52 protein-coding genes, 3 tRNA genes and 2 riboswitches (1 of these 57 cut by a window edge) are annotated in these 57373 nt (G+C 65.8%); of the genes, 21 read left to right on the forward strand and 34 right to left on the reverse strand.

From position 1 onward, the window contains the following. The 4 genes from GNZ21_RS08055 to GNZ21_RS08070 all read left to right on the forward strand — a co-directional run. Positions 1-562, forward strand: a 562-nt coding sequence (locus GNZ21_RS08055) for an MFS transporter (protein ID WP_157323129.1), incomplete at its 5' end; no start/stop codon positions are given. An 81-nt stretch (positions 563-643) separates the two neighbouring features. Further along, on the forward strand, positions 644-1063 hold the full coding sequence (gene panD, locus GNZ21_RS08060) for an aspartate 1-decarboxylase (RefSeq protein ID WP_157323131.1): 420 nt from the start codon (positions 644-646) through the stop codon (positions 1061-1063). A gap of 111 nt (positions 1064-1174) precedes the next feature. Further along, positions 1175-1531: a hypothetical protein gene (locus GNZ21_RS08065; protein WP_157323133.1), complete on the forward strand. Its 357-nt coding sequence runs from the start codon at positions 1175-1177 to the stop codon at positions 1529-1531. A 279-nt stretch (positions 1532-1810) separates the two neighbouring features. Then, entirely contained in the window at positions 1811-3505 is a 1695-nt protein-coding gene (locus GNZ21_RS08070; RefSeq protein WP_157323135.1) for an HNH endonuclease signature motif containing protein, read from the forward strand. 16 nt (positions 3506-3521) lie between these two features. On the opposite strand, the gene GNZ21_RS08075 is transcribed toward GNZ21_RS08070, so the two are convergent. The 9 genes from GNZ21_RS08075 to GNZ21_RS08115 are packed head-to-tail and all read right to left on the reverse strand — an operon-like array spanning position 3522 to position 12933. Then, positions 3522-4682 (reverse strand): hypothetical protein, encoded by a 1161-nt coding sequence (locus tag GNZ21_RS08075; RefSeq protein ID WP_157323137.1) that lies wholly within the window; start codon positions 4680-4682, stop codon positions 3522-3524. 17 nt (positions 4683-4699) lie between these two features. After that, the gene (locus tag GNZ21_RS08080) at positions 4700-5425 is read right to left on the reverse strand and encodes a hypothetical protein (protein ID WP_157323139.1); all 726 of its coding nucleotides are present in this window, start codon (positions 5423-5425) and stop codon (positions 4700-4702) included. Positions 5426-5463: 38 nt separating this feature from the next. Further along, positions 5464-6816 (reverse strand): LLM class flavin-dependent oxidoreductase, encoded by a 1353-nt coding sequence (locus GNZ21_RS08085; RefSeq protein ID WP_157323141.1) that lies wholly within the window; start codon positions 6814-6816, stop codon positions 5464-5466. Then, positions 6813-8060 (reverse strand): acyl-CoA dehydrogenase family protein, encoded by a 1248-nt coding sequence (locus GNZ21_RS08090; protein ID WP_157323143.1) that lies wholly within the window; start codon positions 8058-8060, stop codon positions 6813-6815. Before GNZ21_RS08090 ends, GNZ21_RS08085 begins: the two co-directional genes overlap by 4 nt. A gap of 48 nt (positions 8061-8108) precedes the next feature. Then, positions 8109-8936: an NADPH-dependent oxidoreductase gene (locus tag GNZ21_RS08095; RefSeq protein ID WP_157323146.1), complete on the reverse strand. Its 828-nt coding sequence runs from the start codon at positions 8934-8936 to the stop codon at positions 8109-8111. Positions 8937-8959: 23 nt separating this feature from the next. Further along, a complete protein-coding gene (locus GNZ21_RS08100; protein ID WP_157323148.1) occupies positions 8960-10417 on the reverse strand; it encodes a 4-hydroxyphenylacetate 3-hydroxylase family protein in 1458 nt (485 codons plus the stop codon). Continuing rightward, positions 10417-11298: a MetQ/NlpA family ABC transporter substrate-binding protein gene (locus tag GNZ21_RS08105; protein WP_157323151.1), complete on the reverse strand. Its 882-nt coding sequence runs from the start codon at positions 11296-11298 to the stop codon at positions 10417-10419. Before GNZ21_RS08105 ends, GNZ21_RS08100 begins: the two co-directional genes overlap by 1 nt. Positions 11299-11356: 58 nt before the next feature. Next, entirely contained in the window at positions 11357-12025 is a 669-nt protein-coding gene (locus GNZ21_RS08110) for a methionine ABC transporter permease (RefSeq protein WP_157323153.1), read from the reverse strand. Further along, positions 12025-12933, reverse strand: coding sequence for a methionine ABC transporter ATP-binding protein (locus GNZ21_RS08115; protein WP_157323156.1), 909 nt, complete (start codon positions 12931-12933; stop codon positions 12025-12027). Before GNZ21_RS08115 ends, GNZ21_RS08110 begins: the two co-directional genes overlap by 1 nt. Positions 12934-12940: 7 nt before the next feature. After that, a riboswitch (SAM riboswitch) is annotated at positions 12941-13030 on the reverse strand. A 160-nt stretch (positions 13031-13190) separates the two neighbouring features. Then, a riboswitch (SAM riboswitch) is annotated at positions 13191-13294 on the forward strand. A 7-nt stretch (positions 13295-13301) separates the two neighbouring features. Here GNZ21_RS08115 and GNZ21_RS15930 point away from each other — a divergent pair. The 5 genes from GNZ21_RS15930 to GNZ21_RS08135 all read left to right on the forward strand — a co-directional run bounded on the left by GNZ21_RS15930 (position 13302) and on the right by GNZ21_RS08135 (position 18551). Continuing rightward, positions 13302-13817: a flavin reductase family protein gene (locus tag GNZ21_RS15930; protein ID WP_188503627.1), complete on the forward strand. Its 516-nt coding sequence runs from the start codon at positions 13302-13304 to the stop codon at positions 13815-13817. Then, positions 13814-15868 (forward strand): acetate--CoA ligase, encoded by a 2055-nt coding sequence (locus GNZ21_RS08120; protein ID WP_188503628.1) that lies wholly within the window; start codon positions 13814-13816, stop codon positions 15866-15868. The genes GNZ21_RS15930 and GNZ21_RS08120 overlap by 4 nt, the downstream gene beginning before the upstream one ends. Further along, the gene (locus tag GNZ21_RS08125) at positions 15865-17160 is read left to right on the forward strand and encodes an O-acetylhomoserine aminocarboxypropyltransferase/cysteine synthase family protein (RefSeq protein WP_157323158.1); all 1296 of its coding nucleotides are present in this window, start codon (positions 15865-15867) and stop codon (positions 17158-17160) included. The genes GNZ21_RS08120 and GNZ21_RS08125 overlap by 4 nt, the downstream gene beginning before the upstream one ends. A gap of 4 nt (positions 17161-17164) precedes the next feature. Next, positions 17165-17701, forward strand: coding sequence for a CoA-binding protein (locus GNZ21_RS08130; protein WP_157323160.1), 537 nt, complete (start codon positions 17165-17167; stop codon positions 17699-17701). Between the two features lie 106 nt (positions 17702-17807). Next, on the forward strand, positions 17808-18551 hold the full coding sequence (locus GNZ21_RS08135; protein ID WP_157323162.1) for a hypothetical protein: 744 nt from the start codon (positions 17808-17810) through the stop codon (positions 18549-18551). Positions 18552-18585: 34 nt separating this feature from the next. On the opposite strand, the gene GNZ21_RS08140 is transcribed toward GNZ21_RS08135, so the two are convergent. Further along, positions 18586-19872: an adenylosuccinate synthase gene (locus tag GNZ21_RS08140; RefSeq protein WP_157323164.1), complete on the reverse strand. Its 1287-nt coding sequence runs from the start codon at positions 19870-19872 to the stop codon at positions 18586-18588. A 128-nt stretch (positions 19873-20000) separates the two neighbouring features. Between GNZ21_RS08140 and GNZ21_RS08145 the strand changes: the two genes are divergently transcribed. Then, the gene (locus GNZ21_RS08145) at positions 20001-20141 is read left to right on the forward strand and encodes a hypothetical protein (protein WP_157323166.1); all 141 of its coding nucleotides are present in this window, start codon (positions 20001-20003) and stop codon (positions 20139-20141) included. Positions 20142-20439: 298 nt separating this feature from the next. Further along, complete coding sequence (locus GNZ21_RS08150; RefSeq protein WP_157323168.1) at positions 20440-21600, forward strand: hypothetical protein; 1161 nt, start codon at positions 20440-20442, stop codon at positions 21598-21600. Here GNZ21_RS08150 and GNZ21_RS08155 read toward each other — a convergent pair. The 11 genes from GNZ21_RS08155 to GNZ21_RS08205 form a co-directional block, all read right to left on the reverse strand. Beyond that, positions 21597-22241, reverse strand: coding sequence for a thymidine kinase (locus tag GNZ21_RS08155; RefSeq protein ID WP_188503629.1), 645 nt, complete (start codon positions 22239-22241; stop codon positions 21597-21599). The two genes, GNZ21_RS08150 and GNZ21_RS08155, sit on opposite strands and share 4 nt — an antisense overlap. Positions 22242-22253: 12 nt before the next feature. Then, positions 22254-22679: a DUF3151 domain-containing protein gene (locus GNZ21_RS08160; protein ID WP_157323170.1), complete on the reverse strand. Its 426-nt coding sequence runs from the start codon at positions 22677-22679 to the stop codon at positions 22254-22256. A gap of 77 nt (positions 22680-22756) precedes the next feature. After that, positions 22757-23926: a phosphonate ABC transporter, permease protein PhnE gene (gene phnE / locus GNZ21_RS08165; RefSeq protein WP_229659486.1), complete on the reverse strand. Its 1170-nt coding sequence runs from the start codon at positions 23924-23926 to the stop codon at positions 22757-22759. Next, positions 23923-24996, reverse strand: coding sequence for a PhnE/PtxC family ABC transporter permease (locus GNZ21_RS16180; RefSeq protein ID WP_157323172.1), 1074 nt, complete (start codon positions 24994-24996; stop codon positions 23923-23925). The genes phnE and GNZ21_RS16180 overlap by 4 nt, the downstream gene beginning before the upstream one ends. A gap of 1 nt (position 24997) precedes the next feature. Next, a complete protein-coding gene (gene phnC, locus GNZ21_RS08175) occupies positions 24998-25855 on the reverse strand; it encodes a phosphonate ABC transporter ATP-binding protein (protein ID WP_157323174.1) in 858 nt (285 codons plus the stop codon). 113 nt (positions 25856-25968) lie between these two features. Continuing rightward, the gene (locus GNZ21_RS08180) at positions 25969-27078 is read right to left on the reverse strand and encodes a PhnD/SsuA/transferrin family substrate-binding protein (protein ID WP_157323176.1); all 1110 of its coding nucleotides are present in this window, start codon (positions 27076-27078) and stop codon (positions 25969-25971) included. A 202-nt stretch (positions 27079-27280) separates the two neighbouring features. Next, the gene (locus GNZ21_RS08185) at positions 27281-28105 is read right to left on the reverse strand and encodes an HAD family hydrolase (RefSeq protein ID WP_157323178.1); all 825 of its coding nucleotides are present in this window, start codon (positions 28103-28105) and stop codon (positions 27281-27283) included. Positions 28106-28137: 32 nt separating this feature from the next. Beyond that, complete coding sequence (fbaA, locus tag GNZ21_RS08190) at positions 28138-29160, reverse strand: class II fructose-bisphosphate aldolase (protein ID WP_188503630.1); 1023 nt, start codon at positions 29158-29160, stop codon at positions 28138-28140. Positions 29161-29274: 114 nt separating this feature from the next. Beyond that, complete coding sequence (locus tag GNZ21_RS08195) at positions 29275-30291, reverse strand: universal stress protein (RefSeq protein ID WP_157323180.1); 1017 nt, start codon at positions 30289-30291, stop codon at positions 29275-29277. 222 nt (positions 30292-30513) lie between these two features. Further along, positions 30514-30825 (reverse strand): AzlD domain-containing protein, encoded by a 312-nt coding sequence (locus GNZ21_RS08200; protein ID WP_157323182.1) that lies wholly within the window; start codon positions 30823-30825, stop codon positions 30514-30516. Further along, positions 30822-31553, reverse strand: coding sequence for an AzlC family ABC transporter permease (locus GNZ21_RS08205; RefSeq protein WP_308805459.1), 732 nt, complete (start codon positions 31551-31553; stop codon positions 30822-30824). The genes GNZ21_RS08200 and GNZ21_RS08205 overlap by 4 nt, the downstream gene beginning before the upstream one ends. A 63-nt stretch (positions 31554-31616) precedes the next feature. Between GNZ21_RS08205 and GNZ21_RS08210 the strand changes: the two genes are divergently transcribed. Then, positions 31617-32069 carry an Lrp/AsnC family transcriptional regulator gene (locus GNZ21_RS08210; protein ID WP_157323184.1) on the forward strand — a complete coding sequence of 151 codons (453 nt, stop codon included), beginning with the start codon at positions 31617-31619 and terminating at the stop codon, positions 32067-32069. Between the two features lie 35 nt (positions 32070-32104). Here GNZ21_RS08210 and GNZ21_RS08215 read toward each other — a convergent pair whose 3' ends face one another. Both GNZ21_RS08215 and GNZ21_RS08220 read right to left on the reverse strand, forming a co-directional pair. Then, the gene (locus GNZ21_RS08215) at positions 32105-32740 is read right to left on the reverse strand and encodes a TrmH family RNA methyltransferase (protein WP_229659487.1); all 636 of its coding nucleotides are present in this window, start codon (positions 32738-32740) and stop codon (positions 32105-32107) included. A 28-nt stretch (positions 32741-32768) separates the two neighbouring features. Then, on the reverse strand, positions 32769-33470 hold the full coding sequence (locus GNZ21_RS08220) for a hypothetical protein (protein WP_157323186.1): 702 nt from the start codon (positions 33468-33470) through the stop codon (positions 32769-32771). A 324-nt stretch (positions 33471-33794) separates the two neighbouring features. Between GNZ21_RS08220 and GNZ21_RS08225 the strand changes: the two genes are divergently transcribed. From GNZ21_RS08225 to GNZ21_RS08250, 6 genes are all read left to right on the forward strand, one after another. Then, positions 33795-37238, forward strand: a complete 3444-nt coding sequence (locus GNZ21_RS08225) for a pyruvate carboxylase (protein ID WP_157323246.1) — start codon at positions 33795-33797, stop codon at positions 37236-37238. Between the two features lie 129 nt (positions 37239-37367). Continuing rightward, on the forward strand, positions 37368-39308 hold the full coding sequence (gene dnaG / locus GNZ21_RS08230; protein ID WP_157323188.1) for a DNA primase: 1941 nt from the start codon (positions 37368-37370) through the stop codon (positions 39306-39308). A 92-nt stretch (positions 39309-39400) separates the two neighbouring features. Next, positions 39401-39473, forward strand: a tRNA-Glu gene (locus tag GNZ21_RS08235). Positions 39474-39561: 88 nt separating this feature from the next. After that, positions 39562-39635, forward strand: a tRNA-Asp gene (locus tag GNZ21_RS08240). Between the two features lie 22 nt (positions 39636-39657). After that, a tRNA-Phe gene (locus GNZ21_RS08245) sits at positions 39658-39730 on the forward strand. A 227-nt stretch (positions 39731-39957) separates the two neighbouring features. Next, positions 39958-40407: a DUF4282 domain-containing protein gene (locus GNZ21_RS08250; protein WP_157323190.1), complete on the forward strand. Its 450-nt coding sequence runs from the start codon at positions 39958-39960 to the stop codon at positions 40405-40407. Between the two features lie 74 nt (positions 40408-40481). Here GNZ21_RS08250 and GNZ21_RS08255 read toward each other — a convergent pair whose 3' ends face one another. Continuing rightward, positions 40482-41288: an exodeoxyribonuclease III gene (locus GNZ21_RS08255; protein WP_188503631.1), complete on the reverse strand. Its 807-nt coding sequence runs from the start codon at positions 41286-41288 to the stop codon at positions 40482-40484. Between the two features lie 106 nt (positions 41289-41394). Then, positions 41395-42222, reverse strand: a complete 828-nt coding sequence (gene nadE / locus GNZ21_RS08260; RefSeq protein ID WP_157323194.1) for an ammonia-dependent NAD(+) synthetase — start codon at positions 42220-42222, stop codon at positions 41395-41397. A gap of 140 nt (positions 42223-42362) precedes the next feature. Here nadE and pyrE point away from each other — a divergent pair, with 140 nt between their 5' ends. After that, entirely contained in the window at positions 42363-42950 is a 588-nt protein-coding gene (gene pyrE, locus GNZ21_RS08265; RefSeq protein WP_157323248.1) for an orotate phosphoribosyltransferase, read from the forward strand. 63 nt (positions 42951-43013) lie between these two features. Here pyrE and GNZ21_RS08270 read toward each other — a convergent pair whose 3' ends face one another. Continuing rightward, entirely contained in the window at positions 43014-44231 is a 1218-nt protein-coding gene (locus tag GNZ21_RS08270; RefSeq protein ID WP_157323196.1) for a MalY/PatB family protein, read from the reverse strand. Between the two features lie 96 nt (positions 44232-44327). On the opposite strand from GNZ21_RS08270, the gene GNZ21_RS08275 reads away from it, so the two are divergent. Further along, the gene (locus tag GNZ21_RS08275) at positions 44328-44693 is read left to right on the forward strand and encodes a metallopeptidase family protein (RefSeq protein ID WP_157323198.1); all 366 of its coding nucleotides are present in this window, start codon (positions 44328-44330) and stop codon (positions 44691-44693) included. A gap of 70 nt (positions 44694-44763) precedes the next feature. On the opposite strand, the gene GNZ21_RS08280 is transcribed toward GNZ21_RS08275, so the two are convergent. The 5 genes from GNZ21_RS08280 to GNZ21_RS08300 all read right to left on the reverse strand — a co-directional run bounded on the left by GNZ21_RS08280 (position 44764) and on the right by GNZ21_RS08300 (position 52229). Next, positions 44764-47112: a C40 family peptidase gene (locus GNZ21_RS08280; protein WP_157323200.1), complete on the reverse strand. Its 2349-nt coding sequence runs from the start codon at positions 47110-47112 to the stop codon at positions 44764-44766. Positions 47113-47691: 579 nt separating this feature from the next. Further along, entirely contained in the window at positions 47692-48729 is a 1038-nt protein-coding gene (locus GNZ21_RS08285) for a universal stress protein (protein WP_157323202.1), read from the reverse strand. A gap of 63 nt (positions 48730-48792) precedes the next feature. After that, positions 48793-49734 carry a glycerophosphodiester phosphodiesterase gene (locus GNZ21_RS08290; RefSeq protein WP_308805460.1) on the reverse strand — a complete coding sequence of 314 codons (942 nt, stop codon included), beginning with the start codon at positions 49732-49734 and terminating at the stop codon, positions 48793-48795. 99 nt (positions 49735-49833) lie between these two features. Next, complete coding sequence (locus tag GNZ21_RS08295; RefSeq protein ID WP_157323204.1) at positions 49834-50907, reverse strand: hypothetical protein; 1074 nt, start codon at positions 50905-50907, stop codon at positions 49834-49836. Positions 50908-50924: 17 nt separating this feature from the next. Further along, on the reverse strand, positions 50925-52229 hold the full coding sequence (locus GNZ21_RS08300) for an endonuclease/exonuclease/phosphatase family protein (protein ID WP_157323206.1): 1305 nt from the start codon (positions 52227-52229) through the stop codon (positions 50925-50927). Positions 52230-52372: 143 nt separating this feature from the next. Here GNZ21_RS08300 and GNZ21_RS08305 point away from each other — a divergent pair, with 143 nt between their 5' ends. Next, entirely contained in the window at positions 52373-54499 is a 2127-nt protein-coding gene (locus tag GNZ21_RS08305; protein WP_157323208.1) for a BCCT family transporter, read from the forward strand. A gap of 99 nt (positions 54500-54598) precedes the next feature. On the opposite strand, the gene GNZ21_RS08310 is transcribed toward GNZ21_RS08305, so the two are convergent. The 3 genes from GNZ21_RS08310 to GNZ21_RS08320 all read right to left on the reverse strand — a co-directional run. Next, positions 54599-55429 carry an aldo/keto reductase gene (locus GNZ21_RS08310; protein WP_157323210.1) on the reverse strand — a complete coding sequence of 277 codons (831 nt, stop codon included), beginning with the start codon at positions 55427-55429 and terminating at the stop codon, positions 54599-54601. A 183-nt stretch (positions 55430-55612) separates the two neighbouring features. Beyond that, positions 55613-56395 (reverse strand): LytR/AlgR family response regulator transcription factor, encoded by a 783-nt coding sequence (locus GNZ21_RS08315; protein ID WP_188503632.1) that lies wholly within the window; start codon positions 56393-56395, stop codon positions 55613-55615. A gap of 63 nt (positions 56396-56458) precedes the next feature. Next, positions 56459-57373 carry the 3' portion of a histidine kinase gene (locus GNZ21_RS08320; RefSeq protein ID WP_188503633.1) on the reverse strand. Its footprint extends 447 nt past the window's final position, so the window shows 915 of its 1362 coding nt (coding positions 448-1362); the start codon falls outside the window, past its right edge; it ends in the stop codon at positions 56459-56461.

Here is a 57373-nt window from a genome sequence, read left to right on the forward strand (position 1 = left end):
GTGGCGCCACCCCCTGGCCTGGCAGGTGACCCTCTACTTCGGCCTGCAATCCACGCTGTTCTACACCTTGCTGACCTGGCTACCCGCCATCCAGACCTCCCACGGGATCGACGAGGCCTCCGCCGGGATGTGGCTGGGGCTGTTCCAGGCGGTCGGCGTGGTCGCCAGCCTCATCGTGGGTCAGGTGATGCAGCGCACCAGAGACCAGCGCGGAGTCTCTGCGGTGGTGGTGGGGTTCATGCTCGTGGCAGTCTCCGGCATGATGTTGCTGCCCGGCCTGATGCCGGTATGGGCCCTGTGCGCGGGGATCTCCACCGGTTGCTCGCTGCTGCTGGGGCTGACCTTCATTTCGCTGCGCGCCGGCAGCAGCCAGCAGGTGGGCAGGCTCTCCGGGATGGTGCAGAGCATCGGATACCTGTTGGCGGCCGTCGGGCCGGTGCTGGCCGGCGGGCTCTACCAGGCTGTCGGGTCCTGGACCCCGGTGCTGTGGTGCATGATCGCCGTCGCCGCCCTCCAAGGGATCTTCGGGCACTTCGCCGGTCGCTCTGTGCAGCTTCCGTGACCCCAGTCAGGAATAGGCGCAGCGCCGCCGACGCTGAATAATGGGAGCGAATCACCCCACCTTTCACGAAAGTGAGCAGCTATGCTGAGGACGATGCTGGGCGGCAAGATACACCGCGCCACCGTCACCCACGCCGACCTGCATTACGTCGGCTCGATCACCGTGGACGCCGACTTGCTGCACGCCGCCGGTATCCTCGAGGGCGAGCGGGTCGACGTCGTGGACATCACCAACGGTGCCCGGCTGACCACATATGCCATCGCCGGTGAGCCGGGGTCCGGGGTCATCGGGATCAACGGCGCCGCAGCGCATCTGGTGCATCCCGGCGACCTGGTGATCATCATCTCCTACCTACAGCTCGACGCGGCCGAGCTGGCCCTCTACGAGCCCAAGATCGTTCATGTGGACACCGAGAACCGGCTGGTGCAGTTGGGTGCCGACCCAGCTCAGCCGGTGCCCGGGGCGCTGGATCAGTGGGACCCGCGATTGGCTGCTCCCTGACCACGGGTCAGGGCTGGTTCAGGGGAAAATAGGGGCCTCACCCCAGTGACAGCGGCCCTGGACCCCGCTAGGTTGGGACTGTTCAGCAAATCTAAGGGACAGGAGCACATCATGGGACTGCTTTCACTGGGCGCAGGCGTGGCCATCGGTTACGTGATCGGCACTAAGACCGGCCGCGAGAAGGCTGAGGCCGGCTTGGAGAACATGAAGAAGACCGCCCAGCAGACCTGGGATCGCGAAGACGTGCAGGAGTTCGTCTCTAAAGCCTCCGACACTGCCACCAAGGTCAGCCACGACGTTGCAGAGGGCGCCAAGCGGGCCGCAGCGGTCGCCTCCGATGCCCTGAAGAAGGCCGCCGAGAAGGCCGATGAGGCTGAGGAGAAGGTGGCCGACGTAGTGGACGAGGCTGAGGACATCGTGGAGGAGAAGGCCGAGGAGTCCGAGGGCTCGGAGACCAAGACCACCTAGAACGGCGATGTGGTGTCCGAGCAGGGCCAATCCACTGAGCGCTAGGGGCACATCCCTGGAACTACGGCGAGGGCACCGACTAGCCCGATGAGGTCGGCGCCCTCGCCGTAGCCGAACCGGCCAGCAGCACCCGACACCCGCCAGCAGGTGCCCGCGGGATGAGTCCGGTCTGCTCGCCGACCGTTCGACGAGGGTCCCAAGTGCAGGACCCGTTGCTATTTCTCCTTGGTTCTCGATGTGAGCCTTGACACTTTTGTATATCGAAGATATATTCGATACATGGGTAAGGAGGAGCGTCGTCAGAACCCCGGGCACAGTGCAGAGCTCCGAAGTGCTCGCACTGATGCCGACGAGCGCGCGCGACCCGCTCCTCCGGTAAGGCTTCGTGACCCCGAGACTCTGCTGCTTTTCGAATCAGAGGTGGAGCGCCGGCGTCGGGAAGCTGCCCACCTGGTCCGCATCACTGACTACGTGCAGGCGAAGGTCACAGCTGCCGAGGATGAGCACTACGGATGGGAGCCGGCGCAGCCCCTCTCCGCCGGAGAGCGCATCGACCGGGCTGCCACTGTGCGACGGGCCTGGCAGGCTGCCCTGATGTATGCCGCCCAGGCGCTGAACACCTCTGAGCACTACGTAGCCACAGTCTGCAGCACAGTCGAGTACGTCCGGGAGCACCTTCCGCGGACCTGGGATGCCTTCTGCACCGGCCATTTCACCTGGGCTCACCTGACCAAGACCTGCGCCGCCGCCCGGCAGTCAGACTGTCCAGAGACCCTGGCAGAGATCGACCGCGCACTGCCCGGCGTCGCTGAAACTTACCGGCCCCGCGCCGCTGCTCGGTGGGTAGCTGAACAGATCGCGACCCAGGAGCCGGCATCCTCCGCTGAGCGGTTCGCCGAACAGGCCAAAGATCGGTACACCCAAGTCTTCGACGAGGGCAACGGCATGAGCACGCTCTTCGCCCGGTTGGACACTGTCACCGCGCACAGCATCAGAAACCGTCTGAATGCCGCAGCCCGTTCCCCCAGACAGCCGATTCCGCACAACCCGATGATTGCCGATGGTGTGGAGCTGCGGCGTCGGCAGGATGAGCTGCGCGCTCTGCGCGCCCGCCGGAAGTCCGAGAACGCGGAGAACGGCACGTCTGCCATTGCCGCGGTCCAGAGCTGCGATCCGGCGACAATCTCCACACCAGAGCAGACCTACGGCATGGGACCCGTAGCCCGGGAGGACCGGCCCAACGGCATCGACACCTCCCATGCCCTTCCGACCACACGAGAGTCCGGCGACCCGCGCACTATTGGACAGCGCGCCGCTGATCTGCTCAGCGCCTGGGTCCTCAACGGACGCACAGAGGGTGGAATCCCGGTTCAGGCTGAGATCGGACTGCTGGTCCCCGAGTCCACCATCACCGGAGAATCTGACCTTCCCGCCATGCTGCGGGATCGCAGCGGATTCGTCCCCGCCGAGTTCATCCGGAACTTTCTGCGACGGCAGAGCGACAACCTCACCTGGTACGAGCTGACACACCGGGAGAGCACCCCCGAAAGGAATTCGGCAGACCCGCCGCATCCCGGACAAGAGACCGAACCCGATGATGAGACAGATATCTCTCGCGTCCCGAGCAGCTCCGAAACGACGGAAGCGGCGGGCCCGCCCGGTGATTCAGCCTCATCCGACGTCCCGGCCGAAGGCTCTCCTCCCATGGTGGAACTGACCGGGCTGCGATCCTCTGGACGGTTCCCACCGCCCCGGCTGCGCAAGTTTGTTCTCTTTCGCGACGGCACCTGCTCCGTGGAGGGCTGCAACGTGCCTGCCGAGTCCTGCGATGTCGACCACATCCTGCCCTGGCCAGAAGGTCCCACTGAGCCGGAAAACCTCCAGTTGCTCTGCCGGAAGCACCACGGACTCAAGACCGCCGGGTTCGACCTAGTCTATTCTCCCAACCCCTTGGAACTGGCCTGGGCCGCCTAAGCTCAGCTGATGAAAGCTAGCGCGAGGCGCGCTCGAGGATCTCCTCCATGATGGCGTCATTGACCTTACGCGGCTCCCCGTAGCTGGGATAGTGGAACTGCATGATATTGGCATAGGGGTTGACCTCCAGCACCACAGCTCCCTCGGCCGTACCCAAGTCTGGTACCAGCAGATCCACTGCGGCGGCGCCCAGGCCGGGGATGGCCCAGAGCCCGTCCACGGCCAGCTCTTTGAGTTCATCACTGAGCAGGTCCAGCACGTCCACGGCGATGCCCCCGCCGCGGGCGGTGTCTGCGATGGGAGTCAGGAACTGCAGCCGCCCTGCGGGGAGCACCGAATCACGGGTGAGGTCCATCCGTGCCAGGAACGAATCGGTGATCTCAGGCTGCCGCGGTTTGAGGTATTCATTGGGCTTCCGCCGGGCGATCTCGTCATCGGCGAGCTTGCCCACTGTGGAAATGCCGTCACCCACCACGTAGAGCGGCAGCCTGGCCACCGCCCCCACCACCTGGCCACCCACCACATAGCAGCGCACGTCCAGGCCCGGAGTGTACTCCTCGATGACAATCAGGTACCGGGACTCCGAGGTGGCCGAGCGCGCGGCCATCGCCGACTGCCACGCGGTACGCAGCTGGTGCTCACGGGTGACGTTCACAGTGATGCCTTTGGAGGCCCTGCCGGAGGAGGGTTTGACCGCCACCTGCTTGCCCTGGGCCTTCATATACTTCACCGCTCGGGAGAAGTCGGTGGGATTGATCGCCTTACCCTTGGGGGTGGGAACCTCGGCCGAGCTCAGGTACCGCTTGGTCATCGCCTTGGAGCGGGAGACCCGGCGGGCCTGGTGGCTGACCAGTGAGGTGATCACCCCGTCGGTGCCGCCCACCAGCACCCCGGAGAGGAAGAACAGCTGATTGGACTCAGTGATCTTCTTGATGGTCATCCGTTTGCGCCGGGCTGCCCGCTGCAGCAGCTCGTGATGGGGCAGTGTCGAACTCCACCGGCGCAGCTGGCCATACTGGGGCTCCACATGCTCGGCGATGAACCGCACCGTAGCCGAGGGGCTCTCCCCCAGCTCTATTGCCGGCCGGCCTCCAGGCACACCGGGGGGAGGCGGAGGCGGGGGGACCGCCGCGCCGCGCCGGGCCCCTCCGGGGATTGGGAAGTAAGTCTCAGGCATTGCTACTCACAATAGCCCTAGAGCGCCGCGGTGAAGAGGATATGCTCGGCCAGGGCATCGGCCACAGGCTGCCCCTGACCGCGGTCCGGGTAGTGATGCGGCACAATACTGGCCGTCTCATCAATACCGAGTACGACGCCGCCCTCAACACTGTCCAGGGAACTCACCCGCAGTGTGACCGCCCCTGCCAGCAGACCCGGCACTGCCCGCAGCCCGTCCACCGCAAGCTGGAATATCTCTTCCGCCACCCGGCCGGTGAGGTCCACAGTGAGGCTCTTGCCGCCCTCCGGGTTCGGCACGGCGGTGATCACGCTGACCGCTCTCTTGCCCACGCAATATGCCTGCACCAGCACGGCCTCCTTGTCTCTGTCCTGGGTGAGGTCGATCTCAATGGGCAGCGGGGGCTGGAACTGGTCCTCGGCGTCGTCGTACTCGAGCGCATGTGGCACTTCCATCAGATCCAGGTGAGCGATCAACTGGGCGGGGTCGCGCAGCACCCGTCGGGAGTGGGCGCTGACCAGGGTGGTGACCCGGTTGGCGAAGCCTCCGATGACATTGCCCCGGAACTCGAATACCCAGCGCCCCTCGGTGATCCGTTTGGCCCTGATGCCGCGGGCGGCCAGGGCACGGGCCAGCAGCTGTGAGTCGCTCAGCGGCGCCTGGCTGCGCTCTGGCTGCGCCAGGGCGTCCAGATGCACAGCGAGCGCCTGGGCGGCAGAGCGAGCGGTGGCTTCAGCAGTCATAGCCTCTCAAGGATAGCCGCCGCCTGCCGGCCCCGGCGTCAGTCCAGACGGCGGGCCGGATGGTCCTCAGCCAGGTGGGGGCCGGCACCCAGCAGGGCCTCACGCAGAGTCACCGGGGTCTGGGGCCGCTCGGGCAGCAGACCGCGGCGGCGCAGCTCGGGCGTCACGTAGTGCTCGAAACGCTCGAAATCCGCCGGGCGCACAGCTGCTGAGACGTTGAAGCCGTCGACTCCTGAGATCTGCTGGTACTCCACCAGCTGGTCCACCACCTGCGCCGGGTCGCCGACGATGGTGGGACCCCGCCCACCAATGGAGACGAACTCGGCGACTTCACGGACCGTCCATTTCTTCTTCGGGTCCTTGGTGAAGAAGCCCAGGGCGGACTGGTTGGCTTCGGTGGCGACGTCGGCGACGTAGTCCTCCTCGTTCAGCCCGGAGAGGTCAACCCCGGTCCACCCGCCGAAGAGCGCCAGTGCTGCCTCGGTGTCCACGTACTTTTTGTACTCCTGGAACCGCGCCCGGGCCTCCGCCTCCGTCTCGCCCACCACGATGGTGGCCATAGCGGAGAACTTCACCGACTGCGGGTCGCGGGCGGCCTGCAGCAGTGCCGCCCGGGTCCCCTCCACCTGCTTGGCCAGCTTCTTGGGATCGGCATTGATCACGAATATCGCTTCCCCGTGGTCCACCGCGAACTTCTGGCCGCGGGCGGAAGAGCCGGCCTGGAACAGCAGCGGGGTCCGCTGCGGGCCGGGGTGGGTGAGCATCTCACCGGGCACGGTGAACCACCTGCCGCGGTGCCCGATGCCCCGGACCTTCTCCGGGTCCACAAAGACTCCGGCCTGCCGGTCGGCGACCACTGCCCCCTCGGCGATGGAGCGCTCGAAGAGCTTGTACATCACCTCCATGAACTCATCGGCCCGGTCGTAGCGCTCGTCATGCGGTATCTGACCTTCCAGGCCGAGGTTCCGGGCCGCGGAGTCCTGGTAGCTGGTCACGATGTTCCAGGCGATCCGGCCGCCGGTGAGGTGATCCAGGGTGGCGAAGCGCCGGGCCAGCAGGTAGGGCTGCTCATAGGTGACCGAGGCGGTGATGCCGAAGCCCAGGTGGGTCGTGGCTGCCGCCAGCGCAGGAACCATCACCTGCAGGTCCAGCAGCGGGTACTGCACTCCCCCGCGCGCCGCCGCATGGTGGCTGCCCCCGTAGACGTCGTAGATGCCAGGGACATCGGCCAGGAACAGGCTGGTGAAGCCGGCCCGTTCCAGGGTCTGGGACAGTCCTGTCCAGTAGCTGAGCTGGTCGAACCGGTCGATCTGCGATTCCGGATGGCGCCACAGCCCGGGGCTCTGATGGACCGGAACCACCATGTCAAAGGCGTTGAAGTGCATCGTCATTTCTTGGCATCTCCAATGGCGCTGAGGCCCTCGGGCAGTGCGCCGTTGATCTCGTAGTCCCCGATCGCCCGGGCGCGGAAGACGATGGGATTGTGGGTGGCCACTGTCCGGGCGTTGCGCCAGTGCCGGTCCAGGGCTTTGCTGCGCAGCACCGCAGAGGCGCCGGCGGTGTCGAAGAGGTCCTGGGTGACCTGCTGAACCAATTCAGGAACGGTGATCTGTGCCTTCTCCACCGCAATCTCGGACTCGAAGACCCCGGGGGGCAGCGTGCCGGAGAAGTCCGGAGCCCCGGTCCCCCGGTCCAGGCCCGCGTCCAGAGCCCGGTCGTGGATCCGTGCTGTCTGCAGCACCGTTGCCTCAGCAGCGTAGGCCTTGGCCGACATCCGGCCCAGGATCTGCTGGATGAGCGGGTCCTGCTTGAACTGGGCGCCGCTGGCCGAGGTGTTGAAGGTGCGGGTGCGTTTTGCCAGTGTGGCCGCAGCGTCCCGTACTGCGGCCTTGGCGATGCCGGCCATCACCGCCAGCAGGTAGAGCTGGTAGAAGGCGGCCTCATGGATGGCCTCGTGGGTGCCCTGGCGGCGGTCCAGGACAGCGATCTGCTCCACGGGCACCGAGGAGAACTCCGTGGTGCCGGTGCCGGTGAGCTTCTGCCCGAACCCGTCCCAGTCATCGTGCACGGTGACCCCCGGGTGGTCCGTGCGCACGACGGCGAACCGCCGGCCCTGCTCACCCTCCACGGCGGCCGATACCCGGGTGTAGTCGGAGAAGATCGTTCCGGTGGAGTAGAACTTCTCCCCGTTGAGCAGCCATCCTTCCTCGCTGCGGGTCAGCACCGTATTGAGGGTCCCCAGCGCGTTGCCGCCCTTCTCGGTGGAGGCGTTGCCGACCGTCCTGCCCCGGAGCACCTCGGCGTACCAGTGCTGCTTCTGCTCCTCGGGCTTGAAGAGGAGGGAGTCGACGAACCCGAAGTGGCCCCGGTAGAGATGGGCGACATTGGAGTCGGCCTCAGCCAGTCGGATCACTTCGATGATCAGGTCCTCCACCGTGCCGCCGGGACCGCCGTACTGGCGGGGCACGCGCAGGGCTCCGAATCCGGCCTCATTCAGCCAGGCGACCTGCTCGAAGGGAAGAACCCGGTTCAGCTCTCGGTCCACAGCTCCTGCGGCGATGCGGTCCAGGACCTCCTGGGGGATCTGGACCGCGCTGGCCGGGGCGTCAAGGGTGGGGTCGGCGGTGGTGCTCATGGGGTCGTCCTTTGTGTCTCTGGGCAGGTGGTGGCGGGGGCAGTGCTCTCAGGCCAGGCCGAGTCCGGCACTGCGGTAGTAGCTGCTCTGCAGGTGGCGCCTGGTGGCAGTTGCGGTCTGGCTGCTCAGGCGGTCGATGGTCCGGGCTGCCCACTGGGGGTCGAGTCCGTACTGGCGGTAGTACTCCGCGATGGTCTCCTCGTAGTCCTGCAGACCCCCGGCGGCCTGAGCGGCGTCGTAGGTCTCGTGGTGGAGGACCATCTGCTGGGGCAGGCGCGGCTTGATGCCGGCAGCCTCCTCGGGGTCCGGGTGCCCCAGGGCCATCCCCAGGAAGGGGATGACGTCGCCGGGCAGCTCCAGCAGTTCGGCCACCCGGTGGACGTCATTGCGCAGGGACCCCAGCAGCACAGTGCCCAGTCCCAGGGACTCCGCGGCGGTGGCTGCGTTCTGGGCTGCGATCCCCACATCGGTGGCCCCGATCAGCAGTGCGTCGAGGTAGTCCAGACCTCCCAGTGCGGCACCGGCCTGCTCCGCGATGGTGTTGACCCGGCGGAAGTCGATCAGCCATACCAGGATCACCGGGGCCTGCAGGATGTGCTTCTGCTTGGGGCCGCCGATGTCGAAGAGTGCAGCCTTGGTCTCGGGGCTGCGCACAGCAACGGCGCTGACGATCTGGTGGTTCGACGAGGTGGGACCGGACTGAGCCGCTGCCATCAGCGTATGCAGCGTCTCGTCGGGGACCTCCTGGTCCAGGTACCTGCGCACTGAGCGGTGCGTGGTCAGCACCTCGAGGGTGGGGTTCCACTCGGGCGGGGCCCAGGAGACTGGCCTTCCGTAGCGGGATGCCAGGTGGGCTTCGGCGGAGTGCAAGTCCATAGAGCGGGAGGGGTCCTTCCGGGTCAGAGGGTCTCAGGCAGGTCGTATCCGCTGAGGAATGAGTCCAGTTCCTCGCCCAGTGCCTCGTAGCCGAAGTCCCTATAGGTGTAGGCGCTCTTCACCAGAGCTGATGATCCCGCGTAGAAGATCTCGTACTGCTGGTGCCGGCCGCCGAACTCGGAGCCGATGATGTCCCAGGCGAGCCGGAAGAGTTTGATCCTATCCAGGCTCCCGGTGTTCCTGGAGCGGATGTACCGGTCGATGTCCCCGCTGGTGGTGGGGCTGATCATGTCGGCGGCACTGGAGGGCAGCTGCATCACACCGCCGCTGGCGATCTCCCGGAGGATCTGGATGATCCGCGGGTAGGTCTCCCCCTGCAGCCCCATGGCCCCGTAGATGTACCGGCGCGCGGGCACGTAGGTGCCCTGCTCGTCCGGTGCTGCGGCGTACTCGGCGGCGCACAGTGCGGACTCCACCGAGAGCACCAGCGCTGCCAGTTCGCCGAGCTTCTCCACCGTGCCCGGGGACTGGTCCGTCTCGTTGACCTCGGCGATCCGGTGGGCTACGGAGGCGATGAATCTCAGCTTCTCGGCGAAGCGGATCTGGGCCTGCCAGTTCATCAGCGGGTGCGCGGGGGTGCGGAAGAACGGCTCCCTGACCCGCTGGACGTCCCGGTCGACGAACACCCGTTCCCAGGGCACCAGCACGTCGTCGAAGACCACGAAGGCATCCGGTTCGTCATACCTGGAGGTCAGCGGGTAGTCGAATTCGCTGGTGGCAGCCGGGGCGTAGGGCCGCCGCGCAATGAGCTTCAGGCCCTCGGTGGCGATGGGCACCGCGAAGCTGATCGCGAAGGCGGAGTCCTCGGGCTTCAGCGGCTTGATGCAGGTCACGAAGAGCTCATCGGCCAATGGTCCGCCGGTGGCGAGCATCTGGGAGCCGCGGACGATCAGTCCCTCTTCGGTCTCGCGCACCACGCCGACCTGGATGAAGTCCTCGCCCCAGGAGGAGGCGGTGGAGGCTCGGGAGTACTGCGGGGGGATCACCGCGTAGCTGACATAGGAGCTGTTCTTCAGGATGTGGCGGTAGAAGCTGCGGACGTTCTCGTCGAAGCCCCTGCCCGGCACCTCGAAGACCCCGGCGTTGGAGGCGAAGCCGGCGAAGGTGGCTCCCAGGTGGTCCGGGCTGCGCCCCAGCCAGCCCTTGGTCTGCTGGGCCCAGCGGGCGATCGCCTGCCCCCGGGCGGCCAGCTGCTCCGGACTGCGCGGGATGCTGTAGACCAGGTTGGCCGGACCGCCGATCTCCTCGGCGTGGTACTGCATCTGGTTCGAGGGGTCGGCGGCGTAGTCGTAGAGGCCCGCCACGGTCCGGGCGACCGGGGCGAATGCGGGGTGCTCCGCCACGTTCTCCACCACAGCCCCGTCGAGGTAGACGGTGCGGCCGTCGTTGAGACTGGCCAGGTATTCGGCTCCGGTGCGCATCAGTCGGTGGCGAACCCTTCTGAGGTGACGTTCTCCCATGCTTCGTCGATGTCCACGTCGAAGGCGGTGCTGATGGCTCCGTCGAGGTACTCGTCGAACCAGGCCTGGACCTCCGGGGACTGGTAGGCCCGCTGCAGCGCCTCGGCCTTCTCCGTGCCCCGGAACTCTTCGGGGGCGGCGACGACGATGGTGATCGGCAGGGTCAGCAGGTCCTCTTCGAAGGTCAGTGCGGAGTCCGGGGCGATGTCGTTCTCGGCGGCCATGCGCTGCACCAGCCACCCGGCGTCGACGCTGTCGAGGCTCTGCGGGATCTGCTGGGCCTCCATCTCGATGAAGTTGAAGTTCTGCGGGTTGGAGGTGACGTGGTCCTGGGTCAGCTGGGTGTAGGGCACCTCCTCATCGATCTCGATGAGGCCTTCTTCGGCCAGCATCCGGAAGGTGCGCCAGTTGTTGCCGGGGTCGACCGAGATGGCGATATCGGCACCTTCGGGCAGGTCCTCCAGCGAGTCGTGCTGGGTGCTGTAGATGCCTGCCGGAGCCTCGTAGACGGCGAAGATCGGGACCAGGTCCAGGTCATGGTCCTGGTTGAACTGGTGCAGATAGACCAGGTGCTGGAAGTAGTTGGCGTCGAACTCACCGTCGGAGACGGCATGGTTGGGGCGCACCCAGTCGTTGACATAGGTGGCCTCGACGTTCCAGCCCTCCTCCTCGAGCAGATCCTGCACGATCTCGGTGGGGTCCTGGAAGGGAGCCGATTCGGTGACGATCAGCGTGATGGTCTCCTCGTCGCCGGCTCCGCCGAAGAGCCCGCAGCTGGTCAGTGCCAGGGCGGAGGCGGAGATCACGGCAGCGGTGCCGGCATGGCGGCGTGATGCATTCATAGGGGTCTCGTTCTTTCTTGTTGTAGCGAGTGTGAAGCTGCGGCCCGGGCGCGGCGGCTCAGGCGGCGATGCGTTTATCGGTCATGCGGGAGATCCGGGTCCCGCCCCACTGCACCGCGGTGACCAGCACGATCATCACCACGATGGCGGCGAGCATGACCGAGGTCTCGTACCGGTAGTAGCCGTAGCGGATGGCGAACTCCCCGATGCCTCCGCCGCCGACGATGCCCACCATCGCCGAGTAGCTGATGAAGCTGACGGTGGTGATGGTGATCGAGCCGATGATCGCCGGTTTGGCGTCCACCAGCAGCACATTGCGGATGATCTGGCCGCGGGTGGCGCCCATAGCCCGGGAGGCCTCCACCGCCCCGGAGCCGAGCTGGGTGATGTTCTGCTCCACCAGCCGGGCGAAGTAGGGGATGGCGTTGATGGTCAGCGGCACGATGGCGGCTGCGGTGCCGACCGTGGTGCCCACCACGAACTGGGTGAACGGCAGGATCGCGATCAGCAGGATGAGGAAGGGGAAGGACCTGATGGTGTTCACGATGCCGGAGACCACTGCGTGGGTCTTCGGGGTCGGCTTGATGCCGCTGGGGGCGTGCAGGAACAGCCAGATGCCGATCGGGGTGCCGATCAGCACGGCTAGCGGGATGGCCACTCCGATCATGGCCAGTGTTTCGGCCAGGGCCTGCGCCATATCGGGGAGGCGGTAGATCACCAGGTCCATCAGCGCACCCCGCCTTCCACGGCGGCGAAGATGCTGCGCTCCCGCTGGGCCCCCGGCTCCTGCTGCTCCGGCCCGGCCTCCCCTTCGTAGTCCTCCACTCCCTCAGCAACAACATCAAAGGCGTCCTCTGAGACCGCGGCCCCCGCCTTGTTGACGCTGATCCCGTCGGAGACCAGATAGCGGCCGATGGAGGTGGTGGGGGTGAAGCCCTCCCGGTGCAGGTCGCCGGCGGGGAACTGCTCGACCACCCGGCCGTTCTCCATTACGGCCACATTGTCGGCCAGTGCCTTGATGACCTCCATCTCGTGGGTGACGATCACCACGGTGATGCCGAACTCCCGGTTGATGTCCGCCAGGTACTGCAGCACGGTGGCGGTGGTGAACGGGTCCAGGGCGGAGGTGGGCTCGTCGCAGAGCAGCACCTGGGGCTTGGTGGCCAGGGCGCGGGCGATCGCCACCCGCTGCTTCTGGCCCCCGGAGAGCTGGGCGGGATAGTTCTTGGCCTTCTCCGAGATGTCCACCGTCTCCAGCGCCTCGGCGGCCCGGCGGCGTCGTTCTGCTTTGTCCCGGACCCCGGAGAACTTCAGGGACAGCTCCACATTCTGCGCCACGGTGAGGTTGTTGACCAGGTTGAACCCCTGGAAGATCATGCCGATCTGGTGCCGGGCCCGGCGCAGGGCCTCGTCCTTGAGCGCGGTGATCTCGGTGTCGCCGATCCACACCTCGCCGGAGGTGGGGCGCTCCAGGAGGTTGATGTTGCGCAGCAGAGTGGACTTGCCCGCCCCGGAGAACCCGATGATGCCCTGGATGGAGCCGGCAGGGATCTCCAGGGAGACGTCGTCGACCGCAGTGATCGGCTCCTTGCCGCGGGCGGCAAAAGTCGTGGACACATGGCGGAGTGAAATCATGGGACATTCTCCATCGGTTCTGGCGTTAGCACCTTGCTCACAGAGCCGGTTGCTGCGACGTCATCGGGCCAGATCCCTCAGTCGCTCTTGATGGGTAGTGTTGCGGGAGCCACTGTACGCCCTGCACATACTTCTGAGTCAAACCGAATGTTCATAAAACGTCATGCAGCAGGCTGCGGGACCCGGAGCGGCACGCAAATGTCTCGTAATGTGACACGGCTTTTGCCCGACCCCGGCGCAGACCCGTACGGTGAAGAGGTCCATCCCGAGCGGCGGAGAGATCTGGCTCTTTGATGCCGCAGCAACCCGGGCGGCGCCGCTGTGCGCCCAGGCCGGGTGCTACTGCCAGGAACGATGGGAGTGTCACCATGAGCCTGTCCGCCGCCACCCTGGCCCAGCCGCAGACCCCGGCCGACCCGCTGGCCCTGCGCGCCGCCTTCGCCCAGTTCCCGCAGGGCGTGGTGGTCCTCGGCGCTGAGATCGACGGTGCCCCGGAGGGCCTGGTGGCCTCCACCTTCACCGTGGGGGTCTCCCTGGACCCGCCGCTGGTCAGCTTCGCGGTCCAGCACACCTCCAGCACCTGGCCGCGGCTGCGCCGGGCGCCCCAGCTGGGCGTCTCAGTGCTCGGCGAGGAGCAGCAGGGTCTGTGCCGCCAGATCGCCGCCAAGGACCGTTCGCAGCGGTTCGCCGGAGTGGAGTACAGCACCGACGACGCCGGGGCGCTGGCCATTGCCCACAGCCCGCTTCACCTGCGCACCCGCCTCTACAACCAGTTCCCCGCCGGCGACCACGATGTGGTGCTGCTGGAGGTCCTGGACCTGACCGTGGACGAGGCCCGCCCCGGCCTGGTCTTCCACCAGAGCACCTTCAAGCCGCTGCCGTGACCGCCGATGTGCACCGCTGGGCCGAGCCCAGCATCGAGGAGGAGCGGCTGCGCTTCTGGGAGCGCGCCGCCGGGCTGCTGAGCTGGCAGACCCGGTGGCACACCGCCCACAGCTGGACCCCGCCGGACCCGGAGCGTCGGCGCGGCCCGGAGATCCGCTGGTTCGAGGGCGGGCGGCTCAACGCCGCGGTCAACTGTGCCGACCGGCATGTGGCCGCCGGACACGGGGAGAAGGCCGCACTGCACTTCGAGGGCGAGCCCGGGGACCGGGAGACGGTCAGCTATGCCGAACTGGCCCGCCGGGTGGCCCAGGCCGCCAATGCGCTGGACTCGTTGGGGATCACCGCCGGCGACCGGGTGGTGATCTACCTTCCGGTGCTGGTGGAGACCATTGTGATCACCCTGGCCTGCGCCCGGATCGGCGCGGTGCACCAGCTGGTCTTCGGCGGGTTCTCCGCCGAGGCGCTGCGCTTCCGGGTGGCGGACACCGGAGCGAAGCTGCTGGTCACCACCGACGGTCAGTACCGCCGGGGCACGGCGGTTCCGGTGAAGGAGAATGCTGACGCAGCCGTGCAGGGCCTGACCCCTGCTGAGGGCGGCAACCTCGAGCATGTGCTGGTGATCCGGCGCACCGGCTCCCAGATCCCCTGGAACAGCGAGGATCTCAACGGTGACGGTCGGGGCCGCGACCTGTGGTGGCACGAGCTGGTGGAGACCGCTTCTGCTGAGCATGAGCCGAAGTTCTTCGACGCCGAATCCCCCCTGTTCATTATGTACACCTCCGGCACCACGGGTAAGCCCAAAGGGCTGGTGCACACCACCGGGGGCTACCTCACCGCCGGACTGTACAGCTACCTGCGGCTCTTCGCCCACCCGGACCCGGACAGGCGCGAGCACGATGTGCACTGGTGCACCGCGGACCTGGCCTGGGTGACCGCGCACACCTACGAGATCTACGGCCCCCTGGCGGCCGGGGCCACCCAGGTAATTTACGAAGGGGTACCGAAAGTGCCGCACCCGGGGCGGCATTTTGAGATCATCGCCCGCCACCGGGTCACCAGCTACTACACCGCCCCCACCCTAGTGCGCTCACTGATGGGCTGGTTCCCCGGCGGGGTGCCGACCGAGTACGACCTCAGCTCGGTGCGGATCGCCGGGACCGTGGGCGAGGCGGTCAACCCGGAGGCCGCCAGCTGGCTGCGCAGCCAGATCGGCCGCGATACCCGGGACGCGCAGAACCGCCCCGTGCTGCCGCTGGTGGACACCTGGTGGCAGTCCGAGTCGGGCTCCGCCGTGCTCTCCCCCAGGCCCGAGCGTGACCCGGCACGGTTCAAGCCGGGCTCAGTGGCCTCTCCGCTGCCCGGCTGGGATGCCGGCGTCGTCGACGATTCCGGGCGCCCCACGGACCCGGGGGTGCAGGGCAATGTGGTGATCACCCGGCCGGGGCCCTCCATGGCGCGCACCGTCTGGGGGAACCCGGAGCGGTTCTACACCAGCTACTGGGAGAAGTACGCCCACGCCGAGGGCGGCCGCGGCTGGTTCCTGGCCGGGGACGCTGGGCAGTGCGACGCCGAGGGGGACATCTGGATCCTGGGCCGGATCGATGACGCGATCAACGTCTCCGGGCATCTGCTCTCCACCATTGAGATTGAATCTGCCCTAGTCAGCCACCCGGATGTGGTCGAGGCCGGGGTCGCCCCGGTCCATAACGCCACCACCGGGCATGCGGTCGCCGCCTTCGTGGTGCTCAGCACCTCCGCCTGGCAGCGGCTGGAGGAAGACCCCGCGGCCGGGCCGGAGCTGCTCAGCCGGCTGCGCTCCCATGTGGCGGAGGTGATCGGCCCGGTGGCAAAGCCGCGCACCGTGATCCCGGTGCCTGAGGTGCCCAAGACCCGCTCGGGCAAGATCATGCGCCGGCTGCTCACCCAGCTGCACGACGGCCATCCCCTGGGCGACACCACCAGCCTGCAGAACGAACCCTGTGTGCCGAGGATCCAGCAGATCTGCCAGACTCTGGGCACAGCACCCGTGAAGGAGAACGCACCGCAATGACCACTGACCGGATATTCGGATTCCGCACCCGGGCCCTGCACGCCGGGGCTGTCCCCGATGCCACCTACGGCACCCGGGCGGTGCCGATCCACCAGTCCACCTCCTTCGTGTTCAAGGACACCGAGGACGCCGCCAATCTCTTCGCGCTGCAGAAGTTCGGCAATATCTACTCCCGGATCGGCAACCCCACAGTGGCGGCCCTGGAGGAGCGGATCGCCTCCTTGGAGGGCGGCATCGGGGCAGTGGCCACCGCCTCCGGGATGAGCGCGGAGTTCCTGGTCTTCGCCGCGTTGTGCCAGCAGGGCGATCATATTGTGGCCAGCTCCAAGCTCTACGGCGGCACCGTGACCCAGCTGGACGTCTCGCTGCGCCGCTTCGGGATCGAGACCACGTTCGTGAACTCCGACGAGGCCGCGGACTTCAAGGAGGCGCTGCAGGAGAACACCAAGCTGATCTTCACCGAGGTGGTCTCCAATCCGGCCAGTGACATTGTGGACCTGCCCGGGCTGGCTGAGGTCGCCCATGCCCACGGCATACCGCTGGTGGTCGACTCCACGCTGACCACTCCGTTCCTCTTCCGCCCGCTGGAGCATGGGGCGGATATCGTGACTCATTCGGTGACCAAGTTCCTGGGCGGGCACGGCACCACCCTGGGCGGCGTCGTCGTCGAGTCCGGGAAGTTCCCCTGGGACAACGGCAAGTTCCCGCAGATGACAGAGCATGTGGCCTCCTATGGTGGCCTGAGCTGGTGGGGCAATTTCGGAGAGTACGGGTTCCTCACCAAACTGCGCGCCGAACAGCTGCGCGACTTCGGCCCCTCGCTGACCCCGCAGGCGGCCTTCCAGCTGATCCAGGGCATCGAGACCCTGCCGCAGCGGATGACCGAGCATGTGGCCAATGCGCAGAAGGTGGCCGAATGGTTGGAGGCCGATCCCCGGGTGGACTATGTCAACTTCTCCGGCCTGCCCAGCCACCGGCACTACGCCCGGGCGCAGCAGCTGCTGCGGGCCGGAGTCAGCCCCGTGTTCAGCTTCGGGATCGCCGGCGGGAGGGCCAACGGTGTGAAGTTCATCGAGTCCCTGCAGCTGGCCAGCCACCTGGCCAATGTGGGCGATGCCCGGACTCTGATCCTGCACCCGGCCTCCACCACTCATCAGCAGCTGAATGCTGAGCAGCTGCTGGCTGCCGGAGTGCCTGATGATCTGATCAGGATTTCGGTGGGCTTGGAAGATGTTGAAGACATTATCTGGGACCTGGACCAGGCCCTGGAGACTGCCACCGAGGGAGAGTGAAACGATGACGACGACGCCCGCACCCGCTTCTGAGACCACTGGGACCACAACAGCCTGGCAGGAGCCCGGCCCGGCCCGGCGGCTGCAGCTGCTGCGCAGCGCAGAATCTGTGGCCATCATCGGGATGAGTGATAAACCCTCCCGTGCCAGCTACTTCGTGGCCACCTATCTGAAGTCCGACTCCAGCTACCGGCAGTACTTCGTCAACCCCCGACTGGTGGGCAGGACGGTGCTGGGCGAGCCGGGTTACGCCTCCTTGGCCGATCTGCCGGAGGCCCCGGATATCGTGGTGGCTTTCCGCAAGCCGGCTGACCTGCCGGATCTGGCCCGGGAGGCGGCCGAGGTGGGCGCCAAGACCCTGTGGGTGCAGCTGGGCATCCACTCGGAGGAGGCCATGGAGGTGGCTACCGAGCTGGGACTCAATGCGGTGCAGAACCGGTGCATCAAGATTGAGCACGGCCGGTTCCATGGCAACCTGCACCTGGGCGGTTTCGACACCGGGGTGATCTCCGCCAAACGTCAGCTGCGAGACTCTGTCTAGGGGCCTGCTCCCAGCCGACACCACCGCCGAGGTCATATTCAGGTCTTCTCCAGGTTCTCGGGAATGATAGGAGGGGAACGGAAACGACACTTCAGAAGGCGGACTCATGACAACCTCCCACAGCACACGCGGCCTTGCAGCGCTGCTGAGCGTCGGCGCACTCACCCTTACCCTGGCCGCCTGCGGCGATGACGATGACCGCACCCCCGGCCAGCTCGGCCAGGAGCCCGCCGCGGAGAATGAGCCGGCCGAAGAGCCTGAGACTGAACAGGAGGATGACGCCGAGGAGCCGGAAGAGCCCGAAGCGGACACTGAGCCCGAGGAGCCGGCGCAGGAGGATCCGCTTGACGACGAGGAGGATGTCGAGGACGAGGACGATGATCCTCTTCCGGGTGCCGACTCAGATTTGGAGTTGGACCAGGAGATCGTCTGCGACATGCTCGATACCAGCCACCTCGATGACCTCGCCGGAGGAGACCATTCCTTCACAACTGACCCGGAGACCGCCTTCTCCGGCACCTATTACTGCCGCTGGGAGTCCGAGGACTACAGCGGGGACATGCAGGAGGCTGACTACTACGGGGGCCTCCTGCTCGATGCCTCAGTGACCCCCGGTGATGATTTGGTCAGCGCCGAGGAGTACTTCGAGATGCACCGCGACTCGACTACCTTCTCCGTCACTGAGCTGGACGGCATCGGCGTGGAGGCCTACATGGTGGAGGATCTTGGCTCCATCTATGTGCTGTTCGAGGACGACCACTACCTGTACTTCCAGGGCGTAGGCGACTTCTGGGATGACCACGCCCTGGACCTGGCGGAGGAGTTCGCCGAGAACTGGGAGAACAAGTGACTTTGTCACCGCCCAGCGCCGGGGTGGGGGCGGCTCAGGAAATCAGGTCGCGAACCTGGATCACCTGGTCGCGGCCCGGCCCCACCCCGATCGCGGAGAAGGGGGCACCGGAGAGCTCCTCCAGGGCAAGCACATAGGCGCGGGCGTTCTCCGGAAGGTCCTCAAGACTGCGGCAGCCGGTGATGTCCTCCTCCCAGCCGGGGAAGGTCTCATAGACTGGCACGGCGTGGTGGAACTCGGTCTGGGTCACCGGCATCTGGTGATGCAGGGTGCCGTCCACGTCGTATCCCACGCAGACGGGGATCTCCTCGATTCCGGTGAGCACATCCAGCTTGGTGAGGAAGTAGTCGGTGAAGCCGTTGATCCTGGCGGCATAGCGGGCCATCACTGCGTCGTACCAGCCGCAGCGCCGGGGCCGGCCGGTGTTCACGCCGAACTCTCCGCCGGTCTTCTGCAGGTACTCGCCCCATTTGTCCTCAAGCTCGGTGGGGAAGGGCCCGGCACCCACACGGGTGGTGTAGGCCTTGACGATCCCGATAGAGCGGGTGATCCGGGTGGGCCCTATCCCTGATCCCACTGAGGCCCCGCCGGCGGTGGGGTTGGAGGAGGTGACAAAGGGGTAGGTGCCGTGGTCCACGTCCAGGTAGGTGGCCTGGCCGCCCTCCATAAGCACGACCTTGCCCTCATCCAGGGCCTCGTTGAGCAGAAGGGTGGAGTCCACCACCATAGGCCGCAGCCGCTCACAGAAGCTCAGGAAGTACTCGGCGATCTCCTCCACGGTGATCGCCCGCCGGTTGTAGAGCTTGACCAGCAGCTCGTTCTTCTGCCGCAGTGCGCCCTCGATCTTCTGCCGCAGGATGGACTCGTCGAAGATGTCCTGGACCCGAATGCCCAGGCGCCCCACCTTGTCCATATATGTGGGGCCGATCCCGCGCCCGGTGGTGCCGATGGCACGCTTGCCCAGGAAACGCTCGGTGACCTTGTCCATGGTCTGGTGGTAGGGAGCCACCAGATGCGCATTCGCACTGACCCGCAGCCTGGAGGTATCCGCACCGCGGGCCTCGAGCCCGTCGATCTCCTCGAAAAGGGCCTCAAGGTTCACCACCACGCCGTTGCCAATCACCGGAGTGGCATTGGGTGAGAGGATTCCCGCCGGCAGCAGCTTCAGCTCAAACTTCTCACCGCCCACCACCACGGTATGACCGGCGTTATTGCCGCCATTGGGCTTGACCACATAGTCGACTCGGGAGCCGAGCAGGTCTGTGGCTTTGCCTTTGCCCTCGTCGCCCCATTGGGCGCCGACAATCACAATGGCTGGCATATGGTGTCCTCTCATGCGGTCAAAGGCCGGCTCTGAGTCTATCAACGCAGCAGTCCAGCTAGCGTTGAGGCACTCTGACTAGGGTGAACAGCGAATGTGGATACGCAGCACAGCAGAAGGAGTACATGATGGCACAGCGCATCCCCGGCGCGGCACTGCGCCACGCCCCCAAAATTCTCGCCCCCAAGGCGTACGCCGGCTACTATGCGCTCACCCGCGGCACTCGTCTCGCCCGCCGTGTGCTGGGCCGGAAGCGGGGCCCTAAATGAGTCTCAGCGGAGCACGCACGGTCACCGACTTTGAGTCCTCCGTCAACGCCGTCCGGGCGGTTTCAGCCTTCCTGAAAGGCTCCGGGCACCCGGCCATGGGCACCGGTCCCAGCTCCACCCTGCTGGCCAAGATCGCAGCCCTACCTCCACGCTCAGTGCGGGAGAAGCTCTACGAGATCGCCGGCGGCACCGATGCGCTCCCAGAGAAGAAACTGCCCGCCATCGACGTGGATGCCATCGACCGCTGGGTGGTCAAAGAGTACGACGACGCCGCCTCACCCGTCAGACCTACCCGGCAGTGCTCACCGGCGCAGTCTCCGGGGCTGCCTTCTTCCTGGCCGCCGCACTGGGCGTGCCATTCCTGCCGCAGACCACCCTGGTCTCGGTGCGCGACGGTGAGACCCGCCCTGACGACATCACCGGGGCGATGCGCCGCTGGGCGCCCGCCGCCCGGCAGATCGCAGCCAATAACCCGCGGGTGGGCGTCTATCACATGCACGACCCGGCCCAGGATCGGCCGATGATGGCCCAGTCCGCCTTCTTCCGGCTCAAGCGCAAGGCGTTGGGGCCGGTCTACGAGCAGTTCCTCCGAGATCGGTTGGACCCGGGCGGGGTGATCATCACCCTGGACTCCACCCGAACCTGGCGCTCCACCCAGACCCGGGAGCGCAGCCTATTCCAGTTCGGCTGCCTGGGCGGCATTCCGGAGGAGGAGTACAACTCCGGCAGCCCGCGAATCTCGGCCTTCCTCAAAGCTCAGGGCTCGGAGCACACCACATGGCAGGCACCTGACCCAACTGACCGCACACCGGACGGGGAATGGGGGTTCGACCCTGGATTCGGCCAGGATGTGGACCGTCTGGCAGATGAGGCGGGGTGGCGTCGTCGTACCCTGTACCAGAATGAACCCCAGGACTCCTCTGCATTCATCGCCGAGCTCTACCGCCACTGGTACCGCCAGCTCGGCTGGCCGGACACCCGCCTGTTGGTGCAGACCTATTACCACTTGGATCCCTGGTACACCTTAGCTACCGGCTCAGTGCCGTTCTGGAACCGGTTTCATATGCAGCCCAGCTTCGAACAGCTCGCCGAGTACCTGACCGTCGCGGACCCCTACGATGAGGTGCTGATCAGCCTGTTCTCCCACGGGCTTGACTCCCCTGGGCTGGTGGAGGTGCCCGAGTGGGAACAGCTGGCGCGCTCCTCGGCCCGCCGCCGGGGTGAGGTGATCGGCGTGGATAAGCAGGCCTATCCTGCTGACACCGGGGCGGCCTTCCGGTACCAGGAGGCCTTCAAGGAACTGGGTCCGCACCGTGAGCTGCCGAATCCGCTCACTGTGGAGGATGTGGACGCTTTCGCCCGCCAGTACGGGATAGCGCAGAAACCAGCTGAACTGCCCGAGCACACCGACGACGTCACTGGTGAGGGCATCAGAAACCCGGTCGCCTGGGTGGGTTAGCCGAGCCTGCCTCCACTGGCTTCGAGGTAGCAGGCGGCGCACAGCGACTGGTACCAGACATCGGCACCGTCGATGGCTACCTGGTCGCCGTCGAAAAGGATGGACTCACCTTGCCGCCGGGTGTTGAACACTGCTTTGCGGCCGCAGTGGCAGATGGTCTTCAGCTCCTCCAAGGAGTGGGCGAGATCCATCAGCCTGGCTGAGCCGGGAAAGGCCCTGGTGCGGAAGTCGGTACGGATGCCATAGGCCAGCACCGGAACATCGTCCAGGACTGCGATGCGCAGCAGGTCATCCACCTGCTGCGGGGTGAGGAACTGGGCCTCGTCGATGAGTAGGCAGGAGACCGGCTTGACCTCGGTGGATCCGGTGGTGTTCTCCAGATTCTCCAGCAGGGTTCCGGCGGGATCGGCCGTGGCCTGTCTGCGGAAGAGCTCACGCAGGGAGGAGCCGGGCGGAATGAGGAAATCCACGCTGCGGGTGACACCGAGCCGGGAGATGATCTGGTCATCGCCTTTGGTATCCACTGCAGGTTTGGCCAGCAGCACACGCTGGCTGCGCTCCTCATAGTTGAACGCGGCCTGCAGCAATCCGGTGGACTTGCCGGAGTTCATGGCTCCGTAGCGGAAGTAGAGCTTTGCCACGGTGGGATACGGTCAGCCCCTCAGGCTGCGGATCTGTTCGGCGGCGGTGGGGTCCGAGTCGTTGAGCAGTTTGCCGATGCGGTCCACCTCGTTGATCTCACCGATGGCTGCAGCAGCCTGGCCCAGGGCGGCCAGGGCCCGCAGGAATCCCCGGTTGGGCTCGTGGCTCCACGGAACCGGCCCCTGTCCGCGCCAGCCGTTGGCGCGCAGGGCGTCCAGGCCCCGGTGATAGCCCACCCGGGCGTAGGCATAACCCTCCACGGTGTAGCCGGCGTCCAGGGCCTCCTCCGCCAACAGGGCCCAAACCAGGGAGCAGGTGGGGTGCTTGGCGGCCAGGTCCACCGGCTCCTCGCCGGCGGCCAGGGACTCGACGACCTCCGGCTCAGCAGGCAGCAGCGTCGGTTCAGGCTCCATCAGGTTCTTGCCGATCACACTCATGGCACCAAGCTTATCCCGGTGAGGCCCCGAGCCAAGCCCGCAACCGGCCAACTCACGGTGTATCCCGCCGCCGGCACCTACACCGGAACGGCCGCGGCCTTGGGATCCGCGCCGTTGTTCTTCCTGCGCTTCTTCTGCCGGACAGTCTTGCCATGAATCACCCGGTGGCGGACGAATCCGGAGATCTGGTCGACCACGATGGTGATGGCAATGATCACGAACAGGGTGATGCCGATCTCATCCCAGGGGTAGGGGCTGCGCCCGAACAGTCCGTTGGGCGGGCTGATCAGACGGCCGATACCGCCGGCACCGAGAGCACCGAGGATGGCTGAGGCGCGGATGTTGACTTCGAACCGGTAGAGCCAGATGGCCAGCACCTCGGGCAGCACCTGAGGCAGCACAGCCCAGCGGATGAGCTGCAGGTGGCTGGCCCCTGAGGCGCGGGAGGCTTCCAGCGGGCCGGCGTCGACCCCTTCGATGGCCTCGGAGATCAGTTTTGACAGCGTGCCGATGGAGCTGATGCCCAGGGCGAAGGCACCGGCCATCGCACCGCCCATATGTGCCGGGCCCACACCCATCAGAGGGATGAAGATCGCCACCGCGAACACAATCTCGGGCACCGCGCGGATGACTGAGAGGATGAAGCGCATCGGGATGTAGATGGCCAGCGGAGTCATATTCCGCGCTGCCAGAATGCCGCAGGGAAGGGAGAAGAGTGCGCCCACGATGGTGCCGACCCAGGCGATCGCCACCGATTCCAGCATGGCTTCGAAGGCACTGTCCCAGACTCCGCGGACTTCCTCGTCGGCTGGGTTCTGGAAGACACCTGCCGCCATCTGGGTGCTGAAATCCCAGATCCGGGCCGGCATCTCCAGGAAGGCACTCAGGGTCATCCCGGTACCCGCTGCGGAGGCGAAGAACAGGACAGCCACGCTGATCAGCGCCATGTTGTACCAGAACTTGGCGGGCTTGACCGGGCGCATGTCCAGGCGGTCCGGGCTGTAACCGTCCTTACCGTCATCGATGCGTTCCTGGGCCTCAGCACGCTGCTTTCCGGTTGCCATATAGGCCAGGCCGTAGACGGCCAGTGCTGCGGCCACCACGGCGGCGCTGATCGAGGCACCGAGCATCATGCGGCTGAAGACATCTGAGGACTCTGCCGCCGGGGAGTAGGTCAGCAGGAAGCACAGCGCTGCGACCAGCACTGCCCCGACGAGGGCGGCAGAGATTTTATAGCCGTGAGTCACAGCAGTTTCCTCCGGATCCACATGGAGAGCAGGTCGACCAGGAGCACCACGAGCACCAGGGCCCACAGGATCGCTCCGACATTGTCGTAGCCCTGGGACATGCGCCCGATCTGGCGGGAGAGCTCCCCGCCGATACCGGCTACCCCGACCACACCGAGGGCGGCGGAGGCCCGGATGTTCAGCTCAAAGACATAGAGGGAGTAGGAGACGAAGCTCGGCATCACGGCCGGCAGCACTGCCACCCGGTCTCGCTGGATGAGGTTGGCACCTGCGGCGTCGGCGGCCTCCAGCGGACCCAGGTTCACCGCGTCAATGGATTCACCCAGTAGTTTGGCCACAATTCCGATATTGAACATGATCAGGGCCAGCACCGCCGCCAAGGCTCCGAACCCGTAGGCCGTGCTGCCGATGAAGGCGGCGAAGAGCAGGGCCCAGGCCACATCCGGAATGGAGCGGACCACCGAGTTGATGGCCTTCATGGTCTGGCTGGTGCCCTTGTTGAAGCTGGAGACCGGTGAGGCGAGCATGGCCAGCAGCAGGCCGATGAAGCAGCCCACGATCGTTGCCACCACGGCCATGCACAGGGTGATCAGCCATTCCCCCCAGATGGGCCGGGAGGTGCCTGCCACATTGCTGAACAGCAGGTATCCCCAGTCCGGGCTGAAGTAGCCGGCCAGCTGGTCACGGGTGTTTCCGGTGGTCAGCCTGGAGGGCACCTCTGTGACCCGGTCCAGGAAGTAGATGTTGGAGCCTGCCCAGTAGCTGAGGACCACCACGCTCAGACCGCCGAAGGCAGCCATCGGACCAGTGCGGGTGAACCAGCAGAAGGCCACCACGGCCAGCATCACCAGGAAGCCGATCAGCGGCCACTGCGGCGCCCAGAGGGTGGTGAAGCCCAGCGGCAAAAAGAGCACTGAGGTGTCCTCACGGGTCCACCAGAAGAAGGCGAAGGCCGCGGCGGCCACGCCCACCAGAAGCAGGTAGTTCTGCAGCGGGGGCTTGGGCGGCTCCGGGCGCTTCACCGGCGCCGGGGCGGCAGTAGAGGAGGAACGTTCAGCCACTGCTGTCACGTCAGGGCTTCCTGTCCGGCTCAGCGGATGCAGCAGCTCCCTCGAGGGTCCCCTCGTCGGAGTCCTCCGACAAGTCCTCCAGGCTGACCGGGACGTTGACGGTGGCGATATCCTCAGCGGTCAGGGAACGCTGGTAGACCTCCTCGATCACCGCGTCAGTAGCCTCCTCCGTAGGACCGTCGAAGACCACTTTTCCGGCGCGCATGCCGATGATCCGGTCAGCGTAGTCCCGCGCAAGGTCCAGGTGGTGCATATTGACGATGCAGGTGATGCCGAGATCCTGCTGGATGCGGCGCAGATCGCCGAGCACCTTGCGCGCAGTGGGAGGGTCCAAGGAGGCCACCGGCTCATCGGCCAGGATCACCTCCGGGTCCTGGGCCAGGACCCGGGCAATGGCCACCCGCTGCTGCTGGCCGCCGGAGAGGGCCGAGGCTCGGTTGTAGGCTTTGTCCACGATACCTACCCGCTCCAGGGACTGGAAGGCCACTTCCTTGTCCTCTGCGCCGTACCAGCCGATCAGGGAGCGCCAGGTGGGGGTGACCGCAGAGCGGCCGATCAGCACATTGTTGAGAACGCTGATGCGCCCGACATTGTTGAACTGCTGGAAAATCATGCCCACCTTGGAACGCAGCTTCCGCAGTTTGGACTTATTCCTGGGGTCCACCAGAGTCTCACCGACCGTGAGCGCTCCGTCGGTGTAGGGGACCAGACCATTGACGGCCCGGATGAGGGTGGACTTACCAGCCCCGGAGAGTCCGATAATGGCCACGAACTCGCCCTTGCTGATATTCAGGTTGATATTGTCCAGGCCTTTGAACCCGTTGGGGTAGACCACATCGACGTTCTCAAACGTAATCAATTAATTGTCACTTTCAGCAGGCCGGGGTGCAGGCTCAGCACCGTTCAGGTGGCTGTGCCTGCACCCCGGATAGCGCATCTGGAATGGCTCAAGCTGACTTCGGAGTCAGTCGATCACTCGTCGCCGAAGTTGTGGTACACGGAGCGGGCCAGATCGAGTGCCCCGAGGTCAGCGGGGACCAGACCCTCGATTTCGTAGACGACGTAGAGCGGGTCACCCTCGGTGCCCTCGTCCTCGTCAGCAACCTCAACCTCGCTGCCGAAGCTCAGCCACGCATCGGTCAGGGTCTGCAGTTCCTCGTCGGTGAACTCGGAGGAGGCTACGATGCCGTCGTTCGGGATCGGGCCGGCCCAGGCGAAGACCACCAGCTCCTCCTCAGCACCCTCCACATCGCTGCGGGCGTCGGCGAAGGAGGTGCCGATGCTGAAGTCACCGTTGTAGACAGCCTGCACGGCAGCATCGTGACCGCCGGCGAACTGCTGATCCACCTCGATGCCGAGCTCGCCAAGCTGGGTCTGCGGGAAGTAGAAGCCGGAGGCGGAGCCCTCCTCGACGTAGGCCACTGCGGTGCCGTCCTCGATCAGCTCCAGTGCGGACTCGCCCAGCGGGCCGGGCTCGGAGTCGGGAGTGATGCCGTTGCAGAACAGGGCACCATCGATCTCCTCGACGTCACCCTCGATGCAGTAGGTGTCAGGGTCATTGGTGAACCACTGGGTCACGTAGAACTCGGAGCCTCGGCGCACAGCCTGCAGGATCGGAGTAGCGTCAGCCTCCTCCTCAGCCTGGATCAGGCCGATCGGGCCGGACATCACCAACTGCACGTCACCGGACTGCATACCCTGGATCACGGCCAGGTAGCTGTCAGCAACGAAGATCTCGACCGGGAACCCGCCCAGCGCATCGGAGAGCTGACCTGCCAGCTCGTCGGCTGCCTCTTCCTCAGTCTCCGGGGCGTCGCTGGAGGGGACCAGTCCGATGGTGATGGAGTCGACAGAGGTGATCTCACCGTCTGCCTCACCGGCCTCGGCGTCGTCCTCCCCGCCCTCTTCGACCTCGTCCTCATCGGCGTCGTCTTCGCCGCCGTTGTCAGTCTCCTCGACCTCGGAGGTATCGTCGTCGTCCTCCTCATCGCCGGTGACGTCCTCCTCGTCGCCGGCACAGGCGGCCAGAGTCAGGGTCAGAACAGATGCCAGCGCGAAGGCCGACTTGGTGTTCATACGCATATTGGGAACTTCCTTAAGTCCAATCAAAGTGCAGGTGCGGTTGCTGATCGGAGACTGGTTGGCCCCCGCCCAACTTCTCCCGCAGGCCAGAAACCCGCGAGTCTGGCATTTACTCTAAGCGGGCCGCGAACCTGGCCACAACCTGAGAGCACCCAGTTCGCCAAGCTGTCACCTATTGTTAACGTTTCACCCCTGGCCGGGGTTAACTAAACTGCGTCCAGCCTGACCAGCGCCGGATGAGGGGGGTCGCTTCGGCAAAGCTGCGCACCCGGTGGGCAGGCTCTCCCAATCCGGTGCCGAATCGATCGATGAGGATGGTCTCGCCGCCGAGCTCATCGACATGAGCGAGGTCATTGGCCCAGATATCGCCCACCGAGAGAATGCTCTGCTCCGGCGCCGAGGCTGAGACAGCCTGCCGCGCCCGCTGCACCGCTGCCGGCATTCCGAAGGGTTTCTGCGCGGAGTTGATCACTTCGTCGAAGCTGCCCTGTAGGCCCAACGCCTGCAGCCACACCCCGAACCCCTCCTCCGGGGAGTTCGTCACCAGCACGATGGCGCACCGGCACCCTCGCAGCTCCTCCAGCAGCTCGACCGCGCCCTCGGGTGCGTGCAGGTCGGTGTGCTGCAGACCGCGGCCCACCAGCTCGCGGCGGGCAGCGCGGAAGGCATGGCCGGCGTCCTCGTTGCTGAGTCCTGCTTGGACGGCCAGCAGCTGGACCAGCTGGTAGCCGTCCTGCAGCGGCCAGGATGTGGGATGCGCCTTAGCGGCGCTGGTCCCTGAAGGGGTCACCCCATCACGCTCGTAACTTGCCGCGAGAGGCACCCCGGCGTCGTCGTACTCTATTTCCTCCACCAGGAGTGTGTCCTGCGCGAATGCTTCAGTGACGATCGCGGTTACCGGGTGCGGCAGCGCATCATGCAGTCCCTTCAGCTGCAGCGCGGAGTCCACAGTGCGGGCATAGGCGAGCACGGGGTCATCACCCAGGCACAGGGTGCCGTCGAAGTCCAACAGGAGGAGCTTGTTCAAGCTGTTCCTCTGGTGAGGCTGCCGGCCCGGCTTCAGCCGATGCTCTTCCCGGCACTGCCCAGCTGCTGGGCGGCCTCAACAACACGGGCGGCCATGTTCTCCTCGGCGGCCTTGCCCCAGACGCGGGGGTCATAGGTCTTCTTATTGCCGACCTCGCCGTCCACTTTGAGCACGCCGTTGTAGTTGGTGAACATGTGCCCGGCCACCGGACGGGTGAAGGCGTACTGGGTGTCGGTGTCGATGTTCATCTTGATCACCCCGTAGCTGACGGCATCGGCGATCTCCTGCTCCGTGGAGCCGGACCCGCCGTGGAACACCAGGTCGAAAGGGTTGTCCTTGCCGTATTTTGCGGAGGTCTGTTCCTGAATGTCCTTGAGTATCTCCGGGCGCAGCTTGACGTTGCCGGGCTTGTAGACCCCGTGCACATTGCCGAAGGTCAGCGCGGTGATGTACCGGCCCTTCTCCCCCAGTCCCAGGGCCTCCAGGGTGGCCACGGCGTCCTCGACGGTGGTGTAGAGCTTCTCGTTGATCTCGTTCTCCACGCCGTCCTCCTCACCGCCCACAGTGCCGATCTCCACCTCGAGGATCTGCTTGGCGGCGGCGGTGCGGGGCAGCAGCTCCGCGGCGATGCGCAGGTTCTCCTCCAGTGTCTCGGCCGAGCCGTCCCACATATGGGAGTTGAAGATGGGGTCGCGGCCGGCCTTGACCTCTGCCTCGGAGACCTCCAGCAGCGGCAGCACGAACCCGTCCAGCTTGTCCTTGGGGCAGTGGTCGGTATGCAGGGCGATGTTGACCCCGTAGTTCTTGGCGACCTCCTTGGCGAAGATGGCAAAGCCCTTGGCGCCGGCCACCATATCCTTCACAGATGAGCCGGACCAGTAGGCGGCACCGCCGGTGGAGACCTGGATGATGCCGTCGGACTCGGCGTCGGCGAAGCCCCTGATGGCGGCGTTGAGCGTCTGAGAGCTGGTGACGTTCACAGCGGGGAATGCGTAGCCGCCAGACTTGGCGGCGTCGATCATCTGGTTGTACTTCTCCGGTGTTGCAATGGCCACGGAAGTGCTCCTTTTGCGGTGTGGGAATGTCGGGGCGGCGTCGTGTGACCATCCTAACGACGACGCCGCCTCCTCACTACATGCGGGATTCTTCCCTGGGCTGCCGGGAAGGGCTCACCAGCCGACCGGCTGGTCCTCCAGGCGGGGGTCCTCCAGCTTGGGCACCACCATCACCGGGCCCTCTGCGTTGTAGAGGACGTTGCGGGAGACCGAGCCGAGCAGGGCGGAGGCCACTCCGCCGCGGCCGCGGGTTCCGACTACGGTCAGCTGAGAGGTACGGCTGGCGGCAGTCAGCAGCCCGGTGGGCTCACCGACCTCCACCGTCTCCTCGATGGTCAGCTCCGGGAAGTGCCGGCTGATCCACTCGGCCTCAGCGCTGAGCGTCCTGCTCAGCTCCCGCTTGCGGATCTCGCCGACCTCGGCTCCGCGCGGGGCCAGCTCCGGGTACCAGAGCAGCGCGCCGTCGATGGGCGGCAGGGCCACGATCAGCCGCAGCGCCACCCCGCGGTCGGTAGCTGCTTGGGCAGCCTGCAGTGCGGCGATGCGTGACTCCTCCGAGCCGTCGATGCCCACCGCCACCGGCTGTTCGGAGACGGTGGGGGCAAAACGCTCAGGACCCTCAGCCTCAGGCAGCCGATAGTGCCGGGGCACCACCACAGTGGGAGCTTTGGCATGGGCGGGAAGAGCGCTGGCCACGGAGCCGAGCAGGCGACCGAGGAAACCGCCGCGGCCACGAGCTCCGACCACTACCAGTCTCGCCTGTTCAGAAAGCTCAACCAGCACACCTGCGGCATCGCCCCCTTCGGCACGGTAGCTGACCTGCCCGGGGTAGTCCTTGAGGTATTCACGGGCCCCATCCAGGGTGCCTTCGGTCATCTGCTTCTTGATCCGAGCCTCGTCCATATCCGGCAGCGACGCCAGAGTGCTGTAGACCCCGACCGGCACGGTGTAGGCGCTGACCACCGTCAGCGGCGCGTCCAGCCGTTGCGCCGCGCGGGCCGCATAGTGCAGGGCAAGCGTGGCGTGCTGAGAACCGTCAAAGCCAACTAGCACACCCAGTGCGCGGTTCTCACTGGAATAGGGGATGGAGCCCTGAGGGGCAGGAACCTGAGTACGAACGTCCTTGGTCATAGCTTCCCAATCCGGGGGTCCCAACACCATTGGATGACGACGACTCTGACCCCCTATATCAATGGAACCGTCCTCGTCAGTTCTCAGTTTACCCCCTTTTTCTACAAGATGTAGAAATCGCCAGAAGTTTTTTCGAAAATCGTAGGGCTGTTCCCGGAACCGTAGGCGGATAACCCTACGGAAAGGGAACAGCCCTACGATTAATGGGCTACGGGTGCTTGGCTATGGCAGACCCAGCAGCCGGAGTCCGGCGGCTGCGGCCGCCCCAGCGATGACCACCACAATGAACGGCGCGCGCAGCATCAGGGCGATAGCGGCGGCAGCCAGTGCCCCGAGCCGGGCATCAAAGCTGATACCCCCGTCCCCTGAGAAGGTGTTCATGGCCACCAGCGCGGCCAGCAGCGCCACGGTCACAGTCCCGGAAATGCGGGTGACCAGCGGATGGTCCAACCAACGTCCAGGCACCAGGTACCCGATGAGCTTGGTGGCATAGGCTGCCGCACAGGCCAGCAGCACCCAGGTCCAGAGGCTCATACTGCACCTCCTTCCGGGCTGCGGCTGCGTTCCCGGCCCTGCGAGATCACGCCCCAGCCCACGGCCACGGCGGCGGCCAGCACTATCGGGATTCCCGGTGGGACCGCCGGCACCGCCAGCACGGTGACCAGGGCCACCAGCACCGCCAGGGCCCATGGTTCCCTGGAGCGCAGCCTGGGCCAGAGCAGAGCGAGGAAGACAGCAACCACCGCGCCGTCCAGGCCCAAGGCCTCAGGCTCCGTGATGTAGTCACCCAGCAGCGCACCGAAGATGGTGGCCAGGTTCCAGCCGATATAGACTCCGATCCCGGTGACCCAGAACCCCCGGTGCTGCTCGGCCGGGGCCTCCTGGGCGGTGGCCACCGCCATGGACTCATCAATGGTGACCTGCGCGGCAGTGTACTTCTTCCAACCCCGGGGGTTGAGCAGGGCCTTGAGTTGGACGGCATAGACGCTGTTGCGCACGCCTACCAACGTGGCACCGGCCACTGCAGCAGCCGGCGCTCCTCCTGAGGCCAGCACTCCGATGAAGGCGAACTGGGAACCGCCGGTGAACATCAGGGCGCTCAGCGCCACGGTCTGCCAGAAGCTCAGCCCCGAGGCAACAGCGAGGGCCCCGAAAGAGATTCCGAACAGGGACACTGCCAGGGTGATGGACAACCCCATTTTGGTGGCTGGGGTGAACTTCGGTGATCTCCGGGAGCCGGCGTCGTCGTAGGTCTTGCTCACAGCGCAATATTAGTGAAATATTGGGCGAAGTGTATTGCCAGATCACCCCATGAAAGGCCCCACATGCGCAATGATTATGTGATTGATGACCTTGATCGAGCGATCATTGCTGAACTGTCCGAAGATGCTCGGCTGAGCAACACTGAGCTGGCCAGGCGGGTGGGGCTCACCCCGGCTCCCTGCCTGCGCCGGGTGCAGCGACTGGAACGCACAGGGGTGATCGAGGGCTATCACGCCGCGCTGAACCCCAAGGCCGCCGGGCGCGGCTTCGAGGTGATTGTGGCCATCGATATTGCGGTGAACAACAGCGTGACCATTGAGGATTTCGAATCCGCGGTGGTGCAGGTGCCTGAGGTGACCGAAGTGCGGCGCATGTTCGGGCAGCCCGACTACTTCCTCCGGGTGCAGGTGGCTGACGGTGAGGCCTATGAGGCCCTGGCCATCGGCACCATCTCGCAGCTGCCGGCCGTCAACCGCCTACTCTCCCACCAGACGATGCGCCGGCTTAAGGGGTAGGGGACCCTCGGCCCCTGCTGCGGTGGTGCTAGCTTTCAGACCTGGGTGTGCTGGCGGATCCAGGCATGCATCGCGATCCCTGCGGCAACACCGGCATTGATGCTGCGGGTGGAGCCGAACTGGGCGATCGACAGGGTAGCCTCAGCCGCCTGCCGCACCTGCTCACTCAGCCCGGGGCCCTCCTGGCCGAACACCAGGACACAGTTCCGCGGCAGGTCATAGGTCTCCAGTGGCACTGAGTCTGGGAACAGATCAACACCCAGGACGACGACGCCCGCCGTGCCTGCCCAGCCCAGGAACTCCTCGACTGAGGCGTGGTGGCGGATGTGCTGGTACTTATCGGTCACCATCGCCCCGCGACGGTTCCACCGCTTCTTACCGATGATGTGCACCTCTTTGGCCAGGAATGCATTGGCGGTGCGCACCACAGTTCCGATGTTGAAGTCGTGCTGCCAGTTCTCGATCGCCACGTGGAAACCGTGCCGCCGCGTGTCCAGATCCGCCACAATCGCAGCGTGGCTCCAGTATCGGTACTTATCCACCACATTGCGCCGGTCCCCCTGGGCCAGCAGCTCAGGGTCGTAGTGGTCACCCTCGGGCCACGGCCCTTCCCACGGGCCTACCCCCACCTCTCGTTCAGCGCCCCAGGGGGCAGTCGCCTCAGACTCCACCCGGCAAGCCTACGCCGCAGCGCCAGGTTCACGCTCCGAAACCGGCACCGACCATCTCGCGGAGAATGCCGTAGAACATCCACACCAGCAGCTGCAGCACGGCTCCGGCACGCAGAAAGGACATCACCAGACTGGCCAGGCAGACCCACAGAGCTGCTGTGGCGAGCTTCCTGAGCCGATGATTCGTGGCCCGCCCGGCGATTCCAAGCACTATGCCCGGGACAGTCCACGCCACCATCAGCAGGTCAATGGGTACGGCTGCAGCCAGCCCCCACTGCTCCATCCAGGCTTCCTCCTGAAGGTGGAGGTCTCCGATCCCCAGCAAAAGGTAGAGGGCGGCCGCAGCGCAGACCGCCGCACCTACTGTCAGGGCCGTTGCCAGTCCGCCGGTGACTAGGGCTCCAACGCGGCTGGAGATGTTCAAGAAACGCAGCCCCCTCGAACTGAGGCGGCCCTTCCGGCTCTTGCGAATCAGCACCAATGCCAAGGTCACGCTCGCCAAGAACGGAACCGTATGGAGCACCAGGCGGATCAGCAGTCCCAGGACATCCACCCAGACCGGATTTACTGAATAGCCGCCCTCTGCGATGTGCCTCAGGTCAATGGCCACCGCCTCAGTGACGGCAGCTGCTCTGGGTGCCGTCAGCAGGGCAACCACAATGGCAGCGATGATCCAGAACCGCAGACTGCGCCGCTGCGACTCTCCGGCCTCGATGGTATCTACGGACATGGCCGGACCTATCGCTGGATCCTGCTGCCGTTCTGAGCTGACCGAGCAGCAGGCGGCAGCGTGAATGCGCGTGGAATCAAGGCCGGAGTTCCCCCTCAGGTATCTGATGTCGAGACACAGGTGACCGCTGCTGAATCAGGGCACCAGTGTCACCTTATCGCGGCCTTTGCTCAGCACCGCCGCGGGCAGCCGAGCAGCACCCAATGGGGAGATTACGGAGATGACAGCAGTTGCACGGAGGAAATCCTGGGGCAGGTAATGTTGTCCCCGGTCACCACAATGGGGTGGTGGCTCTTTAGGCGAGCCTCAGGAAGGCAATGAATGATGTTTGCAAAGATTCTGGTGGCCAATCGCGGCGAGATCGCGATCCGGGCCCTGCGCGCCGGTGTGGAGCTGGGCGCGCGCACCGTGGCCGTGTATCCCCATGAGGACCGGAACTCCCTGCACCGGCAGAAGGCGGATGAGTCCTACCGGATCGGCCAGGAGGGGCACCCGGTCCGCGCCTACCTGGATGTGGAGGAGATCATCCGGGTGGCCCAGCATGCTGGAACCGAGGCGATCTACCCCGGCTACGGCTTCCTCTCCGAGAACCCTGACCTGGCTCGGGCAGCCGAGCAGGCCGGTATCGCTTTTGTGGGCCCGCCGGCCGATGTATTGGAGTCCACCGGGGACAAGGTCAAGGCTCTTCGGGCCGCCAAGGCGGCCGGCATCCCGGTGCTGGAGAGCTCCGAACCCTCCCAGGATGTGGCGGAGCTGACAGCAGAGGCTGAGCGGATCGGATTCCCGGTCTTTGTCAAAGCTGTGGCCGGCGGCGGCGGACGCGGTATGCGCCGGGTGGAGCGCCGCGAGGACCTGGCCGAGGCCTTGAAGGCTGCGATGAATGAGGCCGATACCGCCTTCGGCAATGCCACAGTGTTCATTGAGCAGGCGGTGATCCGGCCCCGGCACATCGAGGTGCAGATTCTGGCCGATGCCCAGGGCAATGTGGTGCACCTGTTTGAACGCGACTGTTCGCTGCAGCGCCGCCACCAGAAGGTGGTGGAGATTGCCCCGGCTCCCAATCTGGATGAGGAAGTTCGCCAGGCCCTGCACCGTGACGCGGTGGCCTTCGCCCAAGCGATGCAGTACCGCAATGCCGGCACCGTGGAGTTCCTGCTGGAGACTGCCGGCGAGCGCGCCGGCCAGCACGTATTCATCGAGATGAACCCGCGCATCCAGGTGGAGCACACGGTGACGGAGGAGATCACCGATGTGGACCTGGTGGCCTCCCAGATGCGGATCGCCGCCGGGGCCACCCTGGAGGATCTGGGCATCGCCCAGGACCAGCTGAGGGTGCGCGGCTCGGCTATGCAGTGCCGGATCACCACTGAGGACCCCAGCAACGGATTCCGCCCTGATGTAGGTACCATCACCGCCTACCGCTCCGCCGGTGGGTCCGGCATCCGGCTTGACGGCGGCACGGCATACACCGGGGCTGAGATCAGCCCGCATTTCGACTCCATGCTGGTCAAACTCACCTGCCGCGGCCGTGACTACCTCACCGCGGTCTCCCGGGCCCGGCGCGCCCTGGCCGAGTTCCGCATCCGCGGGGTGGCCACCAATATTCCGTTCCTGCTCAATGTGCTCAGCTCCGAGGAGTTCCTTGAGGGTGACGTCGCCACTGACTTCATCGATAAGCACCCCGAGCTGGCCCGGGCCAATAAGTCCCAGGACCGCGGCTCAAAAGCCCTGCAGTACCTGGCCGATATCACCGTCAACCAGCCGCATGGGCCCCGGGTGGAGGGAATCGATCCGCGGGATAAGCTGCCCAGATTCCCCGGGGATAAGCGCGATGAGCCGGACCGCTCCCCCTTCGATGGCCCCTCCGAGCAGCCCAAACCGCCGGGCTGGCGGGATCTGCTGCTGGCGCAGGGTCCCGAAGCCTTCGCCAAGCGGCTGCGGCAGAGCACAGCCCTGGCGGTCACCGACACCACCTTCCGCGACGCCCACCAATCGCTGCTGGCCACCCGGGTGCGCACCCGGGACCTGCTGGCCGCAGCCCCGGCGGTGGCCCATGTGACCCCGGGGCTGTTCTCCGCCGAGGTCTGGGGCGGGGCCACCTACGATGTGGCCCTGCGGTTCCTCTCCGAGGACCCCTGGGAACGGTTGGCCGCCCTGCGCGCCGAGATGCCCAACATTCCACTGCAGATGCTGCTGCGCGGGCGCAACACCGTGGGCTACACCCCCTATCCGCTGCAGGTCACCCAGGCTTTCGTGGAAGAGGCCGCGGCCACCGGGGTGGATATCTTCCGCATCTTCGATGCACTCAACGATGCGGACCAGGTCATCCCCGCCATCGAGGCAGTCCGGGCCACCGGCACCGCGGTGGCTGAGGCCGCCCTGTGCTACACCGGCAACCTGACCGATCCGGCTGAGGACCTCTACACCCTGGAGTACTACCTGAAGCTGGCCCAACGGTTCGTGGACGCCGGGGCGCATGTTCTGGCGATCAAAGACATGGCCGGGCTGCTGCGCCCGCCCGCCGCCAAGATCCTGGTCACCGCGCTGCGTGAGCGTTTCGAACTTCCGGTGCATCTGCACACCCATGACACAGCTGGCGGGCAGCTGGCCACCCTGCTGGCTGCCTCCGAGGCGGGGGTGGACGCCGTGGACGTGGCCACAGCCTCAATGGCCTCCACCACCTCTCAACCGCCGGCCTCCGCCCTGGTGGCCGCTCTGGAGAACACTGAGCGGGACACCGGACTGGGCCTGGACGCGGTGGCCTCCCTGGAGCCGTACTGGGAGATTGTGCGCGGCATCTACTCCCCATTCGAGTCCGGGCTTCCCGGGCCCACTGGCCGGGTCTACCGGCACGAGATCCCGGGCGGCCAGCTCTCCAACCTTCGCCAGCAGGCCATTGCCCTGGGGCTCGGCGAGCGTTTCGAGCAGATCGAGGACATGTACTACGCCGCCGATAAAATGCTGGGCCGGCTGGTCAAAGTCACCCCCAGCTCCAAGGTGGTGGGTGACCTGGCCCTGCAGCTGGTGGGCGCCGGCGCGGATCCATCAGAGTTCGAGGCCAATCCGCAGAGGTTCGACCTGCCCGACTCGGTGATCCAGTTCCTGGCCGGTCAGCTGGGCGACCCGCCCGGAGGCTGGCCCGAGCCCTTCCGGACCAAAGCGCTGGAGGGCCGCACCGTAAAACCGGTGGTCGAGGAACTGTCAGAGGACGACGCCGCGGCACTGTCGGCTGACTCCGCCACCCGGCGAGCCGCCCTGAACCGGCTGCTCTTCCCCGGCCCCACCAAGGACTTCGAGGCTGCCCGGGAGAACTACGGCGATATTCATGTGCTGCACACCCGCGACTACCTCTACGGACTGACCCCCGGTCATGAGCATGTGATCTCCCTCGGGAAGGGCGTGCGGCTGCTGGTGACCCTGCAGACCATCTCCGATCCTGATGAGAAGGGCATGCGCACCGTGATGTGCACGCTCAACGGTCAGGCCCGCCAGGTGCTGGTCCGGGACGAGTCCGTAGAGTCCACTGTGGCCGCCGCAGAGAAGGCGGACCCAGCTGATCCCCGCCATGTGGCCGCACCGTTCGCCGGTGCGGTCTCAGTGCAGGTGGCCCAGGGGGAGACTGTTCAGGCGGGGCAGACCGTGGCCAGTATCGAGGCGATGAAGATGGAGTCCGGGATCACTGCCCCCACCGCGGGCACCGTGGCCCGGCTGGCCGTGGAGGGCGTCCAACAGGTCGAGGGCGGGGATCTCATCCTCATCCTGGAATGAGCACCTGAGGGGGTTTTCCACAGGGGTGAGCCCATCTCCTCGTGCTGGCGGTAGCCTGTAGGAGAGCGAGCTGGCCCAATCAGGGCCCGGCTCAGCGCGAAGCGGTGAGGTGGGAAGCGAGCACAGGTTATGGCAGGTCTGATCCGGCGCGAGGACATCGACGCAGTGCGCGAACGTGCCGATCTGCGTGAGGTGGTGGAGCAGTACGTCACTCTGAAGACGGCCGGGATCGGCAGCTTCAAAGGACTCTGCCCCTTCCACGAGGAACGCTCCCCCAGCTTCAACGTACGCCCCCGGGTGGGCACCTACCACTGCTTCGGCTGCGGTGAGTCCGGGGATGTGATCGCCTTCCTGATGGCCATGGAGCACACCAGCTTCGCCGAGACCGTGGAGAAGCTGGCCGCCCGCTACAGCATCGAGCTGCGCTATGAGGAGGGATCCGGGCCGGACAAGGCCGAGACCGGCCGGCGGCAGCGGCTGCTGGATGCTCATAAGATCGCCGATGAGTTCTTCCAGCGCTGCCTGAGCATCCCCGAGGCGCAGATCGCCCGGGACTTCCTCACCGGCCGCGGCTTCACCCGGGAGCATGCTGAGAGCTACGGGGTGGGCTACGCGCCCCAGGGCTGGGACCACCTGCTGGGCCATCTGCGCAATAAGGGGTTCCGGGAGGATGAGCTCAAACTCACCGGCCTGTTCTCTGAGGGCCGGCGCGGGATCTATGACAGGTTCCGCGGCCGGCTGCTCTGGCCGATCCGGGATATGACCGGCAATACGGTGGGTTTCGGCGGCCGGCGCCTCTATGAGGATGACCAGGGGCCCAAGTACTTGAACTCTCCGGAGACACCGATCTACAAGAAATCCCAGGTGCTCTACGGGATCGAGCACGCCAAGCGGAACATCGCCAAGAAGCGCCAGCTGGTGGTGGTGGAGGGTTATACCGATGTGATGGCCTGCCACCTGGCCGGGGTGGACACTGCGGTGGCCACCTGCGGCACAGCCTTCGGCGAGGGGCATATCAAGATTGCCCGTCGGCTGCTCTCCGATGACGGCAGCCCGGCCGAGGTGGTCTTCACCTTTGATGGCGATGAGGCGGGCCAGCAGGCCGCGGTCAAGGCGTTCAACGAGGCCCACCAGTTCAACGCCCAGACCTTCATCGCCGTGGGGCCTGAGGGGATGGATCCCTGCGATGTGCGCCAGCATCGCGGCGATGAGGCGGTGCGCGGGATCGTAGAGGCCAGGACCCCGCTGGTGGAGTTTGTGATCCGCCGGCGGCTGCGCGAATGGGACCTCGGCTCCATCGAGGGCCGGCTGGGTGCGCTGCGCGCCGCAGCGCCGGTGGTGGCCGAGATCCGCGACTCTTCGCTGCGCGAGGCCTATACCCGGGAGCTGGCCGGCTGGCTCGGCTCAGACATCCCGGAGGTCAGCGCTGCAGTGGCCGCGGCTGGCAAATCTGGCAGCAGCCGCAGCAGGCAGCAGAGTACGACGACGCCCCGGGCCGGCGCCCCTGCCCAGGCTCCCCCCGGTGCCGGCCCGGCAGACCAGAGCCGGGCGGGGCATGCCGGCGAGGCAGGCGGCGTCGTTCCTTCTGTGCAGTATCAGCGGCCGGACACCCGGGATCCGGCGGTGATGATGGAGCGGCAGGCGCTGGAGGTGGTGCTGCAGCATCCCACGCGGCTCAGTGCTGAGCAGTGGGAGGAGATCTTTGCGGTGCGGTTCACCGCCCCGGCGCATCAGGCAGTGCATGACGGGATCCGCATTGCCGCCGCCGAAGCCTCGGACCCGAAGCTGTGGGTGGAGTCAGTGCGGCAGGAGGTGCCAGAACCGCTGCGGGGCTTCGTCTCGGAGCTGGCGGTGACTGCGCTGCCGGCACGGACGGAGGAGCATCTGGACAGGTACTGCCAGGAGATCCTCAACCGGTTGGTGGAGCTGAAGATCCAGCACGAGAAAGCCAATCTGCTGGGGCAGCTTCAGCGGATGGAGCCGGCTGAGTCCCCGGAGGAGTTCCGCAGGCTGCAGTCTGAGCTGAAGGATCTGGAGCGCCGCCGCCGCGCCCTGCGCTCGGCGGACTGAACTGGCTAAGCAGAATTTGCCGCGGCCGCGGGGCAGCAACTACACTCTTACAGGTTCCCTAGCGGAATCTGTCTTCCCAGAACTGGGATCTGGCCCCCATCGTCTAGCGGCCTAGGACACCGCCCTTTCACGGCGGCGGCACGGGTTCGAATCCCGTTGGGGGTACAACTGGTCAGTCACTTGCGATTGGCTAGGAGAGGAAACCTCTGGTAAGGTTTCACATCGTGCCAAATGGCACGGACAACTTCATCAAGGCCCTGTGGCGCAGTTGGTTAGCGCGCCGCCCTGTCACGGCGGAGGTCGCGGGTTCAAGTCCCGTCAGGGTCGCAAACTCCGGTTTTGCTGTCCGGGCTCTGTAGCTCAGTTGGTAGAGCGTTCGACTGAAAATCGAAAGGTCACCGGATCGACGCCGGTCGGAGCCACGAAGCCGGAGTCACTGCTGAAGACCCCCGAAGAGATTCGGGGGTTTTCGCGTATCCGGCATCGATCCCATGGTCCACCGAGTCCTCATCGTCTACCGGCAGGTCTCTGGTCCTCCCACGTGTGTCTTCCCAAGCGGGCAGCAGCGAACCTTCGGTGTTCTTTCAGGAATCCTGAGGTAGGTTATGGAGGAAGAGTGAAAGGATCATTCCTACAGCAGGAGGAGAGCATGGCACAGCCGCCAAACGGAGACCCGAATCCTCAGTACGGGCAGCCGCCCCAGGACCCGTCCCAGCAGTACCAGCAGCCGCCCCAGGGCTACCCCCAGCCGGGCTACGGGGATCAGGGCCAGCACGGCTACCAGCAGCCGCCCCAGGGGCAGCCGCAGGCTCCCTCTGAGCCCAATGTGTTCAGTGCGCTCTTCAGCCCGGACTTCTCCGCACTGCAGGTGCACAAGTTCGCCAAAGCGTTCTTCTACCTCATTCTGGCTGTGGCGGCCATCTGGTGGCTGAGCAGCATCATCAGCGGCATCGTACTGGCCTCCAGCTACGGCAGCTTCGATGTGTGGAGTCTGCTCCGCCCGCTGCTCTTCGGCTGGGTGGTTCCGGCACTCACGGTGATCTTCGCCCGCTTGGGCCTGGAAGTGATCGTGCTGCTGTCCAAGAACGCAAAGGTCTGAGGCCTAACGGCACAGCATGGCCAAGGGGGTCTGACCAGCTGGTCAGGCCCCCTAGGTGTGTCCGCAGGTGGGTATCAGTCCGCCAGTTCTGCTACTACTGGAGCATGGTCTGAGGCGCCTTTGCCGCGGCGCTCGTCCTTATCCACATAGGCGGTCTGCACCCGCTGCGCCAGCGCAGCTGAGCCGAGCATGAAGTCAATACGCATGCCCTGCCGCTTTTGGAAGCGCAGGCTGGTGTAGTCCCAGTAGGTATAGATCCCGGGGTCCGGAGCATGCGGCCGAACGATGTCAGCGAAGCCTGCCTCGAGGAACTCGCCGAAGGCATCACGTTCAGGCTGGGTCACATGGGTCATCTGGTTCTTCTCAAAGAACTCGATGTCCCACACATCGGTGTCCAGCGGAGCAATGTTCCAGTCCCCGGCCAGCACAATCTGGGCTTCAGGGTCCTCCGCCAGCCAGTCTGCTGCCTGCTCCCGCAGCTGGCGCAGCCAGGCCAACTTATAGACCATATGTTCGTCCTCACGCGCCCGGCCGTTGGGCACATAGAGGCTCCAGATCCGCACTCCCGAGCAGGTGGCGCCGATGGCCCGCGCCTCCTGGACGGGGTCCTTGCCGTTCTTGCCGAAGGGCGGCTGGTTGGGGAAGGTGCGCTCCACATCCTTGAGCCCCACCCGGGAGACGATCGCAACCCCGTTCCACTGGTTGAACCCGAAGTGGGCGACGTCGTACCCGTTGTGCTCAAAAACCTCCCAGGGGAAGTTCTCGTCCTTGCACTTGGTCTCCTGAATAGCCAGAACGTCCACGTCCGACTTCTCCAGCCAGGCCTCAACCCGGTCAGCCCGGGCACGCAACGAGTTCACATTCCAGGTAGCGATCTTCACGCAAACAACGCTATCAGGCTCCCCACACCCAGTTGATCCGCCAAATCTCGCCGTCACGACGCCGTGAGGGCCGCCCAAAGCGCCATAATCCGGCGCAGCAGCGGCTCTAGCTGCTCTGCCACCAGTCATCGAGCAGGGTCACCGGCACAGTGCGCTTGTGCCGGGTGCGGAGGTAGTGCTGCTCCAGGCGTTCGGCGGCGTCGTCGTCGATGTCCCGGCCCTCCAGGTAGTCGTCGATCTGATCGTAGGTGATGCCCAACTCAGCCTCATCGAGCTGGCCCGGATTGTCATCCAGCAGATCCGCGGTGGGTGCCTTGGACCAGAGGCGCTCCTCGGCGCCCAGGTGCTTGAGGATCTGGCGGATCTGGCGCTTGTTCAGAGTGAAGTTCGGCAGGATATCCGCCCCGCCGTCGCCGAACTTGGTAAAGAACCCGGTGATCGACTCCGCACCGTGATCGGTGCCGACCACCAGTGCGCTGTTCTCGCCGGCCACCGCATACTGGGCCGTCATCCGAAGCCTGGCCTTCACATTGCCGCGGTGGTAATCCTGCAGCCTATTGCCGAAAGCCTCGTTGAACGCCACATCCACCCCGGTGACCGCCTTCTCGATGTTGAAGGTGTGAGTATGGTCAGGTCCGATGAACTCCAGGGCGCTCTGCGCATCAGCCTCGTCCTGCTGAATGCCATGCGGCAGCCGCATGGCGTGGAAACGGGCGTCGGTGCCCTCAGCCCGCAGCTTCTCTGCGGCCTTCTGGCAGAAATAGCCGGCCAGGGTGGAGTCCACCCCGCCTGAGATCCCCAGCACAAACCCCTTGGCCCCGGCATGCTTGGCATAGGAGGCCAGGAAGCTGCTGCGGCGCTCGACCTCCTCATCCACGTCGATCTGGGGTTTGACGCCCATCTCTTCAACAATCGTCTTCTGAAGCTCGCGCATCAGGACCTCGCTTCTCAACTCGTGCTCTGCCCGAGCCGGACCCTCCCTGACATGGCCAGGGGCCCAACTCGCTCTCCAGCCACTCTATCCAGTCATCTGTAACGGGCGAGTGAAAGGAGGCTGAGGATAAGCTGATGAGTATGACGTCCTACGCCTCAGCCCTCCTGGAACAGCACGACGACGCCGCCACCCGGCTTCGAGACCTCATCGACAGCCATGCCGTGGTCAGAGGAAGGGTCACCCTCTCCTCCGGGAAGGAAGCCGACTACTACGTGGACCTGCGCAGGGTCACTCTGCACCATGAAGCTGCGCCACTGGTGGGGCAGGTGATGCTGCGGATGCTGCAGGATGCCGGGATCAGCTTCGCCGCCGTCGGCGGCCTCACCATGGGAGCTGACCCGGTGGGCACCGCCATGCTGCACGCCGCGGCAGCCCAGGGCAAGCCCTTGGACGCGTTTGTGGTGCGCAAGGCCGCTAAATCCTACGGTATGGGCCGCCAGGTGGAAGGGCCCAGTGTGGCAGGACGGCCAGTGGTGGTCCTGGAGGACACCTCCACCACGGGAGGGTCCGCGCTGCAGGCGGTCGAGGGTGTGCGCGCGGCCGGCGGCGACGTGCAGGCCGTGGCCGTGATTGTCGACCGTGACACCGGGGCCAAGGAACGCATCGAAGCGGAGGCCGGGGTGCCCTGCTTCTACGCCTACTCCAAGACTGATCTCGGCCTGGCCTAGTTGGCCCGGGCGGGGTGAGGCGCGAGCGAAGCAAGCGCCGACTTCAATGCGTGAAGTCCGGCGTCAGCCGGACGAGAGGCGATCGGGACCTGAGCCCGCCGCCGGGACCAGCACAGCGCCGATGCGCTGGACAGCCTCGGTGAGAATGGCCTGGCTGGTGGCGAAGTTCAGGCGCGCGTGCTGCTCACCGCCGGTGCCGAAGGCATGCCCGCCGGTCAGGGCGACCTTCGCCTCCTGCAAAAGGTGCTTGGCGGGCCCCTGAATGGGCCGCTCCGCCCCACCGTTGGGGGCGTCGTCGTACCCGAACTCACTGAAGTCCAGCCAGCCGAAGTATGTGCCCTGCGGCACCGAATAGGACACCTGCGGGGCATGTTCGGCCAGCAGCTCGGTGAGCAGCATGCGGTTGGCGTCCAAACCCTGCAGCAACGCGTCCAACCAGGGCTCGCCCTCGGCAAAGGCCGCGGTCTGGGCCAATACACCGATATGACTGGCTCCCAGGGAGGCCTCAGGCGGCAGATCGGCCAGTTCTGAGGCGACCTCCTCACCGGCGATGAGCAGCCCGGCCTTGAACGCCGCCAGGCTCCAGCCCTTGGAGGCGGAGGTGACCGCGTAGCCGCGCGGATCCACCGTCAGGTAGGGGGTGAAATCAGTCTCGGCGTAGACCAGCGGCGCATGAATCTCATCGGAGATGACCCGGACCCCGTAGTCTGCGGCCAGCCGGGCCAGCTGCTCCAGCTCCTGGCGTGTGTGCACCGTCCCGGTGGGGTTATGGGGATTGGCCAGCAGGTAGGAGGCCTGGCCCCCGGCGGTGCGGAGGTTGAAGGACTCCTCAAGCATCTCGAAGTCCAGTCTGCCCTCGGCCCCCAGCGGTGCCTCCACCACACGGCGGCCGGCGGTGACCGGGTAGTTGAAGAACGGCGGGTAGACCGGGGATGAGACGATCACGGTGTCCCACAACTCACCGGCTAATCGCAGGGCCTCAATCACTCCGGTCATCACATCGCGGACCGGGCGGATCTGTTCGGCGCCCGGCTCCCACTCCCAGCGCCTGGCCGCGAAGTTCCGGAAGGCCTCGATATACGGCCCGGCGGAAGGGTAGCCGGCGTCGCCGAGCTCAATCGCCCGGTTCAGCGCCTGGGCAACAGGCGCCGCCAGCGGGGTGTCCATCTCGGCCACCCACAGCGGGAGCACCTCGTCGCCGAAGGCCCGCCATTTGAGGGACTGGCGGCGGCGGAGCGCCTCGAGGCTGAGAACTTCCAGTGGATTCTGCGTCTCTCCCATACACCGACCTTATCGAACCGGCCCGCGCCGCGCCTCATCCCAGCCTGCGGAGCACCGCCGGAATCCGGTGATCCATCAGCCCGTAGACTCTCTGCCATGGCCGTGGAGATGAGCGATGAGCAGTTCGACGCCGCTGTGACCGATGCCTTGGCGCTCATCCCCGACCGGTTGGCAGCCAAGATCGACAATGTCGCGGTCTTTGTGGAGGAGCGCTACCAGCCCGAGCCCTGGGAGGCCCCAGACACCGTGCTGCTGGGCCTGTATGAAGGGATACCGCTGACCGAGCGCGGCGCGGAGCCCTGGGCCATGCCGGACCGGATCACGTTGTACAAGGCCGCGATCCTGGACATCTGTGACACCGAGCAGGAGGTGGTGGAGCAGGTGACCGTCACTGTGGTCCATGAGGTCGCGCACTTCTTCGGCATCGACGACGCCACCCTGCACCGGCTCGGTTGGGGATAACGACGACGCCCTCGGCACCAGTGCTGGTTTCTGGTTGTGCCGAGGGCGTCGTGGTACTGAGTACTGAGTATCAGCCTACGCGGCGGACCTGACTGATGTTGTGCTGCTGGAAGACCGGCCGCACGCTCACCCCGGAGGAGGGGGAGCCGGCATCGGCGATCATCCCGCCGCCCAGGTAAATGGCCACGTGGTAGTTGCCCCAGAAGATCAGGTCGCCAGGCTGGCGATTAGCCCAGGAGACCTGGGTTCCCTGGGTGATCTGGGCGTAGGTGGTGCGGCCCAGGCTCACACCGGCGCTGGCGTAGGCAGCCTGCACGAAGCTCGAGCAGTCCCAGGCGTTGGGGCCGTTGCCGCCCAGCTGGTAGTAGTTGCCGGAGCGGTTGGCCTCGGCGCGGGCCCAGTTCACAGCGATCTGAGCTGCCCCGCTGCCGCCGGTGTTGCCCGCCGGCTGGCTTCCGCCGCTGGAGGAGGAGCCGGAGGAGCTTGACCCGGACGAGCTTGACCCGGACGAGCTCGACCCGGAGGAGCTTGACCCGGACGAGCTCGACCCGGAGGAGCTTCCGCCGGAGGAGCTGGAACCTGAGGAGCTGGAACCGCCCGATGAGCCGCTGGAGCTGCCGCCGGAGGAGCTGCTGCGCAGACCGCTCAGGTGGGTGGCCAGCTTGGAGGTGGACACGGTGCCGTCGCTGTTGAGCAGATCGGGCCGGTTGGCCGGGATCCACCGCCAGTAGTCTCCGCCGGAGCCGCCGCCGAACCTCGGGTCGATGTTGCTGCCCTCACTCAGCAGCCGCTGCAGCTCCCCGCTCAGATCGTCCCAGTGCGGGACCCGGTTCTGGGTAGGGGTGGGACTCGGGGTCGCAGTCCGAGTCGGAGATGAACTCGGAGTCGGCGTCGGGGTCCGGGTGGGGGACGGTGTGGCAGTGGGGCTCGGCGAGGAGCTGGCCGTCGGGCTCGGGCTGGGGGTCGGTGAGGCGCTGGCCGCAGCCTGAGCCGCTTGGTTCTCCAGGCGCGCGACCTCGCCCTCCACTACGGTCCAGCTCACGCTGCCGCTGCTGGTGGTGAACAGATCGTTGTTCAGAATCACCTGATAGTAGTCCTGGGCACCACCGGCAAAGTCGCTGTCCAGCTCGGCGGCCTCAGCCAGCAGAGCCTTCTGGTCCGAGCTCAGCGATCCGTAGCTGGCCGCCCCGGACTGGGTGGGGGTTGCCGAGGGGCTGGGGCTTGGCGAAGAGGTCGCAGTCTCGCTGGGGCTCGGGCTGGCGCTGGGGCTGGGGGCAGGTTCCTCGGCGCGGGAGTCCAGGTAGGTCACATGCGCTGCGAAGGCGTCCCAGTCCACGGCACCGCCGCTGGTGAGCTCCGCACTGTCGAGGACCAGCCGGTAGTAGTCGGCAGTTCCGCCGTCGAAGCCTTCCAGCTCAGCGCCCTGGGCCAGCAGCTCGCGCCGCTCGGCGCTGAGCGAGTCGAATGAGGTGACCTCAGACTCTTCGGACGATTCGGCTTCCCCTTCCGCTTCGTCCGAAGAGTCCTCGGTGGTCTGGTTGCTGGCCGAGGCTGTGGTCTGTTGGGTCTCGGCCGGGGTGCGCAGCTGGCTGATCCGGGTGGTGACGGCATCGCAGTCAATGCTGCCGTCCTCGCCGAAGTACCCGGTGCCGGTCTCGGAGACGTCCTCACGGTTGTAGAGCCACAGCAGGAAGTCGTCCAGTGAGCCCTCGAAGCCCTCTTCCTCCTGCAGGGTCTCAAGCAGTTCACAGGTCCGCTGGTCGGCTTCGCGGCGCTGCTGGAGGATCTGTGCCTCTTCGGCTCCGAGGTCGCCCAGGGAGGCGGCAGCCACTTCGTCCTGTGCGGCGGCGCGCTCCTCAGCCTCGCGCTGACGCTGCAGCGCCTCCGCGGCATCCTGCTCAGCCTGCTCATCGAGCTGCTGGTTGGTGGCGTCATCAGCCAGGGCATCACCCTCGCCCAGCAGGACATCGGCAGCGGAGGTCTCGGAATTCTGGTAATCGTCAGAGGCGTCAAGAGCAAGGGCCGCCTCGGCCTCGAGCTGGGCTCGCTCGGCCTCCTCGCGCAGCTCTGAGGCCTCCTCCAGTTCAGCGATGGCCAGGGACTGGTGCCGCATGAGCTCCAGCTCCAGCTCCTCGGCGCGATCTACAGCCTGGTCGATCCGGCCCAGGATGTCGATGATCATCTGGTCGCGTGCGTCAGCGGACTCAGCTGCGGTGGAGATCTCCTCCGCGGTGAGCGTCTCAGGCAGATCGGTTCGTACAAGAGTCTCGTCAGAGAGGTTCTGGCTGTCGCCCTGCTCCACGGCGGTGCCGTCGGAGGTGCGATCAGCGACCAGGTCGGGCAGAGTGGTCCCGATGAGCGCTGTAGTCACGATGGCGGCGGTGACGGCCGCCACCGCAAGATTGCGGCGGTGCTTCACAATTCTTCCTCACTTTTCCTCTTAGGACGCAGCGGTCACGCCAACGTAGGTCCCGTAGTAGGAGAGACCCTGCTGCGGCTCCGGCCTGGACACGGACGCTCACCTGGAGGTTTGAAGACCCCCGGGGCAAGCGACTGAGATGGGAAACGTGTCTGGATCGGAACCCTTCGCGGTGCTGCTGGCGTTCACGATAATTGCGAAAAGGTCACGGAGGCAATAGTCCCTCAGGTTTTCTGTGATGAAACTGTGAAGCCGAGATCCGCGTGATTCCGGGGAAGTATGGTCACAAAGCAGTATCTTTAAACCTTCAAGTAGGTTGAAGGTTAGCCCCGTACAACTTTGTCACAGGCTCTTCTGAGAAGGTTTCGCTCAGGGTGTCGCAGCGATTTTCCCTGCCGGATCTGGTATGCACCAGACCACCGTATGAGCTGCAAGCGCAGCGGGCAGCGACTCTAATGCGTGAAGGCCGCGGTCACGCGGCCGAGAGCGGCGGCGACGGGAACCGTGACGTCAGGGACCCGTGTAGCTGTGCAGCAGCTGTGCGGGCCACGTCATGGCGTGCGGCGCCGCGGGACAGACTCAGAGCACTGGGCCGAACTCAGGGCGGTTCTCGATACGCTCGTCCTCGCCCTCGGGGACCACCATCAGCGGTCCCTCGGCGTGCTGCAGCACGCCCTGGGATGTGGAGCCCAGCAGCATACCTGCGAAGCCGCCGCGCCCCCGGGTGCCTAAAACGGTCAGCTGAGCACTGCGCGTCTCGGCGACCAGCACATCGACCGCCGTGCCGTCGATGACCTCAGCATCAATCTCCAGGTCCGGGAAATGGCTGTTGAGCCAGAGCCGGCCGGCATTGAGCTTCTCCTGAAGCTCGGCCAGCGCATCAGTGTCCTCGATGTGGGTGGGGATCCACACCAGCGTCGCACCCAGCGGAGGCAGGGCACACACCAGCCTGAGCTTGGTGCCGCGCTCGGCAGCCTCCTGGGCGGCGGTCAGGGCGGCCACACGGCCGTAGTCAGACCCGTCCACTCCGGCCACCACAGGTCTTCTGTCCCGGGTGCGGATGGGCTTAGCGCCCTCTTCAATCAGAGAGGCCGGGGCCGGCGCGCCCGGCTGATCGGCACTGGAGACGATCGGAATCGCACCGGTGGCCGTAGTCACGGCGTTCTCCTCCTTGGAAGAGAACTTCAGGGGCACCAGCACAGTGGGACATTTGGCATGGGCAGGCAGGGCTGAGGAGACGGAGCCGAGCAGTCGGCCGAAGAAGCCTCCCCTGCCGCGGGAGCCCACCACCAGCACCTCAGCAGACTCTGAGTACTCCAGCAGCACCGCGGTCGGGTCCCCGGACTCGATTCGGTAGGTCACCTCTCCGGGGTAGTCGCGCAGAAACTGCTTTGCCTCCTCCATGACTTTCTCCGCACCAGCGCGCAGGGAGGAGTCATCCATCATGGCGTAACCGCCGTCCATCGAGGAGGCCGCGAAAGCGGGGATGGAATAGGCAGTCACCACGGTGAGGCCGAGCTCGCGGCGGTGTGCCTCAGCAGCAGCCCAGTGGGCGGCGCGCAGGGACTGTTCGGAGCCGTCTACTCCGACGACGACGCCGGTGCTTTCGGGGATCATGGCAGACCTCCTGGGATGTGGTGTTCCGACATCCTACCGATCACACCGGCGCTGCGCGAGGATTCAGCGGCTCAGGTGCTGGACCAGGCGGCCCGGGTGATTAGTGGTGAGCTCCTGGACGCCGAGATCCACCATCAGATCCGCATCCGCCAGAGTGTCCACAGTCCATACCCGCAGCCGCGAGCCGCGGGCTATCCATGCCTTGAGCTCCGCCCGGTGTTGCCGGGCGTAGCTGATGCCCGGACCGGCCATCCCCACCTGCCGGTTCCACACCAGTGCCTCCGATTCCTTCACGGCACGCCGCATCACTGCACCGACCAGTGGCCGCACGGCTGCGGAGAAACGCAGCCGCGCCAACCGGGCGCTGATATCGGCTTCCTCCACCCGGGCAAAGAGAGCGCAGAGCTTGTCTGTGGGCACCAGCTCGCTCAGGTACCGCAATGAGGCGGGGTCAAAGCTCATGAAGCTCACCCGCACAGTGTGGTCCCCCACTTCGATCCGTGAGGTTTCTGGGTCCCAGCCGGCAGCCAGCAGCACTTTCAGCGTCCGGTCCTCCAGCGCATGACCATAGGGGGAAGGATGCTTGAGCTCGATGGCCAGCCGAACATCCCGGCCGGCAGCGCAGACCAACTCGAGTACATCCTGCAGAGTCATCAGCTGCTGCGCCCTGGTCCCGTAGCAGGCCGGCAGTCGCGGCGTCTTCCAGCTGGAGACGTCCAGACGACGCAGCTGGGCCAAGGTGGTATCCGCCGCCGCACCAGTGCCATCTGTGGTGCGTTCCAAGGTGGCGTCATGAAAGCAGACCAGCTCCCCATCGCGGGTCAGGTGCAGATCAATCTCCAATCCCTCCGCACCATCCTCCAGGGCACGCAGATAGGCCGCTCGAGTGTGCTCAGGGAAGAGTGCTGAGGCGCCGCGGTGGGCGAAGACCCTTGCCCGGCGTCGTCGTGGGATGGCGGCTGAGTCCTCGAGGTCCTCAGGTACCGGCTGCAGACTGATGATCACGGTCCACAGACTAGGTTCCCGGGACCAACCGGCGACTGCCCGGAGGCCGAATGTCAGCCCAACTCTGCGTGAATAGTCGATGAACCGCGCTGATCCGGTTCAGTTCTTGGTGAACTCCCCCGGCAGCACGCTGACTTCCTGAACCTTCTGAGCTTTGCGGATAGCCTTAGCGTCTTTGCGGGAGCTCTTGGAAGCTGTTCTGAGCTGTTTCTTCTTCACCCGGCGCTCTTTGCGGTCCGCGCGGAGCTTCTCCCGCTCCAGGCCGCGCTGGAAATCCTCCACCAGGGCCCTGGGTGTCTGCTCCGGCAGCTCCCCGAAGGTGCTGTGAGCGGTGGAAGTGATCTGTTTGGCCAGCGCCCGGTTACCCACTCCTCCGATGACCGCGCCGATGCCGTAGGGCACTGCTCGGGCGAACATCGAGGTGCCCTGCCGGATGAAGAAGCGGCGCACGAACTGCTTCTTCAGTTGATTGGTGATGAGATTGGCCATCGTGGAGGACCCGGCAGAGTTCACAGCCAGGGAACTCATCGGCACAATGGACCCGACTGGTCCGGGGCCGCGGCCGTCAGCCTGAGCAGAGAGCTCCCCCAACAGCCTGCGGCCCTCATCGCCGAGCATAATGCCCATCACCAACAGTTTGGCCCGCTGCGGATCCTCGGTGCTGATGCCGGAGAGCTCCGCCATGGACTGGGCATACAGGGCGCAGAGCTCCAAGAAGCTCCCCGTGGCCAACACGGACAGCCCCATCGAGGTGACAGTGCCGACCCTGGGAACCGCGGAGGTGGCGCCGATCAGCGCCCCGCCGCCAGTCATGGAGCGTTTGAACTCCTTGTCCAGCTGCATAGCCAGCTGGCGGTTGGTGAGAGTGGGGTGGGCTTTGCGCAGTCTGCGCAGATTAGCCAGCACCAGGGGGCGCTGCACAGTGACTGCGCGGGTCAGCCAGGTCTCGGCGCTGGGTGTGAGGGAGCCGTCCTCGTTGAACGCCTGGCGGGAGACAAGAGAGATGGACTTTGCGGCCAGAAACCCGGTGGCCGCACCCCGGAACAGCGGTTTGGAGGCCTTTCGGGCCGCCTGCTTCTCCTGTTTCCGGCGCAGCCGCTGCTCATTGCGGGGCAGCTGCGGCACGGGTGCCTGACGGCCTCCGGAGAAGGGCACAAGATTTGCTGAAGCCATACTCCGAGTCTAGAGTCTCAGCCGCCTAGAGTCAGATCCACCCAGACCAGGCGGTCCGTCAGCGCATAGGCGCCTTCAGGGTTCACCACCTGGTAGCCGAGCTCGCCCTCCCCGGGCCAGAAGACGCCAGAGTTGTTCACCTGCAAAGAGGTGGAGGGCAGCACATAGGAGGCGCGGAGGTCCCGGTCCCCCGGTACGTACCGGGTGGCCAGCGGGTCAGTGTGCCATACGGAGCCGGGTCGGTCGGAGAGCGGGCGCTCGGTCACCGCCTCAGGCTGGGGGTCCTGGAGCACCGCAGAGTCCAGCAGCACATCGAGGTTCTCGGAGCCGGTCTTGGCGGCGGGAACTCCGGCGACCACATAGTGGGCGGCCGTCTGGCCTGCGGCAGTCTCACCCTCATCGTCATAGAGGTACCAGGCCTGGCCGGACACATAGTCTGAGATCACCTGCCGGAGGTCATCGCCCCGGGCAGTATCCTCGGCCCCGTTCTGATCGGTGACGGCAGTGGTCACCAGGTTGACTCGGTGACCCTCCACCTCCACGGGAACATCCCAGAGTGTCGTCTCGCTGAGACGCAGCACGGAGGCTTCAAGATCGGAGTAGCCCTGCGGCATCCCGGCCTCAGGGACATCGCTCCAGAGGAACTGTTGGAAGGTCCGCACCTCATCCTCCACGATGGGGTGTTTGGAGAAGATCACGGTGCCGTACTGACCCGGATACTCCCCGTAGCCCACCGCATCCCCAGGTCCGCCAATGCTGCCGTCGCCGTCGAGGTCCACACCGGACTCTCGGCCGGAGTTAGTCGGTGCAGTAAAAACATAGGGGTAGTCCAGACCTGCTGCACTGTATTGGCCGGAGGCCAGGTATCCGCTGAGCTGCTCGGCGATCTGCTGGTCCTCGTCATAGCTGACCCCGGTGAGAATGAGCACATCGGGTTCGTTGAGCTGCGCGGTCTGCGCCACAGCCCTGGCCTGGCTGTGGTTTCCGGTGGCCAAGCTGTTCACCAGGCTCTGCACGGGGGCCTCGGCATCAGGGTCTGCGGTGATGCCGGCGTGCAGTGTGGCCACGCGCAGATCACCCTTTTCCTTGGTGACTACTGAGGTGGCGGCGTCGTCCTGGTCGCCATTGGCCTCCTGGCTGGGCTGGCCGGGCGCAGGGTACAGAGGCGAGGGGATCGCACCAGCGACCCCCTCAGCAGTACCGGACTGCGCGGGCGGAACGGCGGCAAGAGAGAGGCATGCAGCCAGAAGCACTGCAGCGGCGGGGCGCAGCGCCTCCCTCTTCCTTATTCGGCGCGCAGGCATATCAGAGCCTGTGGGCATGGGTTCCACCGTAACCCGTCTGGGGCGGGAGGCCAACCCCGGAGGGGTCTCTACACAAAACAGTTATCAACGTGTAATCGGAGCTGAATTGTATAGAGTAGCTGGGTAAAGAGATACACAACTCGCAATTGAGGAGGATCTTCATGGCTTCACAGCCAGAAGGGGAAAAGTTGCGCGACTGGTCCTTATCGGACGTGGTACGCGGACTGAATCTGTGGGTTTTCATTCCCTCAGTCATCATTATTCTGGGCGCCCTGGCCTTCGCCACCTGGTGGGGAAACGAGCACGGCGCTGAGGCTTTCGAGACCCTGAACAGCACCATCGTGAACGGTGTGGGCTGGTGGTACGTGGTGCTGTGCACCGGCTTTGTGATCTTCGCCCTGTGGGCCGGGCTCTCCAAAGTGGGCAATATCCGGCTGGGCCGTGACGATGAGAAGCCGGAGTTCGCACTGGGCTCCTGGTTCTGCATGCTCTTCGCAGCCGGTATGGGCATCGGCCTGGTCTTCTGGGGCGTGGCCGAGCCCCTGTGGCACATGATCGCACCCCCGGAGATCTCCGGGGAGGCCGGTGTTGACGCGGACGGCAATATCATCGCGGCCACCGAGTCCGCCGTGGCCGGCACTGCCGTAGGGCAGTCCCTGTTCCACTGGGGCCTGCACGCGTGGGCCATCTACGTTGTGATTGGCCTGGGTCTGGCCTATATGACCTTCCGCCGGGGCCGCCCGCTGGCCATCCGCTGGCTGCTGGAGCCGATCTTCGGGCGCAAGCTCATCGAGTCCTGGGTGGGCCACGTCATCGACGTGATCGCCATTGTCGGCACCGTCTTCGGTGTGGTGACCTCCCTGGGCATCGGTGCGCAGCAGATCGCAGCCGGCATGGGCTTCATGGAATGGGTCGATGACCCCACCTCGGAGCCGCTGCTGACCGGACTGGTGGTCGTGATCATGATCATCGCCACGATCTCAGTGATCACCGGCGTGCACAAGGGCCTGAAATGGTTGTCCAACTTCAACCTGATCGCCGCCGCTGTGCTGGCACTGTTCGTGCTCTTCGCCGGCCCCACCCTCTTCCTGCTGCAGTCGCTGATCTCCAACGCCGGTGAGTACGCGCTGGCCTTCCCGCAGCTGATGTTCGAGACCAACGCCGACTATGCTGCCGGTGCCGGCGGTGAGGACGGGGGCCTGCTGGGCGGAGCTTGGTCTGCTGACTGGACTATCTACTACTGGGGCTGGTGGATGAGCTGGGCGCCGTTCGTGGGCATGTTCATCGCCCGCATCTCTCGCGGCCGCACCATCCGTGAGTTCGTGCTCGGCGTGCTGCTGGCTCCCACCGCTGTGGGCATCATCTGGTTCTCCATCTTCGGCTCCTCCGGCATCTACTACCAGTTGACCGAGGGAACCATGCTGGTCGATGACGGTGAGGGCGGCGAGACCGTGGGCACCGAGGCCTCGTTGTTCCAGCTGCTGGATCACCTGCCGCTGGCCTCGATCACCGCAGTGCTGGCGATCATCGTGATCACCATCTTCTTCATCACTTCAGGCGACTCCGGCTCCCTGGTCACCGATGTGCTCGCCTACGGCGGGCGCACTGAGACTCCCAAGCTGACCCGGGTGTTCTGGACCGCGCTGATCGCCCTTGCCGCCATTGTGCTGCTGGCCGCCGGTGATGATCCGGACTCCTCGCTGCGTGTGCTGCAGGTGGCAGCGATCGCATCGGCCGCGCCGTTCTCAATTGTGATGGCGCTGGCGGTGATCGCGCAGGTGCGCCTGTTCCTCTACGAGGGTCGCACCACTCCGCGCTATGTGCGGGTGCGCCGCCATGCCACGAAGGCCGCGGTTGTGGAGACCGCGCGCCAGCAGACCGGCGCTGAGGAGGGTCCGGCAGTGCAGAAGACTGTGCTGGAGATCCTCAATAGGCAGACCAAGACGCTGCGCGCTATGTTCGGCGCCACCTCGGCCACCCTGTCCGGTCTGCCCCCCACCAGCGGTGCGGGCAGTGCCGAGTCCCGGGGTACGGCCAACAACGATCTGGTGCTGGCCATCCAGGACATTCCGGCCGCGGCCACCTACGTCAACCCGGACAGCGGTGTGCTGGGCTGGGATCAGTCCGCGGCGTATCAGGACCCGGTACGCGATGAGGTCTTCGCCACTCCTGAGTACTCAGAGTCTTACTCCGGCTGGGAGCAGGAGGCGGAGGAGTACTTCGATGAGACGGTCGCCACCGGAACCATTCCGGTAGTGGACCTGGAGGACAACGACGACGCCAAGTAGCGTCATCTGCCCCTAGGTACGAGGGGAGGCCCGTGCGGATCAGCTCCGGACGGGCCTCCCTTCGTCTATCTGCGCCTGGGGCGTGCCCGCCCCCCGGGACTAGCTCGGGTTGAAGGTGGCGGGGTCCATACCGGTCCGCTCGCCCCGGTCCAGAGCGTCGATAGCCTCCAGCTCGGCATCAGTGAGCTCGAATCCGAAGACATCGAAGTTCTCCTCGATCCGGGCCGGGGTCACCGACTTGGGGAACAGGATCCGGCCGCGCTGCAGGTGCCAGCGGATGATTACCTGAGCCACGGTGACCCCGTGGGCTCCGGCGGCGTCGACGATGGGCTGATCACCGAAGACCGCACCCTGAGCCAGTGGGCTCCAGGCCTGGGTGGCGATGCCGTACTTGGTGTTCGCGGCCTGGATGTCCCGCTGCTGCAGAGCCGGGTGAACCTCCACCTGGTTGACCGCCGGGATCACCGAGCCCGCCTCGGCCACCTTGTCCAGGTGCTCGGGCAGGAAGTTGGAGACGCCGATGGAACGAGTCTTACCCTCAGCCTGCAGCTCCTCCATGGCCTGCCAAGCCTCCAGGTACTTCTCATCGGCCGGGGCCGGCCAGTGGATCAGGTAGAGGTCCACCGCGTCCAGACCCAACTTGGCCAGTGAGGTCTCCAGGGCCTGCTTGGTAGCGCCCTTCTTGAAGTCTGAGACCCAGAGCTTGGTGGTCACGTACAGCTCGTCCCGAGGTATGCCGGAGGCGGCAATCGCTGCGCCCACACCCTCCTCGTTTCGGTAGACCGCAGCAGTGTCGATATGCCGGTAGCCGGTCTGCAGAGCTTTGGTGACCACATCCTCGGCCTGTTCGGCGGGCACCTGCCACACCCCGAATCCCAGCTGCGGGATCGTGGTGCCGTCGTTGAGTTCAACGGTAGGTACTGCTGTCATGTGTGAAGTCCTTCCAGGGCGGATACGTTCCGAACGTGCAAACCTTATCCGCAGTGAGATTCATTCCGCTGCGGTCATCTGCTAGGCAATACTCCCAGGCGTCGTTGCAGAATCGGGCCGTTTCATCCCTGAAGTGCAACGCAGGCTGGGAGTCCGGAAGACAATGTGCTCTCAGGGCAGAGCTCAGACGCCGAGGCGGCGGCGCAGCTCCCTGGCGTGGCGGCGGGACACCTCCACCCGCGAGCGCTGCCGGTCATTCATCACCAGGGCCAGGTGACCGCGGAAATCGGGCACCAGCTCGCGGACGTAGCGCAGATTGACCAGATAGGAGCGGTGCACCCGGCAGAAGTGCCCGTGCAGCCGGCGCTCCAGCTCATTGAGCGAGAAGCTGACCAGTACTTTGTCATCGGCCAGCTTCAGCGAGGAGTATCCGCGGGCAGCTGCGGCATAGACGATGGCATCGCCCTCGATGAGCACGGTGCGCCCGTCACGCTGCACCGGAATGCGAACCAGCCGGTCCTGCGGCTCAGGCCGGCTGCTGCTGGCATCCTGCGGGGCGGCGTCCTCCTCCTTGCTGGTCTCCTGAGCGGCCGCACCGGAGGCCAGTGCCCGCTCCACGGCCCGGGCCAGCCGCTCGGCGTCGAAAGGTTTCACCAGATAGTCAGCAGCGGCCAGGTCGAAGGCTTCCACAGCGTGGTCCGGGTAGGCGGTGGTGAAGATGACCTTGGGCTGGCGGGGCAGCTCGCGCAGCTGCTCGGCCACCTGCAGGCCGGTCAGCCCGGGCATCCGGATGTCCAGGAACACCAGGTCGTAGTCCAGGGAGCGCAGCAAGACCAGGGCCTCCTCGCCGTTGGTGGCCTCGCCCACCACCTGGACCTCAGTGCTGGGGGCGGCCTCCTCCAGCAGATAGCGCAGCTCCTCCCGGGCGGGGGCTTCGTCATCTACAATCAGGGCGCGCGGACTCACACTCGAAAGTATACGTAGCCCCCTGAGGCGCAAAGTTCGCGGCGACCCGGCCGCGGGAGAGGCTCAGCGCAGCGGTATTTTCAGTTCAACAACGGTGCCGCCGGATCTGGGTGTGGAGATGGAGAGGTCGTAGCGGTCGCCGAAGAGCTGATCCAGCCGCTCAGAGATGTTCTTCAGCCCCACTCCGGCATGCCCGCCTGAGCCGTCGGGCCCGGTCAGCACTGCATCAGTGGAATCACCGACGACGCCGCGGCCTTCGGTGAGTGCGGCCAGCACCTCAGGATCCATTCCCACCCCGTCATCGGAGACCCGGATGGAGGTGGTGCGGGTCAGCGGGTCCACCCGGGCGCGCAGCCGCACTGTGCCACCCTCCTTCTTCGGTGCGATCCCGTGCTTGACAGCGTTCTCCACCAGCGGCTGGATGGTCAGCACCGGCACCCGGGAGGTCAGCACCTGCGGGTCGATGTCATAGCGGACCTCCAGACGGGAACCGAACCGGGCCTGTTCCAGGGAGAGGTAGGTGCGCACAAAGAAGTACTCCTGAGCGAACTCGGCGAAGTGGCCCTCCTGCCTGACCGCGTAGCGGAAGAACTCGGAGAGCCGCAGCAGCAGCTCCCGGGCCTCCTCCGGGCGGGTGCGGGCCTTAGAGGCGATGGTGTTAAGGATGTTGAACAGAAAGTGCGGGTTGATCTGGGCGCGCAGGGCATCCAGCCGGGCGCTGGCGGCCAGCTGTTTCTCACGGTCCAGCTCGGCCAGCTCCAGGTGCAGGCTGAGCATATTGGCCATGTCCTCCACCAGCTGCTTGGGCGGTATCCGGGTGGTGGCCTGGTAGACCCCCACGGTCCCGATCACTCGCTGACCGATCCGCAATGGGGCGATCACTGCGGAGATCACCTCGCAATCGGGCTCCCGGCAGCCCACTGAGGCCTTGTCCCGGACCACTACGGTCCGGCCCTTGCGCACGGCCCGCGGAGCAGC

The organism is Nesterenkonia alkaliphila, from assembly GCF_009758175.1.
In the GTDB taxonomy this organism is placed as follows: domain Bacteria; phylum Actinomycetota; class Actinomycetes; order Actinomycetales; family Micrococcaceae; genus Nesterenkonia; species Nesterenkonia alkaliphila.

Coding starts and splice junctions, on each gene's coding strand:
- GNZ21_RS08080 (WP_157323139.1), bottom strand. CDS start 5,425: ATGACTGCTGAAGCCACCGCTCGCTCTGCCGCCCAGGCGCTCGCTGTG.
- GNZ21_RS08095 (WP_157323146.1), bottom strand. CDS start 8,936: ATGGACTTGCACTCCGCCGAAGCCCACCTGGCATCCCGCTACGGAAGG.
- dnaG (WP_157323188.1), top strand. CDS start 37,368: ATGGCAGGTCTGATCCGGCGCGAGGACATCGACGCAGTGCGCGAACGT.
- GNZ21_RS08125 (WP_157323158.1), top strand. CDS start 15,865: ATGACCACTGACCGGATATTCGGATTCCGCACCCGGGCCCTGCACGCC.
- GNZ21_RS08300 (WP_157323206.1), bottom strand. CDS start 52,229: ATGCCCACAGGCTCTGATATGCCTGCGCGCCGAATAAGGAAGAGGGAG.
- GNZ21_RS08250 (WP_157323190.1), top strand. CDS start 39,958: ATGGCACAGCCGCCAAACGGAGACCCGAATCCTCAGTACGGGCAGCCG.
- GNZ21_RS08310 (WP_157323210.1), bottom strand. CDS start 55,429: ATGACAGCAGTACCTACCGTTGAACTCAACGACGGCACCACGATCCCG.
- GNZ21_RS08160 (WP_157323170.1), bottom strand. CDS start 22,679: ATGAGTGTGATCGGCAAGAACCTGATGGAGCCTGAACCGACGCTGCTG.
- GNZ21_RS08065 (WP_157323133.1), top strand. CDS start 1,175: ATGGGACTGCTTTCACTGGGCGCAGGCGTGGCCATCGGTTACGTGATC.
- panD (WP_157323131.1), top strand. CDS start 644: ATGCTGAGGACGATGCTGGGCGGCAAGATACACCGCGCCACCGTCACC.
- GNZ21_RS08085 (WP_157323141.1), bottom strand. CDS start 6,816: ATGACGATGCACTTCAACGCCTTTGACATGGTGGTTCCGGTCCATCAG.
- GNZ21_RS08210 (WP_157323184.1), top strand. CDS start 31,617: ATGCGCAATGATTATGTGATTGATGACCTTGATCGAGCGATCATTGCT.
- GNZ21_RS08295 (WP_157323204.1), bottom strand. CDS start 50,907: ATGGCTTCAGCAAATCTTGTGCCCTTCTCCGGAGGCCGTCAGGCACCC.
- GNZ21_RS08135 (WP_157323162.1), top strand. CDS start 17,808: ATGACAACCTCCCACAGCACACGCGGCCTTGCAGCGCTGCTGAGCGTC.
- GNZ21_RS08070 (WP_157323135.1), top strand. CDS start 1,811: ATGGGTAAGGAGGAGCGTCGTCAGAACCCCGGGCACAGTGCAGAGCTC.
- GNZ21_RS08130 (WP_157323160.1), top strand. CDS start 17,165: ATGACGACGACGCCCGCACCCGCTTCTGAGACCACTGGGACCACAACA.
- GNZ21_RS08140 (WP_157323164.1), bottom strand. CDS start 19,872: ATGCCAGCCATTGTGATTGTCGGCGCCCAATGGGGCGACGAGGGCAAA.
- GNZ21_RS08225 (WP_157323246.1), top strand. CDS start 33,795: ATGTTTGCAAAGATTCTGGTGGCCAATCGCGGCGAGATCGCGATCCGG.
- GNZ21_RS15930 (WP_188503627.1), top strand. CDS start 13,302: ATGAGCCTGTCCGCCGCCACCCTGGCCCAGCCGCAGACCCCGGCCGAC.
- GNZ21_RS08145 (WP_157323166.1), top strand. CDS start 20,001: ATGGCACAGCGCATCCCCGGCGCGGCACTGCGCCACGCCCCCAAAATT.
- GNZ21_RS08305 (WP_157323208.1), top strand. CDS start 52,373: ATGGCTTCACAGCCAGAAGGGGAAAAGTTGCGCGACTGGTCCTTATCG.
- GNZ21_RS08090 (WP_157323143.1), bottom strand. CDS start 8,060: ATGAGCACCACCGCCGACCCCACCCTTGACGCCCCGGCCAGCGCGGTC.
- GNZ21_RS08220 (WP_157323186.1), bottom strand. CDS start 33,470: ATGTCCGTAGATACCATCGAGGCCGGAGAGTCGCAGCGGCGCAGTCTG.
- GNZ21_RS08075 (WP_157323137.1), bottom strand. CDS start 4,682: ATGCCTGAGACTTACTTCCCAATCCCCGGAGGGGCCCGGCGCGGCGCG.
- GNZ21_RS08200 (WP_157323182.1), bottom strand. CDS start 30,825: ATGAGCCTCTGGACCTGGGTGCTGCTGGCCTGTGCGGCAGCCTATGCC.
- GNZ21_RS08110 (WP_157323153.1), bottom strand. CDS start 12,025: ATGGACCTGGTGATCTACCGCCTCCCCGATATGGCGCAGGCCCTGGCC.
- GNZ21_RS08100 (WP_157323148.1), bottom strand. CDS start 10,417: ATGCGCACCGGAGCCGAATACCTGGCCAGTCTCAACGACGGCCGCACC.
- GNZ21_RS08115 (WP_157323156.1), bottom strand. CDS start 12,933: ATGATTTCACTCCGCCATGTGTCCACGACTTTTGCCGCCCGCGGCAAG.
- GNZ21_RS08285 (WP_157323202.1), bottom strand. CDS start 48,729: ATGATCCCCGAAAGCACCGGCGTCGTCGTCGGAGTAGACGGCTCCGAA.
- GNZ21_RS08105 (WP_157323151.1), bottom strand. CDS start 11,298: ATGAATGCATCACGCCGCCATGCCGGCACCGCTGCCGTGATCTCCGCC.
- GNZ21_RS08275 (WP_157323198.1), top strand. CDS start 44,328: ATGGCCGTGGAGATGAGCGATGAGCAGTTCGACGCCGCTGTGACCGAT.
- GNZ21_RS08270 (WP_157323196.1), bottom strand. CDS start 44,231: ATGGGAGAGACGCAGAATCCACTGGAAGTTCTCAGCCTCGAGGCGCTC.
- GNZ21_RS08195 (WP_157323180.1), bottom strand. CDS start 30,291: ATGACCAAGGACGTTCGTACTCAGGTTCCTGCCCCTCAGGGCTCCATC.
- pyrE (WP_157323248.1), top strand. CDS start 42,363: ATGACGTCCTACGCCTCAGCCCTCCTGGAACAGCACGACGACGCCGCC.
- nadE (WP_157323194.1), bottom strand. CDS start 42,222: ATGCGCGAGCTTCAGAAGACGATTGTTGAAGAGATGGGCGTCAAACCC.
- GNZ21_RS08180 (WP_157323176.1), bottom strand. CDS start 27,078: ATGCGTATGAACACCAAGTCGGCCTTCGCGCTGGCATCTGTTCTGACC.